A 57,671-nucleotide genomic window follows, 5' to 3' on the forward strand; every position below is an offset into this window, starting at 1 on the left:
TGGGCGCGGCCAGCCAGACGCTGGATCAGCAGGCGGTGACCGCCAGCAACCTCGCCAACGCCTCTACACCGGGTTTTCGTGCGCAGCTGAATGCGCTGCGCGCAGTGCCGGTGAGTGGCTGGTCGCTGCCGACCCGTACGCTGGTCGCCGCCTCTACACCCGGCGCCGACATGAGTCAGGGCGCGATGGATTACACCGAGCGTCCGCTTGATGTGGCGGTGCAGCAGGATGGCTGGCTGGCGGTACGCACCGCTGACGGCAGCGAAGCCTACACGCGTAACGGCAATATGCAAATCAGTCCGACCGGTACGCTGACGGTTCAGGGCAATCCTGTGATGGGCGATGGCGGTCCGATTGTGATCCCGCAGGGTACGGAAATCACCATTGCTGCTGACGGTTCGATCACCGGGCTGAATGCCGGTGATTCCCCGAACGCCACGGTCCAGCTGGGCAAGCTGAAGCTGGTCAGGGCAACCGGGCAGGAGCTGCAGCGCAGTGATGACGGCATGTTCCGTCCTACTGCGTCGACGCAGGCGACCCGCGGAGCCGCGTTACAGGCGGATCCCACCATGCAGGTTATGCCTGGCGTACTGGAAGGCAGCAACGTCAAACCGGTAGAAACCATGGTCGATATGATCGCCAACGCCCGACGTTTTGAGATGCAGATGAAAGTCATCACCAACGTCGACGAAAATGAACAAAAAGCCAACCAGCTCCTGAGCATGGGCTGAGGCACGAGGATAACAACATGATTCGTTCTTTATGGATCGCTAAGACCGGTCTTGATGCGCAGCAGATGAACATGGACGTCATTGCCAACAACCTGGCAAACGTCAGCACCAACGGCTTTAAGCGTTCACGTGCCGTGTTCGAAGACCTGATGTACCAGACCATGCGCCAGCCGGGCACCCAGTCATCAGAACAGACGACGCTGCCATCGGGTTTGCAGATTGGTACCGGTGTCCGTCCGGTGACGACGGAGCGTCTGCATACTCAGGGCAACCTGTCGCAGACCAGCAACTCAAAAGATATCGCCATTAATGGCCAGGGGTATTTCCAGATTCAGATGCCGGATGGCACTTCGGCTTATACCCGTGACGGCGCGTTTCAGGTTGATCAGAACGGCCAGCTGGTGACCAACTCCGGCTTCCCGGTGCAGCCAGGCATTACCATTCCCGCTAACGCCACCAGCATTACGGTGTCGCGTGACGGTGTGGTCAGCGTGACGCAGCAGGGCCAGGCTCAGGCCGCGCAGGTCGGTCAGTTAACCCTGAGCACCTTTATGAATGATGCTGGTCTCGATAGCGTGGGTGAAAACCTCTACAAAGAAACACAGGCATCGGGCGCACCGACAGACAGCACCCCAGGCCAGAACGGCGCGGGTCTGCTCTATCAGGGCTACACCGAAACCTCAAACGTTAACGTAGCGGAAGAGCTGGTCACCATGATCCAGACGCAGCGTGCCTACGAAATCAACAGCAAGGCGATCAGCACTTCCGATCAGATGCTGGCGAAATTAACGCAGCTTTAATCCCGAACAGGGCCAGCCCGTGCTGGCCTGAATGACAGACATTAATAAGGTCGTGACACCGTGGCGAAGCAACAGATTCTCAAGCCTGGACATTGGTTAGTCGCCTCGTTGCTGCTAACTCTTAACGGATGTGCTCTGGTCCCGCGTACCCCGCTGGTCGAAGGTGCAACCACAGCGCAACCTATGCCGTCCGCGCCACCGGTGGTCAACGGCTCCATATTCCAGGGCGTCGCGCCGCTTAACTACGGCTATCAGCCGCTGTTTGAAGATCGTCGTCCGCGCAACATCGGCGATACCCTGACCATTACGCTGCAGGAAAACGTCAGCGCCAGCAAAAGCTCCTCGGCCAGTGCCAGCCGCGATGGCAGCAACAGCCTGGGTATAACCGGGGTGCCGACTGGTCTGGCCGGTCTGGTCGGTGCAGGTGGCGAAAAAGCCAATCTCAGCGCCGAAGGCAAAAACGATTTCGCAGGTAAAGGCGGCGCATCTGCCAATAATACCTTTACCGGCACCATTACCGTCACCGTGGACCAGGTATTGTCAAACGGCAACCTGCACGTGGTGGGCGAAAAACAGATCGCCATTAATCAGGGCACGGAGTTCATTCGCTTCTCGGGCGTGGTCAATCCGCGCACCATCAGCGCCAGTAACGCCGTGTTATCTACCGCTGTCGCCGATGCACGTATTGAGTACGTCGGAAATGGTTATATCAATGAGGCGCAGACCATGGGCTGGTTCCAGCGTTTCTTCCTGAACATCTCGCCGATGTAAGAGGTTTCAATGAAAAAGTTAACGCTGTTACGCGCCGGGCTGGCGCTGCTGCTGGGCGTCAGCCTGCTGGCCAAAGCCGATTTGATTCGTGATTTAACCACGGTACAGGGCGTGCGTGACAACCAGCTGCTGGGCTACGGCCTGGTGGTGGGTCTGGATGGCACGGGTGACCAGACCACCCAGACGCCATTTACGACGCAGACAGTGAGCAACATGCTGTCACAGCTGGGTATTACCGTGCCTGCCGGCACCAACATGCAGCTGAAAAACGTGGCGGCCGTCATGGTCACCGCCAAACTGCCTTCGTTTGCCCGTCAGGGACAGACGCTGGATGTGGTGGTCTCCTCGCTGGGTAACGCCAAAAGCCTGCGAGGTGGCACGCTGTTAATGACGCCGATGAAAGGGGTTGATAACCAGGTTTACGCGCTGGCGCAGGGTAATATTCTGGTCGGCGGTGCCGGTGCATCAGCAGGCGGCAGCAGTGTTCAGGTTAACCAGCTGAACGGTGGACGTATCACCGGCGGGGCAACCGTAGAGCGTGAACTGCAGAGCAACTTTGGTACGCAGAACACCATCAACCTGCAGCTTAACAGCGAAGATTTCTCAATGGCACAGCGTATTGCTGATGCAATCAACGCCCGTGGCGGTTACGGCGCGGCACAGCCGCTGGATGCCCGTACTGTGCAGATCCGCGTGTCACCTAATAATGGTGCGCAGGTGCGCCTGCTGGCTGAGATCCAGAACATTAATGTGTCGATTCCGGTAGAAGATGCCAAAGTGATCATCAACTCCCGTACCGGCTCAGTCGTTATGAACCGCGAAGTGACGCTGAATCAGTGTGCGGTAGCCCAGGGCAACCTGTCGGTGACGGTTAACCAGCAGCAGAACGTGAGTCAGCCTGATACACCGTTGGCCGGTGGTCAGACGGTCGCGACGACGCAGACGCAGATCGATCTGCGCCAGACCGGCGGTGCGCTGCAACGTGTTAACGCCAGCGCCAACCTGAACAACGTGGTGCGTGCACTGAATGCGCTGGGTGCGTCACCAATCGAACTGATGTCGATTCTGCAGTCGATGCAGAGTGCCGGCTGTCTGCGTGCCAAACTGGAAATTATCTGATGGCTGACATGCAATCTCTGACAAGTTCGGCTTTTGACAGCCGCTCCCTGAATGAACTGAAACGCCAGGCCAGCAACGATCCGAAAGCACATGCGTTGCAGGTCGCGCGTCAGGTCGAAGGGATGTTTGTACAAATGATGCTGAAGAGTATGCGCGAGGCGTTGCCGCAGGACGGGATTATGGGCAACGAACAGACCAAACTTTTCACCTCAATGTATGATCAGCAGATTGCACAGGAGATGGGTAAGCGCGGCCTTGGCCTGGCGGAAACCATCGTCAAACAGATGCAGCCTGCCACCGCGCCGGATGAAAAAGCCGGTACGGTGCCGATGAAGCTGGATAACAGCTTTATTCTCAGCACCAGCGGGGCAAAACCCATGGCCGCGGAGCAGCTGGAGCAGATTGTGCGTAAGGCGATGCCGCGTCTGCCGCCGGTTGCGTCACCCACAGGCCTGCCCAGCGACAGCCGCGAGTTTATCGCCCAGCTGACGCAACCGGCGCAGGCAGCCAGTCAGCAGAGTGGCATTCCGCATCACCTGATTCTGGCGCAGGCTGCGCTGGAGTCGGGCTGGGGCCAGCGTCAGATCCTGACCCGCGACGGCAAACCGAGCTACAACGTGTTCGGGATTAAAGCCAGCGGCGACTGGAAAGGCGACACCACCGATATCATGACTACCGAATATGAGCAGGGTGAAGCCAAGAAAGTCCGTGCCAGCTTCCGTGTCTACAACTCTTATTTCGAGGCGCTGACAGACTACGTCAAACTCCTCACCAAAAACCCACGCTATGCGGCGGTGACCAACGCCACATCCGCGGAGCAGGGCGCGCAGGCATTGCAGGCGGCAGGGTATGCCACCGATCCGAAATATGCGCAAAAGCTGGTGGGAATGATTCAGCAATTCAAAAGTATGGGCGACAAAGTCGTCAAAGCGTACAGCCAGGATATGGGTGACCTGTTCTGATCATTGCGCCTCAAGTTTCACTTAAGCAAGCCGATAACATCCCTATAGCCAGATGCGTTTTCGCCTGCTGGCGCCCACTTTGATGTCTGCCAGCCCGGTTAACGGGGAACGTAAGGAACCGAGATGTCCAGCATAATTAACTCCGCGATGAGCGGACTGAGTGCCGCGCAGGCCGCTCTGAGCACCACCAGTAACAATATTTCCAATTACACCGTGGCGGGCTATTCACGTCAGACCACGGTCCTGGCGCAGGCAAACAGTACCCTGCAGGGCAACAGCTATTATGGTAACGGCGTGAATATCACCGGTGTACAACGTGAATATGATGCATTTATTGCCACGCAGTTACGCGGTTCCAGCGCGAACTACAGCGCGGTAAGCACCCAGCACAGCCAGATTTCAAACATTGACGATCTGCTGTCGACTTCGACGACCAGCCTGTCAACCTCGCTGCAGGGCTTCTTTACTAACCTGCAGAACGTGGTCAGCAATGCCAACGACCCGTCAGCACGTCAGTCAATGCTCAGCAATGCACAGGGTCTGGTCAGCCAGTTCCAGACCTCGGCGCAATACCTGAACAATATGCAGAACAGCGTCAATGCAGACGTCGGTTCCAGCATCAAGCAGGTCAACACTATTACCAGCCAGATCGCCGATCTTAACAAGCAGATTGGCAAACTGAGTACCGCTAACGGTGCCACACCTAACGATCTGCTCGATAAGCGCGATCAGCTGGTGAATACCCTGAATAACGTTGTTGGCGTGACGGTGTCGCAGCAGGATGGCGGCTACACGGTTGCGATGGCGAATGGCCTGACGCTGGTAAACGGCGACAAATCTCACGATCTGGTGGCGATGTCTTCCAGCAGCGATCCGACACGCACTACTATCGGCTACGTCGATAAACAGGCGGGCAACGTCGAGATCCCGGAAAAGCTGATCACCACTGGTTCACTGGGTGGTCTGCTGGCATTCCGTAGTCAGGATCTGGATCTGGCGCAGAACCAGCTGGGTCAGTTAGCAGCTGCGTTTACGACCAGCTTTAACGATGTTCACAAGCAGGGCTTCGACAGTAACGGCGATCAGGGCGTTGATTTCTTTAATATCGGCAGCCCGCTGGTGGTAAGCAACAGTAAAAACAGCACCGCCGCCTCCGTTACCGCTGAATGGACCGATACCAGTGCGCTGAAAGCGACCAACTATAACGTCAGCTTTGATGGCACTAACTGGAGCGCCACCCGTGCCTCTGACAGCACCGCTGTGACCATTGCACAGGTTAAAGACGCCAGCGGCAACACCACGCTGAGCTTTGATGGTTTGAAGCTGACCGTTCCCGGCACGCCTGCACCGGCTGCTAAAGACAGTTTTCTGGTGAAGCCGGTCCAGAACGTGATCAACGACATGTCCGTCGCGATCACCAATGAATCTCAGGTGGCCGCAGCAGGTGCCGTTGGCGGTGAGAGTGATAACCGTAATGCACAGAAACTGCTGAATCTGCAGGATGCGAAGCTGGTCGGCGGCAACGCCACACTGTCGCAGGCTTACGCGACCATCGTCAGTAGCGTGGGTAACAAAACCAGTTCACTGCAGACTACCAGCGATACACAGAAAAGCGTGGTCAGTCAGCTGACTGAACGCCAGCAATCGGTCTCAGGCGTAAACCTTGATGAGGAGTACGCTAACCTGACTAAATATCAGCAATATTACATGGCCAATGCGCAGGTGCTGCAGACCGCCAGCACCGTGTTTAATGCATTGATCAATATTCGCTAAGGGCAGGAGATAACATGCGAATCAGTACAAATATGATTTTTGAGCAGCAGGTGCGTGGCATCACTGACTCACAGGCCTCCTGGCTGAAATCAGGCGAGGAGCTCTCCAGCGGCCGCCGTGTGAATAATCCTTCGGACGATCCCATTGCGGCGTCACGTGCTGTGGTGTTGTCACAAACCCAGCAGCAGGGCAAGCAATATGCGCTGGCGCGCACCTTTGCCGATCAGGGCCTGTCTCTGGAAGAGAATACGCTGAAAGGTGTCACCGATGGGATCATTGCGGCGCAGGGGCTGATCGTTAACGGTTCAACCGGTACCCTGAGCGACAGTGACCGCGGATCGATTGCCACTCAGCTGGAGGGCATTCGCGCTCAGTTACTGAACCAGGCAAACAGCCAGGATGCCAATGGCCGCTATATTTTTGCCGGTTATAAAACCGACAGCGCGCCGTTTGTTGATACGGCAGGCACCGGCGTCAGCTACACAGGCGGTACCGAGGCAATCACCCAGAAGGTCGACACCAGCCGAACCATGACCGTAGGGCATACCGGTGACAATATCTTTATGTCGATTTCCGGTAACGCTAAAAAAGAGCCGGATGGCAGCGCCAGCGAAACCAATGTGTTTACGATGCTGGATAGTGCCATTGCTGCATTGAAAGTGCCGCAGGATGATGCAGACGCTGCAACCAAACAGACCTTCCAGGATGCGATGGATAAAACCAACCGTGGCCTGGGTAACTCGCTGAATAATGTTTTAACGGTACGTTCTGAGATTGGTACTCAGCTTTCAGAGCTCGATACACTGAATGCACAGGGCGATGACCGCAGTGTGATCTATAGCTCGCAGATGAGTGACCTGGTTAACGTAGATTTAACCGAGGCGGCGTCCAGCTATACCATGAAGCAGACAGCCCTTCAGGCGTCGTACAAGACCTTTACTGATATGTCCAAGATGTCACTGTTCCAGATGAATTCGTAGTCTGACCTGAAATTTTAGGCGTACTTTAACCGGATGCGCTTACTTTTCCCCACTCTCCCGTTAAAGGAGGGTGGGATTTTTTTTGCCTGCGATTCGGTTGATGGCGGGCGGGAACATTAGCTTTTAAACCAGGTTCTGTGACAGCGGAAAATAATTCGCATGGTTATCCTGCTTTCACGTATTCACCGCACGGACTCCGGAATCACCCACCACAGCCCAATAGCCCAACAGCCCAACAGCCCAACAGCCTACCTGCCGAAATGCCGGAGTAAACCTTCGTTGTTGCCTGACGAGACCCCTGCAGAGACTGTTTATCCGTAATCCGGTTGGCGGGCAGAATTGCAGCCATAAAAAAACCCCGGCTTCAAGGCCGGGGTTCGGTTCACAACAGCTTATGCGTTACGGCTTGGTTGCCGGTGCAGTGGCCTGATGGGTGGCGCTATGCGCTCCTGCAGAACCGCGACCGTCGAACTCATACGGTGCACGCACCCAATCACTGTGCGGAGCCGGTTCTGACTGCCAGACTGGCGCAGGCGCTTTGGTCATTGGCGAAGAAGCAAAATGCTTCCAGCGTGTACCGTCGTTCGGTACAGCTGCAGCTGCTGGCACAGATGCGTCGGCAGGCAATGACACTGCAGGTTCGGTCGCCTTCACAGGTTCCGCCGGCGCGATATCACGTGCAGCAACCGGAGCATGAGGTTCACGAACCGGTGCTGTTTCAGACTCTGCTGCGACTGGCGCATTCAGCACTTCTTCAACCTCGGCTGCGATCTCTTCACTGACATCAGTGGCTGACTGCTCAGCAACGTCCGCAGGCTGTTCAACCTCTGATGATTGTGCAACCTCTGCAGGCTGTACCGTCTCAACAGCAGGTGTCATAACCGGCGCTTCAGTGACGGGTTCAGCAGGCACGGCTTCAGCCGCGACAGCGTCTGCTTTCACTTCATCGGCAGCCGGAACCACAGAAGGCTGTTCGTCAACCGGGGCGTCAATAGCACGGGTATCATCAGTGTTGACGACCGGCACTGGCGTTTCTGCCTGCGGCTCAGCATGCTGCACTGGCGCGTCCTGCACACCCGATTCCACAGCGGCAGCCACGGGCAGGGCATGGGTAGCCACTGCTGTTTCTTCCGCGCTGTACGCGGGTGTCTGGTGTGTCACATTCTGCACCTGCTCTTCGCTGGCCTGGCTCACCGGATAGCGAATCCAGACTTTACCAGAGGCCATCTCGGGAGACGCTGCTGCTGCGGCCAGAGGCATGGCTGACTGCGTCGGGTAACGCTCATCACGGTAACGACGACGACGCTGTCCGCTCACACGCAGATGGCGTGGCGAACGACGTGAGCGACGTGGCATATTGGCGTTATCACGGTTGTCGTTGTCATCCTGTTCGTCACTCTGCTGCGGCTGGAACTCAGGCTGCGGCTGTGCAACTTCAGCTGGCTGAGGCTGACGCACTTCGGCAGGCTGGACAAAGTCGCTGGCTTCGGCTGGCATAGGTTGACGATTATCATCAACACGCACCTTCTGGTTCAGCTGACGCGGCTTACGACGCGGCATAACCTGTACGCGCTCATCATCCTGCACCTCGGTCGCGTCCGGGGCTTCTGCGACCACTGCTGGCTGCTCAGCTACTTTGGCGGCTTCTTCACCGGCGCGTTTCTCTTCCTGACGACGACGCTGACGTTCAGCGCGCTGTTCACGGCGCTGTTGCTGCTGCTCATCACGCTGCTGGCGCGCTTCTTCGCTCAGTGCCGGACGCTCTTCGCGTACTTCACCTGACTGAGACTCGCGCTTGTTGCGACGGTTGTTATTATTGCCCTCGCGCGGCTCACGATTTTCACGTGGCTCGCGGCTTTCGCGCGGTTCACGGCTCTCACGCGGTTCACGACTTTCGCGAGGCTCACGGCCCTCACGCGACTGTGCGTTATCCCCGTTACGCGGCGTACGCTCACGACGATTGTTATTGCGACGGTTGTTATTGTTGCTGCGTCGTTCGCCACGACCGTTGTTGTTTTCCTGCTCACCTTCAGGCGCTTTTTGCGGTTCAGCAACCTCAGCGGTCACAGGTTTAGCAGCAGGCGCTTCTTCGCTGGCAAACATTTTTTTCAGGCCGCCAAGCAGACGCCCGAAGAAACCGGTGCTGGCCGTCGCAGGTGCAGCCACCGCAGGTTTAGCTTTTGCCGCTGGCTGAACTTCAGCACGCTGCGCTTCCGGCTCAACTTCTACCGGAGCCGGCGGTGCATCAGGCATCACAAACGCGGCCAGAGCAGGCTGCTCAGGACGACGACGCTCTGCATGCTCTTCTTCCGACGGCATCGCCATTTCGGCTTCGTGCAGCTTCGGCAGATGATAGCTCAGGGTCTGGGTCTCTTCGCCTTTACGTACGCGCAGCACGGAGTAGTGCGGGGTCTGCATCTTGTCATCAGGAACGATGATTGCCCGCACGCCGCCCTGGCGTTTTTCAATCGCGTTGACCGCTTCACGTTTTTCGTTCAGCAGGTAGGAGGCAACCTGAACCGGAACAATAGCGTGAACTTCTTTGGTGTTGTCTTTCAGTGCTTCTTCTTCAATCAGACGCAGAATCGACAAAGCAAGTGACTCGTTATCACGGATGGTGCCGGTGCCGCTACAGCGTGGGCAAACGTGATGACTGGATTCACCTAATGATGGGCTCAGGCGCTGACGGGACATCTCCAGCAGGCCGAAACGCGAAATGTGGCTGATCTGAATACGGGCGCGGTCCTGACGAACAGCTTCGCGAAGACGGTTTTCAACTGCGCGCTGATGGCGTACCGGCGTCATATCGATGTAGTCGATAACGATCAGGCCGCCCAGGTCACGCAGGCGCAGCTGACGGGCGATCTCGTCGGCCGCTTCAAGGTTAGTGTTGAACGCCGTCTCTTCGATGTCACCGCCGCGCGTTGCGCGTGCTGAGTTGATATCGATCGCGGTCAGCGCTTCAGTGCTGTCGATGACAATCGAGCCACCGGAAGGCAGGCGGACTTCACGCTGGAAAGCGGATTCGATTTGCGACTCAATCTGATAATGGCTGAACAGCGGGATTTCACCGGTGTAGAGCTTAATTTTGCTGCTGAAGTCCGGACGGCCCAGCGCAGCAATATGCTGACGCGCCAGTTCCAGAACCTTTGGATTATCGATAAGAATTTCACCGATGTCCTGACGCAGATAGTCGCGGAAAGCGCGGACAATCACGTTACTCTCCTGATGAATCAGGAACGGAGCAGGACGGTTTTCAGCGGCTTTCTTGATCGCTTCCCAATGCTTAAGACGGAAGCTTAAATCCCACTGCAGCGATTCGGCCGATTTGCCTACGCCGGCGGTGCGGACAATCAGTCCCATGCCTTCCGGCAGGTCAAGCGCCGACAGCGCTTCTTTTAATTCGGTACGGTCGTCACCTTCGATGCGGCGAGAGATACCGCCTGCACGTGGGTTATTCGGCATCAGGACCAGGTAGCTGCCCGCCAGAGAGATAAAGGTGGTCAGCGCAGCGCCTTTGTTGCCGCGTTCTTCTTTATCAATCTGAACAATAACTTCCTGGCCTTCACGCAGTACGTCTTTAATATTCGGACGACCATGCGCGTTATAGCTGGAGGGGAAGTATTCGCGGGAGATTTCTTTTAACGGGAGGAAACCGTGACGCTCTGCGCCGTAATCGACAAACGCAGCTTCAAGGCTGGGTTCAATGCGCGTGATTTTACCTTTGTAGATGTTGGCTTTTTTCTGTTCGTGTCCAGGACTTTCAATATCCAGATCGTACAGACGCTGACCGTCAACCAGGGCAACGCGCAACTCCTCCTGCTGAGTTGCGTTTATTAACATTCTTTTCATCGTGACTTACTCGTTATTCTTTCATGAGTGATTACAGCTGCGGGCATAATTACCCTGGACGAGTATCAACCGATGGCCCCGTGACTTAGTGCAATGTCGTCAACCTCACGGCTGTCGACCGCGCGAGGGGCGCAAATAACGTCGGTGGCCTGTTTTTCATAAGGGAAAACAGCACCAGATAGTGGAAATGCCTGAGAGAATAAAGAAAACCCGTGCATCCCATACTGCTGTCCAGGCCGCAACCCGCAGCCCGCTAAGTGCCTGATTTCGCATTACGTCTTACGCCATTGCTGCGTGTCTGCTCAATCCGGCAAAATGACAATTTCGCTCGGTTTCTGCCCTGAAATGCATCAGTTAGGAAACTCAGGCATTATTCCATTGCTAACCTTCATATAGCAAGGCGACTTTAGCCAGCTTGTGAAGTTTCTTTACATTTAACGCGTTAATGTGTCCGACAATGCAGCGCTTTGCTGAAAAAGCCAGCAGAGAGGCGACTTGTCGTCACACCAACTCCTGAGTTAAGCACAGAAAAAGGGGTGGCGCTATCAGGGGACACTATTTAGAATCGCCGCCATGAAAACAGAGAATCCCGGCGTACATTTTGTCGCCATCACGGCTGAAAATGCCGGACAACGCATTGATAACTTTTTGCGCACCCAGCTTAAGGGTGTGCCAAAGAGCATGATTTATCGCATCGTACGCAAAGGCGAGGTGCGGGTGAATAAAAAGCGCGTTAAGCCAGAGTACAAGCTGGAGGAGGGCGATGAGGTACGCATTCCGCCTGTTCGGGTAGCGGAACGCGATGAAGACGCTGTTTCCCCTAAACTGGCGAAGGTTGCCTCACTGGCTGATGCCATCCTGTTTGAGGATGAGTCGCTGCTGGTAATGAATAAGCCTTCCGGTACCGCCGTGCATGGGGGCAGCGGACTTAGCTTTGGCGTCATTGAAGGGTTACGCGCCCTGCGACCTGAAGCGCGCTTTCTGGAATTAGTTCATCGCCTCGATCGCGATACCTCAGGTATTCTGCTGGTTGCTAAAAAGCGCTCGGCGCTGCGTTCTCTGCATGAGCAACTGCGTGAAAAGGGCATGCAGAAAGATTACCTGGCTCTGGTGCGCGGTAACTGGCCCTCACATCTGAAGGTGGTTCAGGCACCGCTGCTGAAAAACATCCTGCAGAGCGGAGAGCGTGTTGTGCGCGTCAGCAGTGAAGGCAAGGCGTCGGAAACCCGCTTTAAAGTGGAAGAGCGGTTCGACTTTGCCACCCTGGTAAAAGCGAGTCCGGTCACCGGACGCACACATCAGATTCGCGTTCATACACTGCATGCAGGGCATCCCATCGCCTTTGACGATCGTTACGGCGAACGTGACTTTGACAGTCAGCTGGCCTCAACCGGATTAAAACGGCTGTTCCTGCACGCAGCGGCGCTGACCTTTACCCATCCTGGCACGGGCGAAGTAATGCGGGTCGAAGCGCCACTCGATGACGGGCTGAAGCAATGCCTGAATAAACTGCGTCAGATGAAGGCGTAACGGCTCTCCGGTATCAGTCCGTTAAAGGATTGATACCGGCCTGCTGCAACATCTCATTCAGCGCAATCAGCGGCAGCCCAATCAGCGTATTGGGATCGCGGCCCTCCAGTCGATCAAACAGACAAATTCCCAGTCCTTCACTTTTAAAACTGCCGGCACACTGCAGCGGCTGTTCTTTTTCCACGTATCCAGCGATTTCGGCGTCGGTTAAGGTGCGGAAATGCACCACAAAGGGCTCACAGCACTGCAGCAGTCTGCCACTGGCCGGATGAAAAAGGGCCAGACCGGTATAGAAGGTAATGGCTTTACCGCTGGCGGCATGCAGTTGCGCGCATGCATTCTCCGCCGTGTGAGGCTTTCCGGTGATCCTGCCATCCAGCACGCAGACCTGATCCGAGCCGATGATCCAGTGGCTGGGCCAGGTTTTTGCCAGCGCCTGCGCTTTTGCCACGGCCAGGCGTGTTACCAGCGCTTCGGCGGTTTCACCTGGCACGGGGGACTCATCAACCTCCGGCGCGGCGATCATAAATGGCAAGCCAAGCTTATGCAGTAAAGCCTGCCGGAAGGGCGACGTTGAAGCTAAAAGAATCGATGGTGTCATTTTTTTTCAATAGTGATAGCGAATTGGTGGCAGTCATTTTAAACTGTGCGCCGCACTGGATGCGAATAGTGGTTGAAAGATGCTGTTTAACGGCCTTTTTCTTTGACTCTATGACATTACAAAGTTAATATGCGCGCCCTATGCAAAAGGTAAAATTACCCCTAACGCTGGACCCTGTCCGCACCGCTCAGAAGCGCCTTGATTATCAGGGTGTCTACACATCTTTACAGGTGGAGCGTGTGGCCGAGTCGGTCGTTAGTGTGGACAGTGATGTGGATTGTGCCATGTCGTTTGCGGTTGATAACCAGCGTCTGGCGGTACTGACGGGTACTGCTGAAGTACAGGTGACGTTGCGTTGTCAGCGCTGCAACCAGACCTTTCCCCATCACGTAAAAGTGAGTTACTGCTTCAGCCCTGTCTCTTCTGAAGAGCAGGCCGAAGCATTACCGGAAGCGTACGAGCCGGTCGATGTCAACGAGTTTGGTGAGATCGATTTGCTGGCGGTTGTCGAGGATGAACTGATTCTCGCGCTGCCGGTCGTTCCGGTGCACGATTCTGAACACTGTGAAGTGTCCGAGGCGGACATGGTCTTTGGTAAACTGCCTGCAGAGGCGGAGAAACCAAATCCATTTGCCGTATTAGCCAGTTTAAAGCGTAAGTAATAGGAGTAAGGTCCATGGCCGTACAACAGAATAAACCCACCCGTTCTAAGCGTGGTATGCGTCGTTCGCACGATGCGCTGACCACTGCTGCTCTGTCAGTAGATAAAGTTTCTGGCGAAACTCATCTGCGTCACCACATCACTGCGGATGGTTACTACCGCGGTCGCAAGGTTATCGTTAAGTAAGTTTCTTGCTTAGCAAGGCGATACCTTGACACGTTTGACCCTGGCGATTGATGCCATGGGCGGGGACTTCGGTCCCTGCGTGACAGTGCCTGCAGCATTGCAGGCACTGGCCTCTCATTCGGAACTTTTCCTTCTTCTGGTCGGCAATCCCGACACCCTCATGCCATTGCTTGCCAAAGCGGATTCCTCCCTGACGGGGCGTTTGCAGGTTATCCCTGCCGAATCGGTTATTGCAAGTGATGCGCGGCCTGCTCAGGCCATCCGGAACAGTCGCGGCAGTTCAATGCGTGTCGCGCTGGAGATGGTCAAAGAGGGACGTGCACAGGCCTGTATCAGCGCCGGTAATACCGGTGCACTGATGGGGCTATCAACACTCTTATTAAAACCGCTGGACGGTATCAAACGCCCGGCGCTGATGTCCGTTTTACCGCACCAGCAGCAGGGTAAAACGGTGGTACTGGATTTGGGCGCGAATGTTGACTCAGACAGTGCCATGCTGGTGCAGTTTGCTGTGATGGGGTCGGTAATGGCTGAGCATGTGCTTGGTATTTCACGGCCCCGTGTCGCGTTGCTCAATATTGGTCATGAAGAGACTAAAGGGCTGGAAACTATTCGCGATGCCGCAGTAGTACTGCGAGAATCACCGCAAATCAACTATATTGGTTACCTCGAAGGCAATGACCTGCTTACCGGTAAAACGGATGTGATGGTCTGTGACGGTTTTGTCGGAAACGTCACGCTGAAGACAATGGAAGGCGTGGTAAGAATGTTTCTTTCTCTGCTGAAGTCATCAGGGGAAGGTAAAAAACGGTCATGGTGGCTGACGTTGCTGGGACGCTTAATCCAGAAACGCCTGGCGAAGCGCTTCGGGCAACTCAACCCTGACCAGTACAATGGCGCTTGTCTGTTAGGATTGCGCGGAACAGTGATCAAGAGTCACGGCGCAGCAAATCAACACGCTTTCGCCGTGGCGATAGAACAGGCAGAGCAGGCGGTGAGGCAGCAAATTCCCGAGCGAATTGCTGCGCGCCTTGATGCTGTATTAGCCAGGAGTGACAAAGCCTAGATGTATACCAAAATTATCGGTACGGGCAGTTATCTGCCCAGCCAGGTTCGCACCAATGCCGATCTGGAAAAAATGGTGGAGACGTCGGACGAGTGGATTGTGACCCGTACGGGCATCCGTGAGCGCCGCATTGCTGCGCCTGACGAAACCGTCGCCACCATGGGATTCAGTGCGGCGCAACGCGCCCTTGAAATGGCCGGCGTTGACGCGAACGAGATTGGGCTGATTATTGTCGCCACAACCTCTTCCAGCCACGCCTTCCCAAGCTCCGCCTGCATGATCCAGCAAATGCTGGAGATCAAAGACTGTGCGGCATTTGACCTTGCTGCCGCCTGTGCAGGTTTTACCTATGCGCTGAGCGTGGCCGATCAATACATTAAAAATGGCGCGGTTAAACACGCTCTGGTGATTGGTGCTGATGTTCTGGCGCGCGCGCTGGATCCTGAAGATCGCGGTACCATCATCCTGTTCGGTGATGGCGCTGGTGCGGTCGTGCTGGGTCAGAGCGAAGAGCAGGGGATTATCTCAACTCATCTTCATGCTGATGGTCGCTATGCCCAGTTGCTGACGCTGCCTTATCAGGATCGTGCCCATCAGGATCAGCCTGCCTATGTCACCATGGCAGGCAACGAAGTCTTCAAAGTCGCGGTTACCGAGCTGGCTCACATCGTTGACGAAACGCTTCAGGCCAATAATCTCGATCGCGAAATGCTGGACTGGCTGGTGCCGCATCAGGCTAATCTGCGCATCATCAGTGCCACCGCGAAAAAACTCGGTATGACCATGGATAAAGTGGTCGTTACACTGGATCGTCACGGCAATACCTCTGCCGCATCGGTGCCAAGCGCACTGGATGAAGCGGTTCGTGATGGCCGCATCAAACCCGGACACCTTATTTTGCTGGAAGCCTTTGGTGGTGGATTCACCTGGGGTTCTGCGCTGGTTCGCTTTTGATTGACAGGAACGAAAGATGACGCAAATTGCATTTGTTTTTCCAGGTCAGGGTTCACAGACCGTGGGCATGCTGACTGAATTAGCCGCGACCTATCCGCTGGTTGAAGAGACCTTTCGTGAAGCCTCGGACGCGCTGGGATATGATCTGTGGCAGTTAGTGAGTCAGGGTCCGGCTGAAGAGCTGAATAAAACCTGGCAGACTCAGCCTGCATTGCTTGCCGCCTCGGTGGCTATCTATCGTGTCTGGCAGCAGCAGGGCGGTCAACAGCCAGTCCTGATGGCCGGTCACAGCCTGGGTGAATACTCTGCGCTGGTTTGCGCCGGTGTGCTCAGCTTTGCTGATGCCGTGAAGCTGGTTGAGCTGCGCGGCAAACTGATGCAGGAAGCCGTGCCAGAAGGTACTGGCGCGATGCAGGCGATTATTGGCCTGGATGACGCAGCTATTCGCAAAGCCTGCGAGGAGAGCGCGCAGGGACAGGTGGTTTCACCGGTTAACTTCAATTCGCCGGGCCAGGTGGTCATTGCGGGTAACAAAGAAGCCGTTGAGCGTGCAGGTGCTGCCTGTAAAGCCGCGGGCGCTAAACGTGCCCTGCCACTGCCCGTCAGCGTGCCTTCCCACTGCGCACTGATGAAGCCCGCAGCGGATAAACTGGCGGTCGCGCTGGAAAACATTACGTTTGCTGCGCCTGCGGTGCCAGTGATTAATAACGTCGATGTGAAAGCAGAAACCGATGCTGCGGCAATCCGGCATGCGCTGGTTCGTCAGCTTTACAGCCCGGTTCGCTGGACTGAGAGTGTGGAAGCGATGGCAGAACAGGGCGTTACGCAACTCCTGGAGATGGGTCCAGGTAAAGTCCTGACCGGTCTGACGAAACGTATTGTCGATAGTCTGACAGCGGCTGCCGTTAACGATACAGCATCCCTGACAGCTGCACTCGGTAAGGAATAAGAGGAAAATCATGAGCTTTGAAGGTAAAGTTGCGCTGGTTACCGGCGCGAGTCGCGGCATTGGTCGTGCGATTGCAGAAACCCTGGCGGCACGTGGTGCTAAAGTTGTGGGTACTGCAACCAGCCAGAATGGCGCCGACGCCATCAGTGCTTACCTTGGCGACAAGGGTAAAGGCCTGTTACTGAATGTGACAGATGCTGACTCCATCAGCATCGTTTTAGAGAATATTCGCGCGGAATTTGGCGAAGTGGATATTTTAGTCAATAATGCAGGCATTACGCGTGATAATCTCCTCATGCGCATGAAGGACGATGAGTGGGAGGATATCTTAGATACTAACCTCACATCGGTATTCCGCCTTTCTAAGGCGGTCCTGCGTGCCATGATGAAAAAGCGCGTGGGCCGTATCATCACCATTGGTTCCGTTGTTGGAACCATGGGTAATGCGGGCCAGGCAAACTACGCGGCAGCTAAAGCGGGTTTGATTGGTTTTAGCAAATCACTGGCGCGCGAAATCGCGTCACGTGGCATTACCGTCAACGTCGTGGCTCCAGGCTTTATTGAGACTGACATGACGCGGGCACTGAACGAAGATCAACGTTCCGGTATTTTGGCGGAAGTCCCTGCGGGTCGCTTAGGCGATGCACAGGAAATCGCCAATGCTGTCGCATTTTTAGCCTCTGACGAAGCAGCCTACATCACAGGTGAAACGCTGCACGTCAATGGCGGAATGTACATGGTCTGATAAATCACGAAATCATTTGCTTTATTTGCGGTTAAAACCGCAAAATAACGCAAAATCGTGGTTCGACCAGCCGGGATTTTGTTGCATCTTTTTCACCATTTTATACACTACGAAAACCATCGCGAAAGCGAGTTTTGATAGGAAATTAAATAGTATGAGCGATATCGAACAACGCGTTAAGAAAATCATCAGTGAGCAGCTGGGTGTGAAAGAGGAAGAAGTCACCAACTCTGCATCTTTCGTAGAAGACCTGGGTGCCGATTCTCTTGATACCGTTGAGCTGGTGATGGCTCTGGAAGAAGAGTTTGACACTGAGATTCCAGACGAAGAAGCTGAGAAAATCACTACCGTTCAGGCAGCGATCGACTATATCAATAGCCATAAAGGCTAATGAATATCTTCAGGCGGTCGCTCGACCGCCTGATTTTTTTGTTTGTCCCACATAGTTCCCTATTTCCCCTCCCTGGAGGACGAACGTGTCTAAGCGTCGTGTAGTTGTGACTGGTCTTGGCATGTTGTCTCCTGTCGGCAATACCGTAGAGTCTACCTGGAGTGCTCTCCTTGCCGGTCAGAGCGGCATTACCCTGATCGACCATTTTGATACCAGTGCTTATGCAACGCGTTTTGCAGGTCTGGTAAGAGGTTTTAATTGTGATGACTACATCTCGCGCAAAGATCAGCGCAAGATGGATGCCTTCATCCAGTACGGCATTGTAGCCGGTATGCAGGCCATGCAGGACAGTGGTCTGGTTGTCACCGACGAAAATGCAGGCCGTGTTGGCGCGGCAATTGGCTCCGGCATCGGTGGTTTAGGTCTGATTGAAGAGAATCATACTTCACTGGTCAACGGCGGTCCGCGCAAAATCAGCCCATTCTTTGTGCCTTCAACCATCGTTAACATGGTGGCGGGGCATCTCAGCATCATGTATGGCCTGAAAGGTCCAAGCATCTCTATCGCGACAGCCTGTACCTCTGGTGTGCACAACATCGGTCATGCTGCACGTATCATCGCTTATAACGATGCTGACGTGATGCTGGCGGGTGGCGCAGAGAAAGCCAGTACGCCATTAGGCGTGGGTGGTTTTGGTGCAGCACGTGCCCTCTCAACCCGAAACGAAAACCCGCAAGCGGCCAGCCGCCCGTGGGATAAAGATCGCGACGGTTTTGTGCTGGGTGACGGTGCCGGCATTGTGGTTCTCGAAGAGTACGAGCATGCGAAGAAGCGTGGCGCAAAAATCTACGCTGAAATCGTAGGTTTTGGTATGAGCAGCGATGCCTACCACATGACTTCACCACCAGAAGATGGTTCAGGTGCCGCGGCGGCCATGATCAATGCGCTGCGCGATGCCCAAATGACGCCAGAGCAGATTGGCTATGTCAACGCGCACGGTACGTCCACGCCAGCGGGTGATAAAGCGGAAGCGCAGGCGGTGAAATCGGTCTTCGGGGCAGCGGCCAGCAGTGTGATGGTCAGCTCAACCAAATCAATGACCGGGCACTTGCTGGGTGCCGCAGGCGCTGTTGAAGCGATTTACTCGATTCTGGCACTGCGCGACCAGGCTGTTCCTCCGACTATCAATCTCGACAATCCGGATGAGGGCTGCGATCTTGACTTCGTACCTCACACCGCGCGTCAGGTTTCTGGTCTGGAATACACGCTGTGTAACTCTTTCGGATTCGGCGGAACCAACGGTTCATTGATTTTCCGTAAAGTGTAATCGTTGCTGATTGCTAAAAAGGCCCGCGATGCGGGCCTTTTTTTATCCTGCAAAATGCGGTGAAATCAGAGGTCACGCTCAGGAGAGAACGATGTGGATTAACGGGTTCAGACAATCGACAGTGGCCGCCAGCGACCGCGCACTGCAGTTCGGCGATGGCTGTTTTACTACCGCCGCCGTGCGTCAGGGTAAAATTGTGATGCTGGAAAGCCATATTCAGCGCCTTAAAGAGGGCTGTGAGCGGTTATGGATCGCTGGCGTCGACTGGCATCAGCTTGAGACCGAGATGAAGCAGGCCGCTTATGAACAAACCCAGGCGGTGCTGAAAGTGATTATCAGCGCGGGCAGCGGCGGGCGGGGTTACAGCCGTCGCGGCTGTGGTGAACCTGTGCGAATCGTCTCTCTGGCCGCCTGGCCACAACACTACACCGATATTCAGCAGCGTGGTGCCCGACTCCGGCTTAGTCCGATTCGTCTGGCGCGAAACCCGCAATTTGCCGGTATCAAGCACCTGAACCGCGTGGAGCAGGTGATGATCCGGGCTCATCTTGACCAGACAGACGCCGACGAGGCGCTGGTGCTTGACACTGAAGGTTGGGTGGTGGAATGCTGTGCGGCCAATTTATTCTGGCGTCAGGGCACGCAGATTTTCACGCCCGATCTCTCGGCATCGGGTGTCGATGGCATTATGCGGCGGAGTCTTATGGCGCAACTTGCAGCAGCAGGTCAGGCTTGCCAGATAGTGAAAAGCGAACCGGCGCAACTGCTGGCAGCCGATGAAGTGGTGATATGTAACGCGCTGATGCCGGTTCTGCCGGTCCGACAGATAGAAGCGGTGCAGTTTACTGAGCGCTCGCTGTTTAAGCAGCTGCTGGCAAGCTGTGAACAAATAATGGATGCATCATGATTCGAAGTAAAAAGATTCTCGTCAGCCTGCTGGCAATCGTCGTTCTCGCAGCGGTGCTGAGTTACTGGCAGGTTAAGCAGTTTGCTGCCACCCCATTGACGCTGAAACAGGAAACGATTTATACGCTGCCTGCCGGCACGGGGCGGGTTGCGCTTGAAGCGCAGCTGGAAGAGCAGAAAATTATTCCCCACAGTATCTGGTTTGGTGCGCTGCTGCGTCTGGAGCCAGAACTGGCGACCTTTAAGGCGGGCACTTATCGCCTTGAGCCAACCATGACCGTACGCTCGCTGTTACAGCTGCTGGCCAGCGGCAAAGAGGCGCAATTCCCGGTGCGGTTCGTCGAAGGTCAGCGGCTCAAAGAGTGGCTGAGTGAACTGCGTAAAGCGCCCTACATCCGGCACACCCTGAAAGACGATCAGTTCGCCACCCTGGCCAGCGCACTGAAGGTGGAGCCTGAACAACTGGAAGGCAACTTCTTCCCGGATACCTATCTCTACACGGCGAACACCACCGATATGGCGCTGTTGCAGCGGGCGCATGATCGGATGAAAAAGACCATTGATGCGGTGTGGCAGGGACGGGAGGACAATCTGCCCTATAAAACGCCACAGGATATGGTGACGATGGCCTCCATCATTGAGAAAGAGACCGGTGTCAGCGAAGAGCGCGCACGTGTCGCCTCGGTGTTTATTAATCGCCTGCGCACGGGAATGCGGTTGCAGACCGATCCCACCGTCATCTATGGCATGGGTGACAGTTATAACGGCACGCTGACCCGCAAAGATCTTGAAACCGCCAGCGCGTACAATACTTACACGATTAACGGGCTGCCGCCTGGCCCGATTGCCATGCCGGGCAAAGCGTCACTTCAGGCAGCAGCGCATCCTGAAAAAACGAACTACCTCTACTTCGTTGCAGACGGGAAGGGTGGACATACGTTCACCACCAACCTTGCCAGCCATAACAAAGCGGTGCAGATTTACCGGCAGACACTGAAGGAAAAAAATGAACAGTAAGTTTATCGTCATTGAAGGCCTGGAAGGCGCCGGAAAGACCACTGCGCGTGATGCTATTGTTGCCACGCTGCGCGCCCGGGGCATCAACGATCTGGTCTTTACTCGTGAACCGGGCGGCACGCCGCTGGCAGAACAGCTGCGGACACTGGTCAAGCAGGGGATTGAGGGTGAGCAGGTTACGGATAAAGCAGAGCTGCTGATGCTCTATGCAGCGCGCGTTCAGCTGGTGGAGACCGTCATCAAACCTGCGCTGGCTCGCGGTGCCTGGGTGATTGGCGATCGACACGATCTCTCTTCTCAGGCTTACCAGGGCGGCGGTCGGGGACTCGACAGTGAACTGATGCAGACGCTGCGTGATGCTGTCTTAGGCGATTTCCGTCCCGACCTGACGCTCTATCTGGATGTGACACCTGATATTGGTCTCCAGCGTGCCCGTGCACGTGGCGAGCTGGATCGTATTGAGCAGGAGTCATTGCGCTTCTTTGAGCGCACCCGCGCGCGCTATCTGACGCTGGCAGCAGACGATCCCACCATTCTTACCATTGATGCCACTCAGTCGCTGGAAGAAGTGACCGCGTCACTTAAAGCGACGCTGGATAGCTGGCTGGCGGAGCAGGCGTGATGAACTGGTATCCGTGGCTGAATCAGCCTTACCGTCAGGTGATCAGTCAGCACCAGGAAAATCGCGCGCACCATGCGCTGATGATCCAGGCGATGGCGGGCATGGGCGATGAGGCACTGGTCTGGGGAATGAGCCGCTGGCTGATGTGCCAGCAGCGGGATGGCCTGAAAAGTTGCGGAGAGTGCCACGGTTGTCAGCTGATGCAGGCCAACACCCATCCTGACTGGTATCGGCTTGAGGCAGAGAAGGGCAAAAGTACCCTGGGCATTGATGCGGTGCGTCAGGTGACGGAAAAGATGTATCACTTTGGTCAGCAGGGCGGCGCGAAAGTGGTCTGGCTGCCAGATGCTGCGCAGCTTTCGGAAGCCGCAGCTAACGCACTGCTGAAAACCCTTGAAGAGCCGCCTGCCAACAGCTGGTTCTTCCTCAGCAGCCGTGACCCCTCACGCCTTTTGGCCACGCTGCGCAGCCGCTGCATGACGCTTCATCTGACACCGCCGGACGAAGGACAAAGTCTGCTCTGGCTGAAGAAGCAATCCTCCCACGATGAACAGATGCTGCTGGCGGCGTTGCGCCTGGGCGCGGGCGCACCCGGTGCGGCACTGAGCCTGCTGGAGACCGGACCGTGGCAAGCCCGTCAGAAGCTCTGTGATGCGCTGCCCGCTGCGTTACAGCAGGACATCCTGCAACTGCTGCCTGCACTGAACGCGGACGACGCGGCCGCACGCATCGGCTGGCTGCTCTCGTTATTGCTGGATGCCATGAAATGGCAGCAAAATGCGGGACAATGGCTGAGTAATATTGATCGCCAGGATGTGGTGCAGCTCCTGGCCGGTTACTTTTCCGCCAGTGCGCTCAACAGCAGCACCCAGGCATGGATGCGCTGTCGTGAGCAGTTACTGCATGTGGCGTCAGTCAATCGCGAATTATTGCTGACCGATCAGCTCCTGAGCTGGGCGGACCTACAGAAGCCCACGCTGGTCGGCTAAACCTACCTGAGAGTAATTATGTTTATTGTTGATTCCCATTGCCATCTTGATGGCCTGGATTATGAAAAGCACCACCGTGACCTTGATGATGTGATCGCTAAAGCAGCAGCGCGTGATGTGAAATTTATGCTGGCTATTGCCACCACGCTGCCGGGTTTTCACACCCTGAAAAGTCTGGTTGGCGATCGAAAAAACATTGCGCTCTCCTGCGGCGTGCATCCGCTGAATCAGGAAGAGGCCTATGACGTTGAGGAGTTTCGCCGGCTCTCTGCCGATCCTCAGGTCGTGGCTCTGGGTGAAACCGGGCTGGATTATCACTATCAGCCAGAGACCAAAGATCAGCAGCAGCGCTCATTCCGGGAACATATCCGTACCGGCATCGCGCTGAATAAACCGATTATTGTTCATACCCGGGATGCACGCGAAGATACGCTGGCGATTTTGCGTGAAGAGCAGGTCGAGCGTTGTGGCGGCGTGCTGCATTGCTTCACCGAGGATCAGCCCACCGCCGCAAAGCTGCTGGATATGGGCTTTTACATCTCATTTTCCGGTATTGTCACCTTCCGCAATGCTGAACAGTTACGCGAAGCTGCGCGTTATGTGCCGCTGGACAGGATGCTGGTGGAAACGGATTCACCTTATCTGGCACCCGTGCCGTATCGCGGTAAAGAGAATCAGCCCGCTTATACGCGCGATGTTGCCGAATATCTGGCCGTATTAAAAGGCGTGGATATGGAAACGCTGGCCGCTGCCACCACTCAAAACTTTTCAACGCTGTTTCATATCCCCATGAGTAATCTGGGCGGCTAACCGTCTTTTATTTCACTCTCTGTAATTAATCTGCAACCTGCTTATATGACCCTGTCTATTCAGCCAGGGTCAGCTTTTTATCGTCGATTACTCGTGCGGATCAGTCAGAAATTTCGTAAAGTGCGCGGCTCTGTTTGTCGAAACGTGATAGCCGTCAAAGTAACAATTCGGGATTTATTTTACCCTTCGTAATAAATCAAAAGGCGGTCACCGCCAGCCCGGCAAAGAATCCTCCCTCTTTGCCACGCGCTCTGCGCAAATATGCACTCATACTCAGGAGCTTCACGCTATGTTCAAAAATGCTTTTGCCAACCTTCAAAAGGTCGGTAAATCGCTGATGCTGCCGGTATCGGTTCTGCCGATTGCCGGTATTTTGTTAGGGGTCGGTTCAGCCAATTTCAGCTGGTTACCAGCAGTGGTTTCCCATGTAATGGCAGAAGCGGGTGGATCGGTGTTCGCCAACATGCCACTGATTTTTGCTATCGGCGTGGCGCTGGGCTTCACTAACAACGACGGCGTTTCGGCACTGGCCGCCGTTGTCGCGTATGGCATCATGGTGAAAACCATGGCGGTCGTTGCACCGCTGGTGCTGCATCTGCCAGCGGCAGAGATCGAGGCGAAACACCTCGCCGATACCGGGGTGCTGGGCGGTATCATCGCCGGTTCCATCGCCGCTTACATGTTCAACCGCTTCTACCGCATCAAGCTGCCAGAATATCTGGGCTTCTTTGCCGGTAAACGCTTTGTGCCGATTATCTCTGGCCTGGCGGCGATTGTGCTGGGTGTGCTGCTCTCCTTTATCTGGCCACCCGTCGGTGCTGCGATTCAGGAGTTCTCACAGTGGGCGGCCTATCAGAACCCGGTTGTTGCCTTTGGTATCTACGGCGTTGTTGAGCGCGCGCTGGTGCCATTTGGTCTGCATCACATCTGGAACGTACCTTTCCAGATGCAGATTGGTGAATATACCAATGCGGCAGGTCAGGTATTCCACGGCGACATCCCACGTTACATGGCAGGTGACCCGACCGCAGGTAAACTCTCAGGTGGCTTCCTGTTCAAAATGTACGGTCTGCCAGCGGCCGCGATTGCTATCTGGCATTCAGCGAAACCTGAAAACCGTGCCAAAGTTGGCGGCATCATGATCTCTGCTGCGCTGACCTCATTCCTGACCGGTATCACCGAACCGATTGAATTCTCATTCATGTTCGTGGCGCCGATTCTGTATGTGATCCATGCGCTGCTGGCAGGTCTGGCCTTCCCAATCTGTATCCTGCTCGGAATGCGTGATGGCACCAGCTTCTCACACGGTCTGATCGACTTCATCGTGCTGAGCGGCAACAGCAGCAAAATCTGGCTGTTCCCGATTATCGGCATCATCTATGGCCTGGTTTACTACACCGTATTCCGCGTCCTGATTGCGAAACTGGATCTGAAAACGCCTGGCCGTGAAGAGAGCAGCAGCAGCGAGCAGTCTACCGCGACCGGAACGGAGATGGCGGGCAAACTGGTAGCTGCGTTTGGTGGTAAAGAGAACATCACCAACCTGGATGCCTGTATCACCCGTTTACGTGTCAGCGTTGCTGATGTAGCGAAAGTGGATCAGTCTGAGCTGAAAAACCTCGGCGCTCGTGGCGTGGTGGTTGCGGGTTCCGGTGTACAGGCAATTTTCGGAACCAAATCCGATAACCTGAAAACCGATATGGATGATTACATCCGCAGCATGTAATCATTAAGAGATGAAAAAGCCCCGCTTAGCGGGGCTTTTTTTTGGCCAGGACTCAGAGGTAAACACGCAGATACTCAGTCAGACAGAGCAGGGCCATCGCCTGACCGTACGGCATGGAGGTCAGGGGAACCGTGCGGTAGTAGTCCAGGTTACTGCCCATTGCAGTACCAAAAGAGACCTGCTTCAGCTCGCCATCTTCATCAATATTGGCAATTACGCCGTGCAGCGCTTTTTCTGCCACCTCTCGATACGCAGCGGGCAGATAACGCTTGCGCACCGCTTTCAGGATGCCATAGGCAAACCCGGCGGTGGCAGACGCTTCCGGATAGCTGTGCGGATCATCGAGCAGGGTGTGCCACAATCCGCTGCTGTGCTGACAGGCCTTCAACGCGTTGACCTGGCTCTCCAGCACCTGCTGCAGAAAGCGACGGGTCGCGTGATGTTCAGGCCAGTTCATCATCTCCAGGAAGTCGGGAATGACAATCGTCACCCAGCTGTTGCCGCGCGCCCAGCGCGCATTGGCGAAGTTATGGCGGCCATCAAAGTTCCAGCCGTGAAACCATAAGCCGGTTTCGCGATCCATCAGATACTGGGTATGCAGCAGAAACTGATAGCTCGCTTCTTCAACCCACTCAACGCGCTTCAGCAACTGACCAATTTTAGCCAGTGCCATTACGCTCATCATCAGCGTATCGTCCCAGAGCTGCTGGGTGTTCTCATTGTTATAGACAATATGCTGCAGGCCGCCCTGTTCAGTACGCGGCATCTCATACATGACCCATTCTGCCCAGCGCTCCAGCACCGGCACCCAGGCCGGGTTTCTGGTCTCTTCGTAACGATAAGCCAGCGTCAGAAAGGGGCACACGGTATTCACGTTTTTGGTCGGCGTGCCTTCCGCCAGACGCTGCGTAAACCACCTGTCAATGATGGCCAGCGTCTGCGCGTCACCGGTCTGCTGATAGTAGTGCAGCATGCCGTACAGGCCGATGCCGTGTGTCCATTCCCAGCCCGCCCAGCCTTTAGTATCAATCACCCGGCCATCGTCCAGCCGTAATAAAAATTCGCCTGTTTCATCCGTGATATTGACCAGATTCTGAGTCAGTTTCTGAATCAGCTGAACCAGTTCGCTGCGTGGCAGCAGATACTCAGGCTGGCACAATAACTTGCTGTGTTTAACGGGAAATACAGTCATGGTTTATTCCTGTCGTTTTAAGGTGGTGTTTAAAGAAGGGGTTAATACGGGATGTGCGGTAAGTTTTTCCGGCGCGGGCTTGTTGCGATTAAGGAAGCCAATGTTGTTGTTACCCCATAGATTCTCGTAAGGCATGCCTGCCAGCGTTTCGACAATGCTCCGTGCTTCCGGGGTGAGACTTTCCGGCACGATACGGCCTGCCTCGCGCATCTTCAGCGTCTCCTGGCGCAGCACGGTGTGCGTCTGCAAATTCAGTTTAAAACGCAGTGAGACAATAAAGCCGCAGGTCAGCACGGCCACCGTGCCGATGCTGAGAATCGCCAGAATAGTGTGGCTGACGCCCGGCGCCTGCGTGGCCTGGCCAGAGACAAAGCCGGAGAGCTGCAGCACGATGCCCACCAGCATGACGGCACCCGCCTGGGACGCTTTACGCGTCAGGGTCATGATGCCGGCAAATATCCCTTCACGGCGCTGACCGGTGATCACCTCATCCACATCGGCGATATAGGTGTAGGTGTTCCACGGCACATAGTTGATGCCGCCACGCCCCAGGCCTGCGACGGCAGAGATCACCAGCAGCAGAGACATGTTGTCGTTCATTCCGGTATACCAAAGACCGGCATAGGAGAGCGCGGCGAGGCCAAAGAGTATGGCGACCAGACGATAGGCAGGGGCCGGTCCCATACGGATACAGAGCGGGATCATCACCATCACAGCAATAAACTGCAAGACTGCCATTGTGCCCATCAGGCTGGAGGCAACCTGTGCACTCTGCATCAGCACAAACACCACGTACCATGTAAAGACGGCGTTAAACACATCCTGAGCAATATAGCCGCCGAGATACATGCCAAGGTGTTGCCGGAAGATACGGATACGTAAGGTTGAGGCCAGTTCGACATAGAGCCGTTTAAGACTCTGCATCAGCGTCAGCTGCTGCTTTTCCTGCTCCGCACGGCGTGATTCGGCAGAAAAGTCATCGGGGTGACGTTCCCAGGTAAAGCACCACACCAGCGTCAGTACCAGCGCGCAAATTACTGAGAACACCAGGCTGGCATAGAAAAAGGAGAGGGGATTTTCTTTGCCCAGCATGCTCAGCAAAATACCGGGTAAGAATGCGGCCAGTATCGCTGATAATTGTGCCAGACCAATTCGCGCCCCGGAAAAGCGGGTCTTCTGTTTAAAGTCGTCGGTCATTTCCGGCACCAGCGTTTCATAAGGCACCAGAATCATGGTGTAGACGATATCAAACAGCAGGTAAGTGCAGAGATACCACCAGAAACTCATGTCGCTAACCCACATCAGGCTATAACTGAAGACACAGGGTATGCCGAGCAGGATAAAGAATTTCCGGCGGCCAAAACGTTTGCCCAGCCAGGTTGAACCGAAGTTGTCGGTAAGGAAGCCCATCAGCGGGCTGACCACGGCGTCCAGCACGCGAGCGGCGGCGAAAATCAGCGTGGCCTGAATGGGGGTTAATCCACAAAAGGTCGTGTAAAAATAGAGTAACCAGGCGGCAGTCAGCGCCGTTGTGCCTGCTCCGAGAAAATCGCCAGATCCATAGGCCAGATAGTGGCCAGGACCAATTTTACGTGAGCGCATGTGTGAGGCTCCTTAATGTTATGGGGCAATTTGACCGGGTGACGCCAGACATCTCCCCCGGACTGATTAGCAAAGTAGAGCTGACGCGGCGGTTAAACCTTCGCAATCTGGCAACCAAAAGCGTTGAAGTGGCAATCAGGCAAAGAAAAGGGGGGCATAATTCTAATTTATAAAACAGCGTTTCATTTTTATGTGATGGCGGCTGCTTTATGGGTATTCATACTGGGGTTTCAGGCAGGGGAGTGAGGGGCTGCTGCAAAGGCACGCGAACAATGCAAGAAAAGTGGTACTGAGGTTGAAAGAAAACAAATTTCTCCCGCATACTGATTAATTACGACTCAGGCTAAAGGAATTGCACCATGGCTGAAGAAACCATTTTTAGTAAAATTATCCGCCGCGAAATCCCCGCTGATGTGGTTTACCAGGACGAGCTGGTCACGGCCTTCCGTGATATTTCGCCTAAAGCACCGACGCATATTTTAATCGTGCCGAATGTGCTGATCCCCACGGTCAACGAGGTGGAAGCCGCGCACGAGCACGCGCTGGGACGCATGTTTACCACCGCGGCGAAAATCGCCCGCCAGGAAGGTATCGACCAAAATGGTTATCGTCTGATTGTGAACTGCAATCAACATGGTGGTCAGGAGGTTTATCACATTCATATGCATCTGCTGGGCGGCGAACCGCTGGGTCCGATGCTCTCTAACTGATAACGGAAACGTGCTATGCGATCCTGGCTGACTGGCCTGCCGATCCTGCTCTGCCTGACGGCTTGCAGCAGTGATAAACCGATGATCAATACGTCACAGTCACTGGTGATGGAGTCCTCTGTGCTGTCGGCAGGGATTATTACCGATGAGCCGACGCTGGATGAGAACGATGGACTCAAACGTGCCACCAGCGTGCTCTATAATCAGCGCGAAACACCGGTCGTTGTGCACTACCGTTATTACTGGTATGACGACAAAGGGCTGGAAATCACCCCGCAGGAACCGGCGCAGACCGTCACCGTTCCGGCGCAGGGCAGCATAGTCGCCGCCTCGCAAATGGGTAACCTGACTGCCAGTAAGGTTCGTCTTTATCTCTATCTTTAAGGATTTTCATCGTGATACGCAGTTTTAATCGTACCGGAACGCTTCTGATGGCGCTCATTCTGACCGGCTGTGTTGTGAAACAGCAGCAGCAGCCTGCACCGGTTGAACCGACCCAGCCCGCTGAGCCAACCCAGCCCGTTCCGCAACCTGAACCGGTACCGCAACCGCAGCCTGTGCCGCAGCCGCCAAAACTGGTGACTATCAACTGGGATGCCACCGTTCAGCCGCTGGTGGCGCAGATGTTACAGGCCGCCAGCGCCGAGCCTGGCAGCGTGCTGCTGGTCGATCGGATCAAAAACAGCACCAATGGCTCGCTGCAAAGCGACAAAGCCACGGCAGCAATCCAGAATGCGCTGAATAATAACGGTAAATTCACCCTCGTCTCTGCAGATCAACTGGCACAGGCCAAGCAGACGCTGGGATTATCGCCGGATGACAGCCTGAACTCGCGCAGTAAAGCCATTGGCCTGGCGCGCAACCTCAACGCACAGTATGTGCTCTACAGTAACGCACGTGGCGATGTTAAAACACCGACCCTGCAGATGCAGCTGATGCTGGTTCAGACCGGCGAGATCATCTGGTCCGGCAACGGCATTGCTCAGAATTAATCCGGCATTCCAGCGGATCATTGAACAGGTCACGGGCGAACCAGACAAAGCATTGATTATGCCGCTGGCCGGTCTGACCGGACACAGCCAGAAGATTGTCAGCCCGTCCGGCACCTTTATCGTTCGGGCGACACCGCAACCGGCTATTCCCTTTGTGGACCGGCAGCGAGAATTCCGACTGTTACGAAAGTTGAGAACCACGGGGCTGGCGCCGCAGCCCGTAGCGTCACATCGTCAGGGAATTATCCTGACCTGGTGCGCGGGCGAGGCGCTGGATGCACAACGCTTCGGCGAGCAACGTCCGCAGATCGTGGCCCTTCTGAAGCAACTGCACCAGCAGCCGCTGACCGGCTATCAACTGTCGATGTTATCGCTACTGTGGGATTACTGGCAGCTTACACCTCAGCGGCATCATCGCTGGCTGCGAGCGCTCAGGCGCCTGACGCAGCAGGGTGAGCCCCGGCCGCTGAGGCTGGCACCGCTGCACATGGATCTGCATGCCGGTAATGTCATACAAGGTCCCGAAGGCCTGCGTCTGATTGACTGGGAATATGCTGCCGATGGCGACGTGGCGCTGGAACTGGCGGCCGTCTGTGCCAGCGATCCGCAGCACGATGCCGACTGGCTGGCAGAGTATGCAGCGGCGATGCAGCTGCCGCTTCCCGCGCTGGTGCAGCAGGTCAGACGCTGGCAACCCTGGCTGCGCTTGCTGATGGCCAGCTGGTATCAGCTGCGTGCCAGTCAGAGTGAAAACGAAACATTACACCAGCTGGCCCGACAGAGCTGGGAACAGATTTAATCGCGTTATGCAGCTGCATAACGCCACAGGATTCAGGTTATGAGAACACATTTACCCGGCCCGCTGATGCTTGACGTTGAGGGCTATGAACTGGATGGCGAAGAGCGCGACATCCTGAAGCACCCGCTGGTCGGCGGCTTAATTTTATTTGCCCGAAATTATCACGACCCGGCTCAGCTGGCAGAGCTGGTGCGGCAGATCCGCGCGGCCTCTCACTCCCGGCTGGTGGTTGCGGTGGACCAGGAGGGCGGTCGCGTTCAGCGTTTCCGTGACGGCTTTACTCAACTGCCCGCGATGCAATCCTTCGCCGCGCTTCACGATGCAGACACCGCAGGTGAGATGGCGCAGCAGGCGGGCTGGCAGATGGCGGCCGAAATGATCGCGATGGATATCGATATCAGCTTTGCGCCGGTGCTCGACATTGGTCATATCAGCGCCGCGATTGGCGACCGTTCTTTCCACGCCGATCCGGCCATTGCCCTTGCTGTTGCCCGCCGCTTTATAGCGGGGATGCACGAGGCAGGCATGAAGACCACAGGTAAACATTTCCCGGGGCATGGTGCGGTCAGCGCCGATTCGCATAAAGAGACGCCACGGGATCCGCGCGACGAAAAAACGCTCCGTGAGCATGACATGGCGATCTTCAGCAAGCTGATCACCGAGCAGGCGCTGGATGCCATCATGCCTGCTCACGTCATCTACACCGACGTTGACCCGCTGCCCGCCAGCGGCTCGCCATACTGGCTGAAAACCGTGTTGCGCGAGCAACTGGGCTTTAATGGCGTGATTTTCTCCGACGATTTGTCGATGGAGGGCGCCGCCGTGATGGGAAGCTATTCTGAGCGGGCGCAGCAGTCCCTTTCTGCCGGTTGCGACATGATTCTGGTCTGCAATCAACGCCAGGGAGCCATCAGTGTGCTGGATAACCTGATCCCGGTCGGGTCAGAGCGCGTGACGCAGCTGTATCATCAGGGCAGGTTTACCCGCGGTGAGCTGCAGGCTACGCATCGCTGGAAAACCAATGCCCAGCAACTGAGTGCGCTTCAGGAACGCTGGCTGGCTCACAAGGCGTCGTGGTAAGCAGTGACTGCCCGGCGCTATCTCAACCCTGAGGATTATCATGATCATTTATCTGCACGGTTTTGATTCCAACAGTCCGGGCAATCACGAAAAGGTGCTGCAACTGCAATTTATCGATCCTGACGTCAGGTTGATCAGTTACAGCACCCGCCATCCTAAACATGATATGCAGTTTCTGCTGAAAGAGACCGATAAGATGCTGACGCTGTCCGACGATGACCGCCCTCTGATTTGCGGTGTCGGGCTGGGCGGCTTCTGGTCAGAGCGCATCGGGTTTTTGTGCGGCATCCGCCAGGCGATCTTCAATCCCAACCTCCTTCCGCAGGAGAATATGGAAGGGAAGATCGACCGTCCCGAGGAGTATCAGGACATCGCCACCAAATGCGTCAGCGATTTTCGCGAGCGCAATCGTGACCGCTGTCTGACCTTCCTCTCCCGTCATGATGAGGCGCTGGACAGCCAGCGCATCGCCGACCAGCTGCATCCGTTTTATGACATCGTCTGGGATGAGACAGAAGGGCACAAATTCAAAAACATATCCCCACACCTTCAGCGGATAAAATCTTTTAAAACATCAGGTTAAACCTGTCAGGCACCGCAAGGTGCCTGTTTTCGTTACGTAATTATCTGAGTTTTATTTCTCCGCTTTGATGTATATCAATATTCTTATGTTCTCCTCTTCCCGCCATGCTATTCTGGCCGCAGATTGCGATTTTAACTTCGCCAACCCTATGTTTCTTAAGGTTTAATTTAACCTTTGGTTAACTTTTGGTTCACAATTTGAGGGGGTCTTTGTTGACTACGTCTGTTAAGAGAATTGTTATTGTCGGCGGGGGAGCGGGCGGCCTGGAAATGGCGACGCAGCTGGGCCATAAACTGGGTCGTAAAAAGAAAGCCGAAATTATCCTGGTTGATCGTAACCATAGCCATTTGTGGAAGCCGCTGCTGCACGAAGTGGCCACGGGTTCGATGGATGAAGGCATTGACGCACTGAGCTATCTGGCCCATGCCCGCAACCACGGTTTTGAGTTCCAGTTGGGTTCGCTCACCGATATTGATCGCAGCCGCAAAGTGATCCGCCTGGCCGAAGTGCTGAACGCACAGGGCGAAGTGCTGGTGCCACAGCGTGAAGTGGCCTACGACCAGTTGGTCATGGCGCTGGGCAGCACCTCCAATGATTTCGGAACGCCGGGTGTCAAAGATCACTGCATCTTCCTGGACAATCCACATCAGGCGCGTCGTTTCCACAACGAAATGCTCAACCTGTTCCTGAAATTCTCTGCCAGCGAAGGCAAGGTCGAGAAAGTGAACATCGCTATCGTGGGCGGCGGCGCAACAGGCGTTGAGCTGTCAGCGGAGCTGCACAACGCGGTGAAACAGCTGCACAGCTACGGCTTCAAAGGCCTCGGACGCGAAGCGCTGAACGTGACGCTGGTGGAGGCGGGCGAACGTATTCTGCCTGCACTCCCACCGCGCATCTCTGCTGCTGCGCACCAGGAGCTGACCAAACTGGGCGTGCGCGTTCTGACGCAGACCATGGTCACCAGCGCTGAGCGTAATGGCCTGAATACCAAAGGCGGCGAGTTTATCGAAGCCGACCTGATGGTCTGGGCAGCAGGGATCAAAGCGCCTGACTTCCTGAAAGAGATTGGCGGACTGGAAACCAACCGTATCAACCAGCTGGTGGTGAAAGAGACCTTGCAGACCACGCTGGACGATGACATTTACGCCATTGGCGACTGTGCCTCCTGCGCCCTGCTAGGCGGCGGTTTTGTTCCGCCACGTGCCCAGTCGGCGCACCAGATGGCCTCACGCGCGATGGAAAACATCCTGGCGCAGCGTCACGGTAAACCGCTGAAAGCCTATGTCTATAAAGACCATGGCTCGCTGGTGTCGCTTTCCCGCTTCAGTACGGTCGGCAGCCTGATGGGTAACCTGATGCGTGGCTCGATGATGGTGGAAGGGCGTATTGCACGCTTTGTCTACATCTCACTCTACCGTATGCACCAGGTCGCGCTGCACGGCTACTTTAAAACTGGCCTGATGATGCTGGTGGGCAGCATTAACCGGGTGATCCGTCCCCGGCTTAAGCTGCACTAAGCAAGCGTAATCAGTCTGGTCAAGGCTAAGCCTCCTCGATATTGAGGGGGCTTTTTTTTGCGCCAGACTGGTGGGGAGTCGCGGCTGGCGGACAGCCGTGCAACGGTTTATTCGTCGCGCTGGAGCCCCGTTCAGTCAGCTATGCCGCGCGAACCCTGAGGCGTCAGCGTGAATGGGATATCACCAGTCTGACTGGTTTACAGCCGCTTATTGTTCCTGCGAATCGGCTCACTGTATCGAATCTGACAGGGTTCATGTGTCAATATGATCAGGGCGTAGCGCCAATATTGGTCATCTCTTAATGTATTGAATTTGAAGTGATTAAAGTAAATTCTGGTGTCGATTACTTCTGGCTTACATCTCATCAGAACTCTCCTAAAAACTGGCCCTGATAGCAAAGTGACCAATTTCCTCCATTTATCTGATGTTGCATTTTCGGTCCATCTGTAAAACTTCATCTCAACAAACACGGCGCGTCGCGCACGCCGGTTATACCTCAGTTAACGAGGATGCTTTAACAGCAGGATTGCGCGGTAACACTTTTCAGGAGGAACTTCCTGTGAATAAATCAATGTTAGCGGGTATCGGTATTGGTGTAGCAGCAGCGCTGGGTGTTGCAGCCGTAGCAGGCATGAATGTGTTTGATCGCGGTCCTCAATACGCTCAGGTACTCTCTGCAACACCAATCAAAGAGAGCATCAAACAGCCACGTCAGGAGTGCCGGAACGTCACACTGACCCACCGTCGGGCCGTACAGGATGAAAACCGTCTTGCTGGCTCTGTATTAGGTGCAGTGGCAGGTGGGGTGCTGGGTCACCAGTTTGGTGGCGGTCGCGGCAGGGATGTAGCGACAGTAGCGGGTGCGGTAGCGGGCGGTTATGCCGGTAATCAGGTCCAGGGTGGACTGCAGGATCGGGATACCTACACCACAACCGAACAGCGCTGCAAAACAGTTTATGATAAACAAGAGAAAAAACTGGGATATGACGTGACCTATAAAATAGGCGATCAGCAGGGTAAAATCCGCATGGAAAATGACCCCGGCACGCGTATTCCTCTGGATCGCAATGGTCAGCTGGTTCTCAACGGCGATCAGGCGTAATTGGGCAAAGCTTTGCTGCACTCGCGGCCACACAGCACGACGTAATAGTGAAATAATGAAAAAGGCGCATCGTATGATGCGCCTTTTTTATCGCCATTTCCCGCGCTTTACCGATTAGCTCAGTAGTGCGCGGGCAGAGGTGTTACGCCTGATGCTCAGCCAGTTGTGAAACAAAGCCCTGCACCCACTCCATCCGTATTTTCCTTTCCGACAGCTCGCGGGTAAACCGCAGGCGTGTCGGGCCATCCAGCTTCCACTGCTGTGGCTCTTTCTGCAACAGGCCGATCAGCCATGCTGGATCCACATTGTTCTTCGGCGCAAAATCGAAATAACCGCCTTTGTCGCTGGCTTCGATCTTACGCAGACCGACAGCACGGGCCTTCAGACGGATAATCGCCACGTCCAGCAGATTTCGGGCTGGATCGGGCAGCAGGCCAAATCGGTCGATCATCTCCACTTTCAGCTCCTGTAATTCCTCTTCAACCTCTGCGCTGGCGATGCGCTTATAGAGCGAAAGACGGGTGCTGACATCCGGGATAAACGTCTCTGGCAGCAGGGCTGGCATCCGCAGCTCTACCTCTGTCTGATTACTGGTGAGATCTTCCAGTGACGGCTCGCGACCCGCTTTTAGCGCGTCGACCGCATTCTCCAGCAGTTCCATATAGAGTGTGAAGCCCAGCGTCTCCATCTGTCCGCTCTGCTCATCACCCAGTAGCTCGCCGGCACCGCGAATCTCCAGGTCGTGCGTAGCCAGCGCAAAACCGGCTCCCAGATCTTCCAGAGAGGCGATCGCTTCCAGTCGCTTATGTGCATCGGCGGTCATCGATTTTGGATGCGGCGTTAACAGCCAGGCATAAGCCTGATGATGCGAACGGCCAACGCGACCACGCAGCTGATGCAGCTGTGCCAGACCAAAGTGATCGGCCCGCTCAATGATGATGGTATTGGCAGTCGGAATGTCGATACCGGTCTCGATAATGGTGGTACAGACCAGCACGTTAAAACGCTGATGATGGAAATCGTTCATCACCCGTTCCAGATCGCGCTCACGCATCTGGCCATGACCAATCGCCACACGCGCTTCCGGCACCAGTTCGCTGAGACGCTGCGCCGCTTTCTCAATATTTTCAACGTCGTTGTAAAGATAGTAGACCTGTCCGCCACGCAGAACTTCACGCAGGATCGCTTCGCGGATCACCAGATCGTCAAATTCACGCACAAAGGTTTTCACCGCTAAGCGGCGGGCAGGCGGTGTGGCGATAATCGAGAGATCGCGCATGCCGCTCATGGCCATATTCAGGGTACGCGGGATCGGCGTGGCGGTCAGGGTCAGAATGTCCACATCGGCACGCATCGCCTTGATGCGCTCTTTGTGACGCACTCCGAAGCGGTGCTCTTCATCAACAATCAGCAGGCCGAGATCGTGCCATTTGAGATCGCTCATCAGCAGCTTATGGGTGCCGATTAAAATGTCAATCTTGCCGTCACTGGCCTGTTCCAGCACCTGTGCCTGCTCTTTGGCGGTACGGAAACGGGAGAGCATCTCAATGCGGACCGGCCAGTTGGCGAAGCGATCGCGGAAGTTATCGTAGTGCTGCTGTGCCAGCAGGGTGGTCGGCACCAGCACGGCCACCTGTTTATGGTTCTCAATCGCCAGAAACGCCGCGCGCATTGCCACTTCGGTTTTACCGAAGCCGACGTCGCCGCACACCAGGCGGTCCATGGCCAGCGGCTGGCACATATCACTCAGCACCGCATTGATTGCCTGCGCCTGGTCCGGTGTGGTTTCAAAGGGGAAGCTTTCGCAGAACAGCTGATACTGTTCACGATTATGCTTAAAGGCAAAGCCGGATTTGGCGGAGCGCTGGGCATAGATATCCAGCAGTTCCGCCGCCACATCACGCACTTTCTCAGCCGCTTTCTGCCGGGCGCGTGACCAGGCATCGCTGCCCAGTTTATGCAGTGGGGCGTTATCGTCCGCGCCACCCGCGTAGCGACTGATCAGGTGCAGCGACGAAACCGGCACATAGAGTTTGGCGTCATTGGCGTAAGAGAGCATCAGGTATTCTGCCTGAATACCACCCGCTTCCAGCGTCGTCAGGCCGATATAACGACCGACACCGTGCTCCAGATGCACCACCGGCTGGCCGGGGCTCAGCTCCGCCAGGTTACGGATCAGAATGTCCGGATTGATAGTGCGACGGGTATCCTGACGGCGACGGCTGACGCGTTCGCCCAGCAGATCGCTTTCGCAAATCAGTGCCCGGTTACCCTGGGTATCAATGAAACCGCGCTCGCTGGCGCCAATCATCAGACTGAAACGATCGTCGACAGTTTCATCGAAACGATGTACCGGCTGAGGGCGCAGTTTAATCCGGGCCAGCAGTTCCTGCAAGGTCTCGCGGCGGCCTTCGCTTTCAACCGAGAAGACGACAGCACCGCTGAAGGTTTCAATAAACTGACGCAGATGGTCGAGCGGCGCTTTCGCCTGCGCCTGAACGGCAAGGTCGGGCAGCGGGGTGTAACCGAGGTTAGTATTCGCCGCTTTGTCGGGCAGCACTTCATTGGTCATCTGAATGCGCGGCCAGGCTTTAAGCTCACCCATCAGAGCATCGGGACGCAGCCACAGGGTAACCGGCTCCAGCAGCGGACGCATCGGATCAACGCGGCGATTCTCATAACGCGCCTCAGCATCCTGCCAGAAGCGGCGGGCGCTGCCTTCCAGATCGCCACAGTTCACAATCAGGGTGTTATCAGGCAGATAGCTGAACAGGCTGGGTAACGGCTGTTCAAAAAAGAGCGGCTGCCAGTATTCGATGCCCGCAGGCAGCGTGCCTTTACTTACCTGCTGATAGACATGCTCCGACTCGCGGCGCACATCAAAAATTTCGCGCCAGCGGCTGCGAAACAGCTCAATAGCCGCTTTGTCGCTGGGAAACTCATGGGCCGGCAGCAGGTTAATTTCCGTGACGGCTTCCAGCGTGCGCTGACTGTCGACGTCGAACAGGCGCAGGCTGTCGATCTCATCATCGAAAAAGTCGATGCGATAAGGCTGATCGCTGCCCATCGGGAACAGGTCGAGCAGGGCGCCGCGCGTGGCGTATTCACCGTGCTCCATCACCTGATCGACATGGCGATAACCGGCCTGCTCAAGCTGGTCGCGAAGCCGGTCGCGTGACAGTTTTTGTCCCTGCTTCATCACCAGCGCATGGCCATGCAGGAAACTGTGCGGGCAGACGCGCTGCATCAGGGTGTTGACCGGCATGATCAGCATACCGCGCTGCATCACCGGCAGCTGGTAGAGTGTCGACAGGCGCGCGGAGATAATATCCTGATGCGGCGAGAAGCTGTCGTAGGGGAGTGTCTCCCAGTCAGCGAGGTGAGTCACCGGCAGATCGGTAAACTGACGGATCTCATCCAGCAGACGCAGGGCGGTTTGGGTATCGGGGGTAATCATCAATACCGGACCCGCATGGTGTTCGGCAATGCTGGCACACTCCACCGCGTGCGCTGCGCCTATAATCTGGCCAAGCTGACGGTGGTCGCCGGATTTAACGGGCAGGGTATAACGAGTCTGTTCGGGCATGGGATCTCGGGGTTGCTCCATTTTTCCAGGACGTAATCATTCCATATTATGTCAGGGGGATCACCTTTGCGGCACAATTTTCCTGCCGCGCCGCGCTGAATCCAGGGATTGGTCAGCCATTACCTGGCGTCAGCGGTAATGCAGCGGATAGAGAGAGAATAGACGGAGTCTGGCGAGGCAACATAAAAAACCGCCGTCGCTATGCAGCGACGGGGTTAAGCGGGCATTTTATTTTATGGATTGCTGTGTGTAATGCATGCGTGGGCGGTCGATATTTGCCCAGGATAGTTCCTGCTCAGGATGGTAGCTGAGGTTGCCGTCGTCCCACTTTACGTAGTAGCCGGCGGGTGCGTTTCCCTGCTCAAAGACATTGATAATTTCGCCTCTGATCTCCCCGGATTTATGTTTGACGATACTGCCTTTGGGAAATTTCAACATGGTCGCTACCTCTACCGCTGTGCGATAAATTCACCCCTTATCCTGTTACTGATTATAGTCTACACCCCATCTGCGCTGAATAATCAGCCAATAAGCGGCGGCTTTATCGGCTATTCCGCGGCTTTGGGGCAAGAGATGACGCATCCGGATGCAACTTTGCTGCCGACTCAGAGGGTTAGAGGTTTCATAAAGCCAGCCGCTCCTTTATCATCCCACTACCTATTTTCAGGCAACGGCTTACTGGATTCCATGTATCAACCTGTCGCGCTATTTATCGGTCTGCGTTACATGCGCGGACGAGCATCGGATCGCTTCGGTCGCTTTGTCTCCTGGCTCTCAACGATTGGCATTACGCTTGGCGTGCTGGCGATGGTCACCGTGTTATCGGTGATGAACGGTTTTGAGCGTGAACTCGAAGGCAATATTCTTGGGCTGATGCCGCAGGCGCTGATTACCAGCGACAAAGGCAGTCTCAATCCCCAACAGCAACCCGCCGCCTCGCTGAATCTGCAGGGCGTTAACCGCATCGCGCCGCTGACCACCGCTAATGTGGTGCTGCAAAGCCCGCGCAGCGTCTCCGTTGGCGTAATGCTGGGCATTAATCCGGATGAAAAAGATCCGCTGACGCCGTTCCTGGTGAATACCCAGCAGAGCGTGCTGCAGCCCGGACAGTACAATGTCATTCTCGGCGAACAGCTGGCATCACAACTTGGCGTAAAACGTGGCGATCAGCTGCGTTTGATGGTGCCGTCTGTCAGCCAGTTCACGCCAATGGGGCGGGTGCCGAGTCAGCGTCTGTTTACGGTAGCGGGCACCTATGCTGCCAATAGCGAAGTCGACGGGTATCAGATTCTGGTCAATCTGCAGGATGCGTCGCGCGTCATGCGTTATCCGGCCGGGAATATTACTGGCTGGCGACTGTGGCTGGATAAACCGCTATCAGTCGACAGTCTGAGTCAGCAGACATTGCCTGCGGGCCTTATCTGGAAAGACTGGCGTGAGCGCAAAGGCGATCTTTTCCAGGCCGTGCGCATGGAGAAAAACATGATGGGCCTGCTGCTGAGCCTGATCATCGCCGTCGCAGCCTTTAACATCATCACGTCATTAGGCCTGCTGATCATGGAGAAGCAGGGCGAAGTGGCGATCCTCCAGACCCAGGGCCTGACACGCCGGCAAATCGTGGCGGTGTTTATGGTTCAGGGTGCCAGCGCCGGGATTATCGGCACGCTGCTCGGCACGCTGCTCGGCGTCCTGCTCGCCAGCCAGCTCAACAACTTAATGCCGGTAATTGGCCTGTTCCTTGATGGGGCGGCGTTGCCGGTTGATATTAATGTGTGGCAGGTGGTCACTATCGCCCTCAGCGCGATGATTGTGGCGCTGTTGTCTACGCTCTATCCTTCGTGGCGCGCTGCCGCCGTTCAACCTGCTGAGGCTTTACGTTATGAGTAACACTCCTTTGTTGCAGTGCCGCGACCTGTGCAAACGCTATCAGGAAGGCAGCGTGCAGACCGATGTGCTGCGCAATGTGGCTTTCAGCCTCCAGCCCGGTGAACTGACGGCTATTGTCGGCAGCTCCGGCTCGGGTAAAAGTACGCTGCTGCATCTGCTGGGCGGACTGGATGCGCCGACCTCGGGTGACGTGGTGTTTGATGGTCAGTCACTGAATGCCATGTCCTCATCGGCCAAAGCCGAACTGCGTAATCGCGAGCTGGGCTTTATCTATCAGTTCCACCATCTGTTGCCGGACTTCAGTGCGCTGGAGAACGTGGCGATGCCGCTGCTCATAGGCAAAACTGCGAAAGCGGAAGCGCAGGATCGCGCCCGTGAGATGCTGGCGGCAGTCGGTCTGGACCATCGCGCCGCGCACCGGCCTTCTGAATTGTCAGGCGGCGAACGCCAGCGCGTGGCGATTGCCCGTGCGCTGGTCAACCGTCCTCGTCTGGTGATGGCGGATGAGCCAACCGGAAACCTGGATGCGCGCAACGCTGACGCTATTTTTGAACTGCTGGGCGAACTGAACGTGCGTCAGGGCACCGCGTTTCTGGTGGTCACGCACGATCTGATGCTGGCAAAACGCATGACGCGACAGATGGAGATGCGTGACGGTCAGTTAAGCGAGCAGCTTACTATGGCAGGAGCGCTGTAATGGGCTCGTCGTTATCCCTGTTGCTGGGCCTGCGCTTTAGCCGCGGCCGCCGTCGTGGCGGCATGGTCTCGCTGATTTCGGTGATCTCTACTATCGGGATTGCGCTGGGCGTGGCGGTGCTGATTATCGGTCTGAGCGCCATGAACGGTTTTGAGCGTGAGCTGAACAATCGCATTCTGGCGGTGGTGCCGCACGGTGAGATCGAGGCGGTCAATCAGCCGTTTCAGCACTGGCAGTCGATGATTGCCCCGATTGAAAAGGTGCCCGGCATTGCAGCGGCAGCGCCCTACGTGAACTTCACTGGCCTGATTGAGAGCGGTGCCCGGCTGGAAGCGCTGCAGGTTAAAGGCGTTGATCCCGCACAAGAGCCGCGTCTCAGCGCACTGCCACAGTTTGTCGCCAATAACGCCTGGTCCACTTTTGCCGCCGGTAAGCAGCAAATCATTCTGGGCGGCGGCATCGCGAAATCGCTGAATGTGAAGCAGGGCGACTGGATCACCATTATGATCCCCAATAACGATGGTGATAACAAACTGCTGCAGCCAAAACGTATCCGGCTTCAGGTCAGCGGTATCCTGCAATTGAGCGGCATGCTCGATCACAGTCTGGCGCTGGTGCCGCTGGCCGATGCGCAGCACTATCTGGAGATGGGTGACAGCGTGTCGGGCATCGCCCTGAAGATGACCGACCCCTTCCAGGCGGTCAAACTGGTGCGCGATGCGGGTGAGGCGACCCGCTCTTACGTCTACATCAAGAGCTGGATTGGCACTTACGGCTATATGTATCGCGACATTCAGATGATCCGCGCGATCATGTATCTGGCGATGGTGCTGGTGATTGGCGTTGCCTGTTTTAACATCGTTTCCACGCTGGTAATGGCGGTAAAAGACAAAAGCAGTGACATTGCAGTGCTGCGCACACTCGGCGCTAAAGATCGGCTGATCCGCGCCATCTTTATCTGGTACGGTTTGCTGGCGGGTCTGCTGGGCAGCGTCAGCGGCGTGGTCGTGGGCGTGCTGGTGGCGCTTAACCTGACCTCGCTGGTGCGCGGACTGGAGTCGATTACCGGCCATCATCTGCTGGCGGGGGATATTTACTTCATTGATTTCCTGCCGTCGGAATTGCACTGGATTGATGTGTTCTCAGTACTGATTACGGCGATTCTGCTGAGCCTGCTGGCGAGCTGGTATCCCGCCAGACGTGCCAGCCGCATTGACCCGGCTCGGGTATTAAGCGGTCAGTGAAAAAATGCGGCGCGAGAGGTTTTCGCGCCGCATCTGTTTAAGACCTTTGCTGTTGGGTTGTGCCCTCAGCAACCGTTACTATCGGGTGATGTTGACCCGGAATCTGTTTAGAGCGGCTCACCGCAGCCGCTACGCCAGGAGATTTTATGCGTACACCACGTCGCCGCATACGACTTGCCCGCCTGAAGAAAACCCGGAGAAAAGTGCATCAGCGCTTTCGCCAGCGCATTTTTGAGCGCGATCGTCAGGCCGAACTTGCCGCCCATCCTCAGCCGCATGTTGTGGTGCTGACCGGCGCAGGCATTTCAGCGGAGTCCGGCATCCGGACCTTCCGCGCGGCTGACGGCCTGTGGGAAGAGCACCACGTGGAAGATGTTGCAACGCCTGAAGGCTTCAGGCGCGATCCTGCGCTGGTGCAGCGCTTCTATAATGCGCGCCGCCAGCAGTTACAGGAGGCGGAGATTCAGCCCAATGCCGCTCATCTGGCGCTGGCAGAACTGGAGCAGGTATTAGGCGACAATTTCCTGCTGGTCACGCAAAACATCGACAATCTGCATGAGCGAGCCGGAAACAGTCGGGTGCTGCACATGCACGGTGAGCTGTTAAAAGTGCGCTGTGTCACCAGCGGTCAGGTGATTGAGTGGACCGGTGATATCACGCCGGACGATCGCTGCACCTGTTGCCAGTTCCCCTCTGCACTACGGCCGCATGTGGTGTGGTTTGGCGAAATGCCGTTGGGCATGGAGCAGATTTATCAGGCGCTGGAACAGGCGGACTACTTTATTGCTATCGGCACTTCAGGCCACGTTTATCCGGCCGCAGGTTTTGTCCATGAAGCCAAAATCCAGGGCGCGCATACCGTTGAGCTGAATCTGGAACCGAGCCAGGTGGGCAACGAATTTGCCGAGCGGCACTATGGTCTGGCGAGCGAAGTGGTGCCGGAGTTTGTGCATAAGCTGCTGCGCGGGCTTTATAAGTAAGCGGGGCGGCTATAACCGCACCCGAGGTTACAGGCAAAATCTGGCCCGATTAGTGGTGAGATCCAGCCTGCACCGGGAACACGGTCAGATCGGAAAGCCGCAAAACCGTCATCCATAACTGCCTGGCCCGCACGATGACGCACCTCATCCCTGAGGTGCGCCCGTAAACAGGCCGACGCTTACGTTATTCAAAACGCGCCCGGATTTTTGTCCCAGCCACGGGACGCTTTTCTCCTCTGACCCTGTAACCGTTGTGTTGAGTCTGCACGCTGCGGTGATTTTCTCGCCGGGTCAAACCGCCTCTTTGTTATTAACATTGCGAGGTTTGCTGCAACAATCTTGTAATAAGGCGTTTATTTCGGGCTTATTGCTTTCCCAAAGGTTATCGACAGCGCTAACCTGTCTCCAGATGATTTTACGCAACGTTATAACCGCCGGGTCTGTGAATAATATCGGACGGCACTTTTAAAGGATGGGCTATGGAACAGTTACTTGAGCGCTTTTTAAGTTATGTGGCAGTTGAGACGCAGGCTAAGCCGCAGGCTCGTCAGGTCCCCAGCAGTGAAGGGCAGTGGACGCTGGCGCGTCAGCTTCAGGAAGAGCTGCTGGCGCTGGGTTTTGTCGATGTCACCCTAAGCGATCACTGCTGCGTCATGGGCACACTGCCCGCCAATGTCGACTGGCCGACGCCGGTCATCGGTTTTATCTCACACATGGATACATCGCCTGACTTTACGGCAAAACATGTGAACCCCCAGATTATCGAAAATTATCGCGGCGGAGACATTGCCCTGGGTAATGGCAACGAGATTCTCTCGCCGGTGATGTTCCCGGTGCTGCACAAGCTGATTGGACACACGCTCATTACCACCGATGGCAAAACCCTGCTGGGTGCGGACGATAAAGCGGGTATTGCCGAGATCATGACGGCGATGGCGCACCTGGCAAAAAGCGACACGCCGCACGGTGCGATCCGCGTCGCCTTTACGCCCGATGAAGAGATTGGTCGTGGCACCTCACATTTTGATGTGGACGCGTTCGCGGCTGACTGGGCATACACCATTGATGGCAGCGATCTGGGCGAGTTCGAGTATGAGAACTTCAATGCCGCCTCCGCCACCGTCAAAATTGTCGGTAATAACGTGCACCCGGGCTCCGCAAAAGGCGTGATGGTCAATGCGCTGGAGCTGGCAAATCAGTTCCATGCTGCCGTTCCGGCCAGTGAAAAACCGCAATATACCGACGGCTATGAGGGCTTCTATCATCTGCATCAGATCAAAGGCAGTGTAGAACACGCTGAGATGCTCTATATCATTCGTGACTTCGAAACAGAGAGTTTTGAACAGCGTAAACAGACGCTGCTGCAGATTGCAGCGGAGATTAACAAAACGTTGCACCCGGACTGCTCCGTCACGGTTGAGATCACTAACAGCTATCGCAACATGCGTGAAAAGGTCGAGCCGTTCCCGCACATTATCGACCTGGCTTTACAGGCGATGCGTGACTGTGACATTGAACCGGTGGTGAAACCGATTCGCGGGGGTACAGATGGCTCGTCACTGTCGTGGAAAGGGTTGCCTTGCCCGAATATTTTTACCGGCGGCTATAACTATCACGGCAAGCATGAATTCGCCTCGCTGAATATCATGGCGAAGTCGGTGGAAGTGATTGTGCGTCTGTCAGAGCTGGCAGCGCAGAAGAAGAGTTAAATAAAAAGGCTCTCTGCCACAAGGGTCAGAGAGCCTGATTCAGCAGCAGCGCCCGATAGCGCTGTATTGATTATTCGTCGTCGCCAAAGAACCAGTAACCGGCATTCACCAGACCGGCGATCTGCGCCAGTACGGCGGGATCATCCAGCGCATCACCCAGATCGTCGAGTGTGATGCGATAGTGATTTGCCAGTACTGCCATCACATCGGGGCGTGAACACTCAACCCGCTCGCCGTTAATATAAACCGCGTCGCCAAGGGTCAGAACACGCAGGCCACCTAACCGACTCAGGGTATCACCCTGTTGCAGGGCATCATAAATTTCGTCAGGCTGATAAGGCGGTTCCGGCGGCGCGACGTCGAGTTCGTGACGCGACTGCGAAATAAATTCGCCAAACCACTGCTCAAAATGCTCTGGCTGATTGACCACATCCAGCATCAGCTGACGAACGCCTTCAATCTCCTGCGGCAGGATCTGTGATGGACAGTCGCGAGAAGGCACATCCGGATCGCTAAAGCGCAGGCTGCCCAGCTCATTGGCCAGCGCGTAATCAGCAAAGCCGCTAATTAACTCCCGGCCGCTTGGAGCGCGGAAACCCACGGAGTAGTTCAGGGCGTTTTCCAGTGAGTAACCTTCGTGCGGGAATCCTGGCGGGATGTAGAGAATATCGCCTGGTTCCATTTCTTCATCGATGATGGCATCGAACGGTTCAACCTGCAGCAGATCCGGGTGCGGGCAGTGCTGCTTCATCGGCACTTTCTCACCAACGCGCCAGCGACGGCGACCGGTACCCTGAATGATAAATACATCATACTGATCGAAATGGGGGCCGACACCGCCGCCAGGCACGGCAAAAGATACCATCAGGTCATCGACGCGCCAGTCAGGCAGGAAACGGAAAGGGCGCATCAGCGCGGCAGAAGGCTCATGCCAGTGATTGACCGCCTGGACCAGCAGCGACCAGTTGTTCTCTCCCAGATGATCGTAGCTCTCGAACGGGCCGTGGCTGACCTGCCATTTGCCATCCTGATGACTGACGAGGCGGCTGTCCACCTCGTTTTCCATCGCCAGACCAGCAAGTTCATCCGGTGAAAGAGGATCGACAAAGTTTTTAAAACCACGCTTCAGCACTACCGGGCGTTTCTGCCAGTAGCGCTGAATAAAATCGGGCCAGTTAATATCGAGCTGATAGTCCATAAAAGGGTTCCGCTTAGGGCTGTAAATGCCAGCAAGTATAACAGCCCTGAGGGTTTTCTACTCGCGGCGATGTTCGACTTCCTGGCGCTGAAAGACTACTTCCATGCGTGTTCCGCCAAGTGCGCTGCTGGAGGCAATCACGTTGCCTTCATACTGCTCCAGAATGTCGCGCACCACCGCCAGACCCAGCCCCTGACCGGGACGCAGGGTATCGGCGCGCTGACCCCGGACGAAGACTAAATCACGCTTGCTTTCAGGAATGCCCGGACCATCATCGTCGATATAGAGATGCAGTGCATTTTCGCTCTGATAAGCGCTGACTTCGATAAACTCCAGGCAGTACTTGCAGGCGTTATCCAGCACGTTGCCCAGCACTTCCATAAAATCATTCTGGTCGCCCACAAAGGTCAGCTCCGGGGATATATCCAGCGAAATCGCCACACCCTTGCGCTGATAGACTTTATTCAGCGCCGAACAGAGGCTGTCGAGCAAACCGGACACGGAATGGATGTCGCGCTGCAAGGGGTTGTGGTCGGCCTGCATACTGGCGCGATGCAGATAATATCCGACCTGCTGCGAGATACGGCTGATCTGCTCCAGCATGACCGGCTCAGCCTGCTCTATTGTCAGCTCTTTGCCGTTTCGCAGCGACCGCAGGGTGCTCTGTAAGACGGCCAGCGGGGTTTTCAGGCTGTGGGTCAGATCCGAAAGCGTGGTGCGATAGCGGGTATAACGCTGCCGCTCATTCGTCAGTAACAGATTGAGGTTGCGCACCAGACTGCGCAGCTCCTGCGGTGGATTATCTGCCAGGTTCTCGCGCTGACTGGTCTCCAGTTCACGCACCTGCTGTGTCAGCGCGCCAATCGGCCGCAGACTCCAGTGCGCCGCCAGCCACAACAGCGGAATAATCAGTATCAGGTTGGCCGCCAGCACATAGCTGAACCATGACCAGACCACATCAGAATGCTGCAGCTCCTGCGGGATCGAATCGACGACCACGATGGTGAGCGCAGGGAGATTGGTGGTGGCATCGTAACGGTTAACAGCAACTGAGTGGGTAAAGGTGTCGTTGCTGTCCGTGTCCCAGTCGTTGAGCCGCTGCTTAGCATTTACGTTATTGCCCATCGCCACCATGCTGGTGCGGTTGCTGGTATCAATCTCGTAAAAGTCGGGCTTCAGCAGCCATTCACGACGGATTTTTTTGCGGATCTCAGGCACATCGCGTTGCTGCCACAGCAGCTTACCGTGCTCATCGTAAATGAACACCAGTGTCGGGAAATTGAGTGTCATCCGTTCCGGCTGGGCGATGGTGAGCGTGTTGTCATGCCATTGCGCCAGCGTAAAGAACAGATTGCTCTCGCCGCGCATGACGCGGTAGGTGTTTTTATCGAAACTCACCACATAGCCAATCACGGCGACCATGCCGTAAGAGAGCGAGAGGAAGAGAACTATTGCTGCAGACGCCAGCAGAAAGCGGGCGCGCAGCGAGATAGGGCGATAACGGTTAAACCAGGACATGGTCAGAGATCAAAGCGGTAACCCTGGCCACGGACAGTGGCGATGACGTCGGTTGGGTGCAACGCCAGAATTTTTTTGCGCAGACGCCCCATCAGAACATCGATGGTGTGGCTTTCACGCAGTTCAGCGTCAGGATAAAGCTGCAGCATCAGCGAGTCTTTACTGACCACTTTGCCCGCGTTACGGATCAGCGTCTCGACAATGGTGTATTCAAAGGCGGTAAGCTTCACCGGCTCTTCATTGACCGTGAGTTCACGGCGGGAGAGATCCACCTGAAACGGTGCCATATCGATAATTTGCGACGCATGCCCACTGTTACGGCGCATCAGCGCCTGCAGACGTGCCGCGACCTCTTCAATGTGAAACGGCTTGGTGACGTAGTCATCCGCTCCGGCTTCCAGCGCTTCCACTTTCGCCTGCCAGCCTTCGCGGGCGGTTAGCACCAGAATCGGCTGACGCACGGCATCACTGCGCCAGCGGCGAATCAGCGACATGCCATCTTCATCCGGCAGGCCGAGATCGACCAGGGCGATATCGGGCAGATGTTCGCGAAGAAAATAGTCGGCTTCTTTGGCGTCTTCGGCGGCATCGACCTGATGGCCCATGTCACGTAACTGGACGGCGAGATGATGGCGCAGCAGGGCATTGTCTTCAACAACCAGAACACGCATAGAAATTCCTTACACTCTGTTTGAGTCAACCTGCAGAAAGTATACGCGAAATGTATTAAACAAGATGTTAACGCAGACCGGACGGGGCCGGTCTGCGGCGGGTATTATTTCAGATCGTCAACCATCTGAATAGCGCGGCCAATATAGTTTGCTGGCGTCATCTGCTTAAGACGGACTTTTTCTTCTTCTGGCAACGCCAGACTGTCGATAAACGCCTGCATACCAGCGGCATCCACGCGTTTACCACGCGTCAGCTCTTTCAACTTCTCATAAGGTTTTTCAATACCGTAACGGCGCATCACCGTCTGAATCGGTTCTGCCAGCACTTCCCAGTTGTGGTCCAGCTCATCCAGCAGGCGGTCACGGTTCACTTCCAGCTTCGAGATGCCTTTCAGGGTGGCCTGATAGGCGATCAGCGCATAACCGACGCCCACACCGAGGTTACGCAGCACGGTGGAGTCGGTCAGATCGCGCTGCCAGCGTGAAACCGGCAGCTTGCTGGCCAGATGCTGCATTACGGCATTCGCCAGACCCAGATTGCCTTCCGAGTTTTCGAAGTCGATAGGGTTCACTTTATGCGGCATGGTGGATGAACCAATCTCGCCCGCAATGGTTTTCTGTTTAAAATGGTTCAGTGCCACATAGCCCCAGATATCGCGATCGAAATCGATCAGGATGGTGTTAAAGCGGGCGATACAGTCGAACATCTCAGCGATATAGTCGTGCGGCTCAATCTGCGTGGTGTAGGGGTTCCACGTGATCCCCAGCGAGGTGACAAAGTTCTCGCTCAGTTCATGCCAGTCCACTTCCGGATAGGCGGCAATGTGGGCATTGTAGTTACCGACCGCGCCGTTGATTTTGCCCAGCACCTCGATCTGCTTCAGCTGACGTAACTGACGCTCCAGACGGTAAGCCACGTTAGCCATCTCTTTACCCATGGTCGACGGCGTGGCTGGCTGGCCGTGGGTGCGGGAGAGCAGCGGGATATCACGGTATTCGCTGGCAAGGCCTTTGACAGCGCTGATCAGCTGCTGCCAGTAGGGCAGGATGACGTCACGACGGGCGGTTTCCAGCATCAGCGCGTGCGACAGATTGTTAATATCTTCTGAAGTGCAGGCGAAGTGGATAAATTCAGAAACGGCGTGCAGGGCAGGCAGATCGGCGACTTTCTCTTTCAGGAAATACTCTACCGCTTTCACATCGTGGTTAGTGGTGCGCTCGATAGCTTTAATGCGTGCCGCATCATCTTCAGAAAAACCGGCGACAATCGCATCAAGGAAAGCGTTTGCGTCGGCATCAAATGCAGGAACTTCCTTGATCTCTGCGGTCCCGGCCAGTTTTTGTAACCAGCGAACTTCAACCTCAACGCGGAATTTCAGCAAACCGTATTCGCTGAAAATCGCACGCAGCGGGCTGACTTTATCGCCGTAACGACCATCGACAGGTGAAACGGCGGTCAGAGAGGATAATTCCATCAGTGCAACTCCTGAATCATTTAGCGTGTTTTGCCGCACCGACTTAGTAAGTCAGTGGCAGCCGGGATAAGAGGGTTTTTGCTTCACGCAGCAAACGCTGACGCGAGAACATCAGTTGCAGTCGGCCACCACCGACCTGCTGCCACAAGACAGCCGCACGGATACCGGCTAACAGCGTGGCGCGCACTTTACTCTGCACCTGCGTATTCTGCAGCACCGCAGGCGAACCGGTAACCTGAATACGTGGGCCAAGCGGGCTGATCACATCTACATAGATGGCCGCCATCGCGCTCAGTATGGTGTCGGACTCAAGTTCATAATGCGCCAGCTGGCGATCCAGCTGAGTAATGCGCTGTGCCAGTGTGGCCATGGCGGATTTACTGGCGCTAAGCTTGCGCTCCAGCACCATCATGCTCAGGGTATAACGCGTCAGTTCTGCGCCTGCACCCTGGCGACTGCTGCTGTTCAGCACCGCCATCAGGGTTTCGAGCCCGAGGCGCAGGTTGGCTTCATTGTTGCCAAACACCGCCAGCGTGGAGCCAGGATTAAGGTCCAGCACGCTGCGCAGCGACACGGTCAGCGCCTCTGGCTGGCAGTGACCCTGCTGAGCCAGCTGCTGCACCAGATGGGCGGACTGACAGATGCCCGCCAGCGCCAGCGTAATTTCCTGATAATTTTTCGCCACGGTTACTCCTGTTTACGCGTCATCAACGCGGGCTGTTCCCGCTTACTCCGCCACTAACGGCAGGCGCTGTTCGATAATACCGCCACCGAGGCAAACGTCACCAAGGTAAAACACCGCAGACTGACCCGGCGTGACCGCAGCGACGGGTTCATCGAAACGCACTTCAATGCGATCGTCGCCGTGTGGAATAATCTCACAGGGAATATCGGTCTGACGATAGCGGGTTTTCACGGTGCAGCGAAGCGGGGCGGTAATCGGCTGGCGATCAACCCAGTGCAACTGCTGTGCAATCAGGCCTACGGACATCAGCCGCGGATGATCGCCGCCCTGGGCGACAATCAGGCGGTTACGTGCCACATCTTTGTCGACAACATACCAGGGATCATCTTTGCTCTCTTTCAGGCCGCCAATCCCCAGGCCTTTACGCTGTCCCAGAGTATGGTACATCAGCCCCTGATGTTCACCGACAATCTGGCCTTCCGTGGTTTCAATCTCGCCAGGCTGAGCGGGGAGATAGCGCGCCAGGAAGTCGCGGAATTTGCGTTCGCCGATAAAGCAGATGCCGGTAGAATCTTTCTTCTTCGCGGTGATCAGGTCCAGCTGTTCGGCAATGCGGCGCACTTCCGGTTTTTCCAGCTCGCCGACCGGGAACAGACTCTGGGCGATCTGCTGGTGGCTCAGCGTATAGAGGAAATAGCTCTGGTCTTTGTTGCCATCCAGACCGCGTAACAGCTGGCTCTGGCCGTCCACGTCATGGCGGCGCACGTAGTGACCTGTGGCGATGAAATCTGCGCCCAGGTCCTCTGCGGCGAACTCCAGGAACGCTTTGAATTTGATCTCTTTGTTGCAGAGAATATCGGGGTTAGGCGTGCGGCCCGCTTTGTACTCTTCGAGGAAATGCTCAAAGACGTTATCCCAGTATTCAGCCGCAAAGTTAACTTTGTGCAGCTTCATACCCAGCTTGTCGCAGACCGCTTGCGCATCCGCCAGATCGTCCGCGGCGGTACAATACTCCTCGCCATCGTCCTCCTCCCAGTTCTTCATGAACAGGCCTTCAACCTGGTAACCCTGCTGCTGCAGTAACCAGGCGGAAACGGAAGAATCGACGCCGCCGGACATACCGACGATCACTTTTTTCTGGCTGTTGTCAGACATGACACGCTCGCATTACGATAAAAAAACAGGCGGCGCATTCTATCATGCAGAAGGCAGGCGCGCACCCTCGTGAAACGGCCACTGGAACGGGCTGACCAGATGTAGCGGGTAGCGCGTGCCCTGTTGCCACAGCCGTACGCTTTCCGCAACCAGCGGCGAACGCAGGTTGGAGGCAGTGAGAATCTGCGCTGGCGGCAGCCACCAGCAACAATCGATGTCGCTGTCCTGCGGCTGGGTTGGTGCTTTCTCCGCCAGATCGACGCCAAATAAAAAACGCACAAAAGGCGTACTGTCGGGCGCGATCCACTGGTTTATTCCGATGAAATAGTGCATCGAAGCGGCGATGCCGGTCTCTTCATAGAGTTCACGTTCGGCAGCTTCCAGCAGCGTTTCATCCGCTTCGAGATGTCCGGCTGGCTGGTTCCAGGTGGCACGACCGTTAATCGTCTCTTCTACCACCAGCAGTTCACCTTCAGCCTGAACCAGACAGGCGACAGTAACATGAGGTTTAAACATCTCTTCTCCGCAATTGTTAACCTGAGGTTATAAAAGATAGAAGCTCAAGGCGCAATATTGCTGAGTTCGCGCCATGCACCGGGAGCCAGATCGTCGAGTGAATACTGTCCCATCGCGTAGCGAATTAACCGTAAGGTGGGGAAACCAATATGGGCTGTCATCCGGCGTACCTGACGATTACGGCCTTCATACAGTGTGACTTTCAGCCACTGCGTCGGGATATTTTTACGTTCGCGGATCGGCGGCTGACGTGGCCAAAGCCACTGAGGCTCAGGCACTTTCTCTATGCCAGCGGGCAGGGTCATGCCATCTTTAAGATTAACCCCATCCCGCAGCGGCTGCAGATCCGCCTCCTGTGGCTCGCCTTCTACCTGCACATAATAGACCTTGCCGGTCCGTTTACCGGGCTGCGTCAGCGCGGCCTGCAGCGCGCCGTCGTTGGTCAGCACCATCAAACCTTCACTGTCGCGATCGAGGCGGCCTGCGGCATAGACTTCTGCGACGCTGACAAAATCTTTCAGGGTGCGGCGACCTGCTTCATCGGTGAATTGTGGCAGCACGTCGAACGGTTTGTTAAACAAAATCACACGGCGCGGCATCGCAGGGCGAGCAGGGGGGCGTCGCGCATCACGCGTCGGGCGGCTGAATCGTTTATCCTGGTGAATTCGTTGAGTTGTTTTTCGCATGGGCTTTGCAGTCAGAGACAATCGGCGCATTATAACGTGAAATTGCGGTGATTGGCGTGGCCGAAATATTCAAGTAGTATTGACGCGCATCTTACAAATCATTAACAAACGCCCAGGAGAGGTTAATGGAAAGCAAAGTAGTTGTTCCGGCGGAAGGTCAGAAAATCACCCTGAATCAGGGCAAGCTTACCGTGCCAAACAATCCAGTCATTCCTTACATTGAGGGTGACGGTATCGGTGTTGATGTTTCCCCGGTCATGCTGAAAGTGGTCGACGCGGCGGTGAAGAAAGCCTACAACGGCGAGCGTAAAATCTCCTGGATGGAGATTTACACCGGTGAGAAGTCAGTTGAACTCTACGGCCAGGACGTCTGGCTGCCACAGGAAACGCTCGACTTAATCAAAGAATATCGCGTGGCCATCAAAGGCCCACTGACCACCCCGGTCGGCGGCGGTATTCGTTCACTGAACGTGGCACTGCGTCAGGAGCTTGACCTCTACGTCTGCCTGCGTCCTGTACGTTACTACAAAGGCACGCCAAGCCCGGTTAAACGCCCTGAAGAGACCGACATGGTGATCTTCCGTGAAAACTCCGAAGATATCTATGCGGGTATCGAGTGGAAAGCGGGCTCTGCCGAAGCGGACAAAGTGATCAAGTTCCTGCGCGAAGAGATGGGCGTGAAGAAAATTCGCTTCCCTGAGCAGTGCGGTATCGGCGTTAAGCCGTGTTCAGAAGCGGGTACCAAACGTCTGGTACGCGCGGCAGTAGAATACACCATCACCAACGATCGTGATTCACTGACCCTGGTTCACAAAGGCAACATCATGAAGTTCACCGAAGGCTCTTTCAAAGACTGGGGATACCAGTTAGTGAAAGAAGAGTTCGGCGGCGAACTGATCGACGGCGGCCCGTGGATGAAGTTTAAGAACCCGAACACCGGCAAAGAGATCATCGTTAAAGATGTGATTGCTGATGCGTTCCTGCAACAGATCCTGCTGCGTCCGGCAGAATATGATGTTATCGCCTGTATGAACCTGAACGGTGACTACATCTCTGACGCCCTGGCGGCGCAGGTTGGCGGTATCGGTATCGCCCCAGGCGCGAACATCGGTGACGAATGTGCACTGTTCGAAGCAACCCACGGTACAGCACCTAAGTATGCTGGTCAGGATAAAGTGAACCCAGGTTCAGTCATTCTGTCAGCTGAAATGATGCTGCGTCACATGGAGTGGTTCGAAGCGGCTGACCTGATTGTTAAAGGTGTTGAAGGCGCTATCGCTAACAAGACCGTGACTTACGATTTCGAACGCCTGATGGATGGCGCTAAGCTGCTGAAATGTTCAGAGTTTGGTGACGCGATCATCGAAAATATGTAATGTCTGCCTGAGCCAGCATAGCGTTCAACGCTGTGCTGGTTTTTTTGTTTCTGCTTTCACCCCTCGCGCTTTCTTCCGCATCATTTTTAGTCATAACAGATTCAGCAGACGCACGCTTTAAAGACGCAGAAAACCCAACGACATTTATTGCTTTCGCACCGCATGCTGCAGGTGTCTTTTCAGGTAAGTGTGTGGATGAATCATTTATCGCTGCGTATCACGGTAATATTTCTATACGTTCCTCTGCCTGATTACACGGTAAAAGAAACACCGCGATCGTCAATCTTCCCTCCAGCATCATCTGAATAATGATTAATGAAATAGCGTACTCAGAGAAAAGTTTTCAGAACGTTAAATAGTTAATGAGGCTGAATATCTTTCGCCTTTTTTCTGCTCAGGTTTTGCCGGCGTTATAAGTGGGTAATTAATTCATAGTCATGAAGTCATGTCTGAAAAAATTCATTGCGTGTTTGTCGGCATTGAGTTTTGAAGTGTTATTTACTTTTTCAATCAACAGTCCGGCTAATGAATCAGTCAGAGAACGGGATTTTAAAATGGCCAACGTCTTTCCAGAATATCGTGACTATTGAACCAACCTCAATCTGCGCTGACTAATTTGCTGACTTGTGCCGTTACGTTAACGCGTACAGAACGTTGAATGGGCAAGTCTTACTTTAATTCAGCCAGTACGGCGTAGCCTGTGCGCAGAGGATGTCAGATATGCGGGTTTTAATTATTTGTCGGGATAATATTGGCGACACGTTACTGACCACGCCGCTCATTAGTGCGCTGGCGCAATCTGGCCAGCATCAGGTCGATGTGCTGACCAACAATTACGCTGCGCCCGTGTTGCAGCATAATCCCGATATCCGGCAGCTCTTCTTTTACACCAAGCTGCATCACCGCGAGGCAGGGCAGAGCCGGCTGGCTTGTGTTTTACAGCGACTGAAGCTGATGCTGACACTGAAAAAGCAACGTTATGACGCTGTGATTCTGGCAAAAAGCCGCTGGGATCAGCACGGTATGAAGTGGGTTAAAACGGTGCGGCCCACCAGAGTGATTGCTTTAGGTGAACAGTCGCATCCGCTAATTACCGATCTGTTGCCCCCGCCGGGCAAGTCTCCGTGTCATATCAGCGAAACCCTGTTCAGTCTGGGGCGGCCCTTCAGTCTCAGCGCCATAGCGCCGGGCAAACTGACGCTGTTGCCGGATACGGCAATTGCCGCCAGCCTGCGTGATACCTGTGCGATTGATTCCACTGTGCCGGTCTATGCCTTACAGATCAGCGCCCGTAAGCCGAGCCAGCAGTGGGAAGCCACCCGATTTGCCGAACTGGCTGAAAAGATTGCAACGCGGCATGCCTGTCAGATTATGCTGCTGTGGTCACCCGGCAGTCGCGATAATCCGCGTCATCCAGGTGATGACGAAAAAGCGCATGAAATTATGGCGCTCTGCCCGCACCTGCCGATCAAGGCGGTGTCAACCACCAGCCTGCCGCAGCTGATTGCAGCCATGTCGTTGTGTCAGGGGCTGGTGAGCAGTGATGGTGGGGCAATGCACATGGGTGCCGCGCTGGGATTACCGGTGGTGGCGCTGTTTGGCGACAGCGATCCGGCGTGCTGGCATCCGTGGCAGGTTAACTATCAGGTTCTGCAACCAGCGTCACGTGAGGTCAACGCGCTGAGCAGTCGCGAAGTTTATGACGCCTTCGTCCAGACCATTATTCCCTAATCATTTTCAGGCCAGTGTCCCTGTCTGGCCGCTTCACACAGCATGGCAACGGTTAATGGACAATATGTGCCTGCGCTGAACCACCGGTCAGGCAGGAAGCGCCGCGGGGCAGAGGCCGGAAAATAGCGCGCTTCATTGTAGTGCTCTGCGCTGACGCCAAAAGTGCTAAAGAAATCGCTCATCAGAAGGGCAAATTCTACCTCATTCAGCGGTAATTGCTGCAGATGAAAATTTCTCCGATCCACTTTCCGGAACCAGCCCAGCGCGGTTGGCTGATTGTGATACTCAATCAGCGCAACAATGGCTTGAGAAAAATCGTTCATTAACCCACCAGCTTAGCCACGGCCTGCCCGACCTCTTCGACCCTGATATTTGCCATCGGATGCTGTGACGCCGTTTTATCCGGGCGATGAATGATAATGTGGCGATCGCTGTCCTGGCAGGGGCCGGTATAGCGAGGATTGGCGGTTGAGAACAGGCTAACCGTTGGCGTCTGCGCTGCTACGGCGATGTGCAGTGGACCGGTATCACCGGTGACCAGCAGGTCCAGTGTGCGAATCAGGTTAATCAACCCACTGAGATTAGTTTTCCCTGCCATGGATGTAACATTCTTACGGTAGTCCAGCGGCAGGCTTTCGATAAATTCCCGCTCCAGCGGTTGTTCAGCGGCGGTACCCGTAATGATAATCTCAGTGTCGGGCCAGCGTTCCAGCAGGGTCATTGCCAGCTGCTGGAAAGAGGCCAGCGGCCAGCGGCGAATATCTTTCGATGCGCCCAACTGAAAACCAATACGGCGATGGTTAGCTTTAGGGGGCAGGCTGCTATTCGTCTCGGGCAGATGCATCCGGGTCTGCTCTGTCTCTGCACCCAGGGCTTCAATCAGTTTCAGCTTACGCTTGATGGTATGGTCGTCAAAATAGCCTGAATAGCGATCCAGATATTTATTTAACACCGGCGACTCGCTGCCATAATGGTCGCGCACAATGACCTTACTGCCCGTCAGTACTGAACTCATAATATCGTAGGGGAAATGGGCGTGTAATATGACTGAGAGGTCAGGTTTGTGGCGACGCAGTTTGAAAAACAGCGGCAGGAAATTCGCAATTTTGTTATCCCATATATAGATCCTGTCAAACCAATCATAACGGCTGACAAGGTCTTTATTTTTCTTGCTGGAGACCAGAACAAATTTGCTCTCAGGATAGTGCTTTTTCAGGCTACAGATAGCCGGGGTGTTCATCAGGAAATCCCCCAGCGCTGTCGTGGAGTAGATCACCACCGTATCGGGCGTCAGCGTCTTAAGGTCCTGAGGTTTTTTTCTGGTGGAAAATCGAGAATAAAGCGTTAAAAGTCGGTCTATCAGATAAATCTTTTTTTTCTTCACGTCAGAATTCTCTTGAACTTAATAATGTTATTAAAATGAAAATATTATGGAGTGTTAGAGATTGACGCTACAGATAAAGTTCATTAATACGGAATGTTTTTCTGAGCCGTTGAATTTTCGTTTGAACT

General features: G+C 55.3%; 53 protein-coding genes (1 of these 53 cut by a window edge). 37 read left to right on the forward strand and 16 right to left on the reverse strand.

Annotated elements, in window-relative coordinates; translation table 11 throughout:
• The 7 genes from NP77_RS17530 to flgL all read left to right on the forward strand — a co-directional run.
• Positions 1-731: the 3' portion of a flagellar basal body rod protein FlgF gene (locus NP77_RS17530; RefSeq protein ID WP_008925926.1), read on the forward strand. Its footprint begins 25 nt before the window's first position; only the last 731 of its 756 coding nucleotides appear in the window; its start codon lies off the left edge, out of view; the stop codon is at positions 729-731.
• A gap of 17 nt (positions 732-748) precedes the next feature.
• Positions 749-1,531 carry a flagellar basal-body rod protein FlgG gene (flgG, locus tag NP77_RS17535; protein WP_003849881.1) on the forward strand — a complete coding sequence of 261 codons (783 nt, stop codon included), beginning with the start codon at positions 749-751 and terminating at the stop codon, positions 1,529-1,531.
• Positions 1,532-1,591: 60 nt separating this feature from the next.
• Positions 1,592-2,302: a flagellar basal body L-ring protein FlgH gene (locus NP77_RS17540; protein ID WP_008925927.1), complete on the forward strand. Its 711-nt coding sequence runs from the start codon at positions 1,592-1,594 to the stop codon at positions 2,300-2,302.
• 9 nt (positions 2,303-2,311) lie between these two features.
• Positions 2,312-3,421, forward strand: a complete 1,110-nt coding sequence (locus NP77_RS17545; RefSeq protein WP_003849879.1) for a flagellar basal body P-ring protein FlgI — start codon at positions 2,312-2,314, stop codon at positions 3,419-3,421.
• Positions 3,421-4,383, forward strand: a complete 963-nt coding sequence (gene flgJ, locus NP77_RS17550) for a flagellar assembly peptidoglycan hydrolase FlgJ (protein ID WP_003849878.1) — start codon at positions 3,421-3,423, stop codon at positions 4,381-4,383. The genes NP77_RS17545 and flgJ overlap by 1 nt, the downstream gene beginning before the upstream one ends.
• A 123-nt stretch (positions 4,384-4,506) precedes the next feature.
• Positions 4,507-6,156 carry a flagellar hook-associated protein FlgK gene (flgK, locus tag NP77_RS17555; RefSeq protein ID WP_039661011.1) on the forward strand — a complete coding sequence of 550 codons (1,650 nt, stop codon included), beginning with the start codon at positions 4,507-4,509 and terminating at the stop codon, positions 6,154-6,156.
• Positions 6,157-6,170: 14 nt separating this feature from the next.
• Positions 6,171-7,136 carry a flagellar hook-associated protein FlgL gene (flgL, locus tag NP77_RS17560; RefSeq protein ID WP_039661012.1) on the forward strand — a complete coding sequence of 322 codons (966 nt, stop codon included), beginning with the start codon at positions 6,171-6,173 and terminating at the stop codon, positions 7,134-7,136.
• 399 nt (positions 7,137-7,535) lie between these two features.
• On the opposite strand, the gene rne is transcribed toward flgL, so the two are convergent.
• Positions 7,536-10,988: a ribonuclease E gene (rne, locus tag NP77_RS17565; protein WP_039661014.1), complete on the reverse strand. Its 3,453-nt coding sequence runs from the start codon at positions 10,986-10,988 to the stop codon at positions 7,536-7,538.
• A 573-nt stretch (positions 10,989-11,561) separates the two neighbouring features.
• On the opposite strand from rne, the gene rluC reads away from it, so the two are divergent.
• Positions 11,562-12,518: a 23S rRNA pseudouridine(955/2504/2580) synthase RluC gene (gene rluC, locus NP77_RS17570; RefSeq protein ID WP_003849873.1), complete on the forward strand. Its 957-nt coding sequence runs from the start codon at positions 11,562-11,564 to the stop codon at positions 12,516-12,518.
• 13 nt (positions 12,519-12,531) lie between these two features.
• Here rluC and NP77_RS17575 read toward each other — a convergent pair whose 3' ends face one another.
• Entirely contained in the window at positions 12,532-13,119 is a 588-nt protein-coding gene (locus tag NP77_RS17575) for a nucleoside triphosphate pyrophosphatase (protein ID WP_039661015.1), read from the reverse strand.
• Between the two features lie 140 nt (positions 13,120-13,259).
• Here NP77_RS17575 and yceD point away from each other — a divergent pair, with 140 nt between their 5' ends.
• The 14 genes from yceD to ptsG all read left to right on the forward strand — a co-directional run bounded on the left by yceD (position 13,260) and on the right by ptsG (position 25,468).
• Positions 13,260-13,781 carry a 23S rRNA accumulation protein YceD gene (yceD, locus tag NP77_RS17580; protein WP_039661017.1) on the forward strand — a complete coding sequence of 174 codons (522 nt, stop codon included), beginning with the start codon at positions 13,260-13,262 and terminating at the stop codon, positions 13,779-13,781.
• A gap of 14 nt (positions 13,782-13,795) precedes the next feature.
• Positions 13,796-13,966, forward strand: a complete 171-nt coding sequence (rpmF, locus tag NP77_RS17585) for a 50S ribosomal protein L32 (protein ID WP_003849870.1) — start codon at positions 13,796-13,798, stop codon at positions 13,964-13,966.
• 25 nt (positions 13,967-13,991) lie between these two features.
• Positions 13,992-15,032: a phosphate acyltransferase PlsX gene (gene plsX / locus NP77_RS17590; protein WP_003849869.1), complete on the forward strand. Its 1,041-nt coding sequence runs from the start codon at positions 13,992-13,994 to the stop codon at positions 15,030-15,032.
• Positions 15,033-15,986: a beta-ketoacyl-ACP synthase III gene (locus NP77_RS17595; RefSeq protein ID WP_003849868.1), complete on the forward strand. Its 954-nt coding sequence runs from the start codon at positions 15,033-15,035 to the stop codon at positions 15,984-15,986.
• 16 nt (positions 15,987-16,002) lie between these two features.
• Positions 16,003-16,935: an ACP S-malonyltransferase gene (gene fabD, locus NP77_RS17600; protein WP_003849867.1), complete on the forward strand. Its 933-nt coding sequence runs from the start codon at positions 16,003-16,005 to the stop codon at positions 16,933-16,935.
• A gap of 10 nt (positions 16,936-16,945) precedes the next feature.
• A complete protein-coding gene (fabG, locus tag NP77_RS17605) occupies positions 16,946-17,680 on the forward strand; it encodes a 3-oxoacyl-ACP reductase FabG (RefSeq protein ID WP_039661019.1) in 735 nt (244 codons plus the stop codon).
• A 154-nt stretch (positions 17,681-17,834) separates the two neighbouring features.
• The gene (gene acpP / locus NP77_RS17610) at positions 17,835-18,071 is read left to right on the forward strand and encodes an acyl carrier protein (RefSeq protein ID WP_003849865.1); all 237 of its coding nucleotides are present in this window, start codon (positions 17,835-17,837) and stop codon (positions 18,069-18,071) included.
• A gap of 85 nt (positions 18,072-18,156) precedes the next feature.
• Complete coding sequence (gene fabF / locus NP77_RS17615) at positions 18,157-19,398, forward strand: beta-ketoacyl-ACP synthase II (protein WP_008925932.1); 1,242 nt, start codon at positions 18,157-18,159, stop codon at positions 19,396-19,398.
• Positions 19,399-19,489: 91 nt separating this feature from the next.
• Positions 19,490-20,305, forward strand: coding sequence for an aminodeoxychorismate lyase (pabC, locus tag NP77_RS17620; protein ID WP_039661020.1), 816 nt, complete (start codon positions 19,490-19,492; stop codon positions 20,303-20,305).
• A complete protein-coding gene (gene mltG, locus NP77_RS17625) occupies positions 20,302-21,321 on the forward strand; it encodes an endolytic transglycosylase MltG (RefSeq protein WP_039661022.1) in 1,020 nt (339 codons plus the stop codon). The genes pabC and mltG overlap by 4 nt, the downstream gene beginning before the upstream one ends.
• Positions 21,311-21,943, forward strand: coding sequence for a dTMP kinase (tmk, locus tag NP77_RS17630; RefSeq protein WP_003849860.1), 633 nt, complete (start codon positions 21,311-21,313; stop codon positions 21,941-21,943). Before mltG ends, tmk begins: the two co-directional genes overlap by 11 nt.
• On the forward strand, positions 21,943-22,932 hold the full coding sequence (gene holB, locus NP77_RS17635; RefSeq protein ID WP_033743184.1) for a DNA polymerase III subunit delta': 990 nt from the start codon (positions 21,943-21,945) through the stop codon (positions 22,930-22,932). The genes tmk and holB overlap by 1 nt, the downstream gene beginning before the upstream one ends.
• Positions 22,933-22,950: 18 nt before the next feature.
• Entirely contained in the window at positions 22,951-23,742 is a 792-nt protein-coding gene (locus NP77_RS17640; RefSeq protein WP_039661024.1) for a metal-dependent hydrolase, read from the forward strand.
• 289 nt (positions 23,743-24,031) lie between these two features.
• Positions 24,032-25,468, forward strand: a complete 1,437-nt coding sequence (gene ptsG / locus NP77_RS17645; protein WP_003849857.1) for a PTS glucose transporter subunit IIBC — start codon at positions 24,032-24,034, stop codon at positions 25,466-25,468.
• 52 nt (positions 25,469-25,520) lie between these two features.
• On the opposite strand, the gene NP77_RS17650 is transcribed toward ptsG, so the two are convergent.
• Both NP77_RS17650 and NP77_RS17655 read right to left on the reverse strand, forming a co-directional pair.
• Positions 25,521-26,660: a glycoside hydrolase family 105 protein gene (locus NP77_RS17650; protein ID WP_039661025.1), complete on the reverse strand. Its 1,140-nt coding sequence runs from the start codon at positions 26,658-26,660 to the stop codon at positions 25,521-25,523.
• A gap of 3 nt (positions 26,661-26,663) precedes the next feature.
• Positions 26,664-28,262: an MFS transporter gene (locus tag NP77_RS17655; RefSeq protein ID WP_003849855.1), complete on the reverse strand. Its 1,599-nt coding sequence runs from the start codon at positions 28,260-28,262 to the stop codon at positions 26,664-26,666.
• A gap of 359 nt (positions 28,263-28,621) precedes the next feature.
• Between NP77_RS17655 and hinT the strand changes: the two genes are divergently transcribed.
• From hinT to NP77_RS17695, 8 genes are all read left to right on the forward strand, one after another.
• Positions 28,622-28,972 (forward strand): purine nucleoside phosphoramidase, encoded by a 351-nt coding sequence (gene hinT / locus NP77_RS17660; protein ID WP_003849854.1) that lies wholly within the window; start codon positions 28,622-28,624, stop codon positions 28,970-28,972.
• A 15-nt stretch (positions 28,973-28,987) separates the two neighbouring features.
• A complete protein-coding gene (locus NP77_RS17665; protein WP_003849853.1) occupies positions 28,988-29,356 on the forward strand; it encodes a YcfL family protein in 369 nt (122 codons plus the stop codon).
• Positions 29,357-29,367: 11 nt separating this feature from the next.
• On the forward strand, positions 29,368-29,964 hold the full coding sequence (gene lpoB, locus NP77_RS17670; RefSeq protein WP_003849852.1) for a penicillin-binding protein activator LpoB: 597 nt from the start codon (positions 29,368-29,370) through the stop codon (positions 29,962-29,964).
• A 16-nt stretch (positions 29,965-29,980) separates the two neighbouring features.
• On the forward strand, positions 29,981-30,763 hold the full coding sequence (gene thiK / locus NP77_RS17675; protein ID WP_050556826.1) for a thiamine kinase: 783 nt from the start codon (positions 29,981-29,983) through the stop codon (positions 30,761-30,763).
• A 39-nt stretch (positions 30,764-30,802) separates the two neighbouring features.
• Positions 30,803-31,843 (forward strand): beta-N-acetylhexosaminidase, encoded by a 1,041-nt coding sequence (gene nagZ, locus NP77_RS17680; protein ID WP_039661026.1) that lies wholly within the window; start codon positions 30,803-30,805, stop codon positions 31,841-31,843.
• A gap of 40 nt (positions 31,844-31,883) precedes the next feature.
• A complete protein-coding gene (gene ycfP, locus NP77_RS17685; protein WP_039661028.1) occupies positions 31,884-32,426 on the forward strand; it encodes an alpha/beta hydrolase YcfP in 543 nt (180 codons plus the stop codon).
• Positions 32,427-32,638: 212 nt separating this feature from the next.
• Entirely contained in the window at positions 32,639-33,943 is a 1,305-nt protein-coding gene (locus tag NP77_RS17690) for an NAD(P)/FAD-dependent oxidoreductase (RefSeq protein WP_039661029.1), read from the forward strand.
• Positions 33,944-34,502: 559 nt separating this feature from the next.
• Entirely contained in the window at positions 34,503-35,045 is a 543-nt protein-coding gene (locus tag NP77_RS17695) for a glycine zipper 2TM domain-containing protein (protein ID WP_003849847.1), read from the forward strand.
• A 142-nt stretch (positions 35,046-35,187) separates the two neighbouring features.
• Here NP77_RS17695 and mfd read toward each other — a convergent pair whose 3' ends face one another.
• Both mfd and NP77_RS17705 read right to left on the reverse strand, forming a co-directional pair.
• Positions 35,188-38,631 carry a transcription-repair coupling factor gene (gene mfd / locus NP77_RS17700; RefSeq protein ID WP_039661031.1) on the reverse strand — a complete coding sequence of 1,148 codons (3,444 nt, stop codon included), beginning with the start codon at positions 38,629-38,631 and terminating at the stop codon, positions 35,188-35,190.
• Positions 38,632-38,859: 228 nt separating this feature from the next.
• Complete coding sequence (locus NP77_RS17705; RefSeq protein WP_003849845.1) at positions 38,860-39,069, reverse strand: hypothetical protein; 210 nt, start codon at positions 39,067-39,069, stop codon at positions 38,860-38,862.
• Between the two features lie 249 nt (positions 39,070-39,318).
• On the opposite strand from NP77_RS17705, the gene lolC reads away from it, so the two are divergent.
• From lolC to pepT, 5 genes are all read left to right on the forward strand, one after another.
• Entirely contained in the window at positions 39,319-40,518 is a 1,200-nt protein-coding gene (gene lolC, locus NP77_RS17710; protein WP_033743171.1) for a lipoprotein-releasing ABC transporter permease subunit LolC, read from the forward strand.
• Positions 40,511-41,215, forward strand: a complete 705-nt coding sequence (gene lolD / locus NP77_RS17715) for a lipoprotein-releasing ABC transporter ATP-binding protein LolD (protein ID WP_039661033.1) — start codon at positions 40,511-40,513, stop codon at positions 41,213-41,215. Before lolC ends, lolD begins: the two co-directional genes overlap by 8 nt.
• Positions 41,215-42,459 (forward strand): lipoprotein-releasing ABC transporter permease subunit LolE, encoded by a 1,245-nt coding sequence (lolE, locus tag NP77_RS17720; protein WP_003849842.1) that lies wholly within the window; start codon positions 41,215-41,217, stop codon positions 42,457-42,459. The genes lolD and lolE overlap by 1 nt, the downstream gene beginning before the upstream one ends.
• A gap of 146 nt (positions 42,460-42,605) precedes the next feature.
• Positions 42,606-43,439 (forward strand): Sir2 family NAD+-dependent deacetylase, encoded by an 834-nt coding sequence (gene cobB / locus NP77_RS17725; RefSeq protein WP_003849841.1) that lies wholly within the window; start codon positions 42,606-42,608, stop codon positions 43,437-43,439.
• 479 nt (positions 43,440-43,918) lie between these two features.
• Positions 43,919-45,148: a peptidase T gene (gene pepT, locus NP77_RS17730; RefSeq protein WP_039661035.1), complete on the forward strand. Its 1,230-nt coding sequence runs from the start codon at positions 43,919-43,921 to the stop codon at positions 45,146-45,148.
• Positions 45,149-45,218: 70 nt separating this feature from the next.
• On the opposite strand, the gene NP77_RS17735 is transcribed toward pepT, so the two are convergent.
• The 8 genes from NP77_RS17735 to rluE form a co-directional block, all read right to left on the reverse strand.
• Positions 45,219-46,346, reverse strand: coding sequence for a cupin domain-containing protein (locus NP77_RS17735; protein ID WP_008925944.1), 1,128 nt, complete (start codon positions 46,344-46,346; stop codon positions 45,219-45,221).
• A gap of 57 nt (positions 46,347-46,403) precedes the next feature.
• A complete protein-coding gene (gene phoQ / locus NP77_RS17740) occupies positions 46,404-47,864 on the reverse strand; it encodes a two-component system sensor histidine kinase PhoQ (RefSeq protein ID WP_003849837.1) in 1,461 nt (486 codons plus the stop codon).
• A 2-nt stretch (positions 47,865-47,866) separates the two neighbouring features.
• Positions 47,867-48,535 (reverse strand): two-component system response regulator PhoP, encoded by a 669-nt coding sequence (gene phoP, locus NP77_RS17745; RefSeq protein ID WP_003849836.1) that lies wholly within the window; start codon positions 48,533-48,535, stop codon positions 47,867-47,869.
• Between the two features lie 104 nt (positions 48,536-48,639).
• Complete coding sequence (gene purB / locus NP77_RS17750; RefSeq protein ID WP_003849835.1) at positions 48,640-50,010, reverse strand: adenylosuccinate lyase; 1,371 nt, start codon at positions 50,008-50,010, stop codon at positions 48,640-48,642.
• A 43-nt stretch (positions 50,011-50,053) separates the two neighbouring features.
• Positions 50,054-50,695 carry a high frequency lysogenization protein HflD gene (hflD, locus tag NP77_RS17755; RefSeq protein ID WP_008925946.1) on the reverse strand — a complete coding sequence of 214 codons (642 nt, stop codon included), beginning with the start codon at positions 50,693-50,695 and terminating at the stop codon, positions 50,054-50,056.
• 42 nt (positions 50,696-50,737) lie between these two features.
• A complete protein-coding gene (gene mnmA / locus NP77_RS17760) occupies positions 50,738-51,850 on the reverse strand; it encodes a tRNA 2-thiouridine(34) synthase MnmA (protein ID WP_003849832.1) in 1,113 nt (370 codons plus the stop codon).
• 42 nt (positions 51,851-51,892) lie between these two features.
• On the reverse strand, positions 51,893-52,366 hold the full coding sequence (locus tag NP77_RS17765) for an NUDIX domain-containing protein (RefSeq protein WP_003849831.1): 474 nt from the start codon (positions 52,364-52,366) through the stop codon (positions 51,893-51,895).
• Positions 52,367-52,410: 44 nt separating this feature from the next.
• Entirely contained in the window at positions 52,411-53,073 is a 663-nt protein-coding gene (gene rluE / locus NP77_RS17770; protein WP_219848843.1) for a 23S rRNA pseudouridine(2457) synthase RluE, read from the reverse strand.
• 104 nt (positions 53,074-53,177) lie between these two features.
• On the opposite strand from rluE, the gene icd reads away from it, so the two are divergent.
• On the forward strand, positions 53,178-54,428 hold the full coding sequence (gene icd / locus NP77_RS17775) for an NADP-dependent isocitrate dehydrogenase (RefSeq protein ID WP_008925947.1): 1,251 nt from the start codon (positions 53,178-53,180) through the stop codon (positions 54,426-54,428).
• Between the two features lie 720 nt (positions 54,429-55,148).
• Positions 55,149-56,159, forward strand: coding sequence for a glycosyltransferase family 9 protein (locus NP77_RS17780; protein ID WP_039661036.1), 1,011 nt, complete (start codon positions 55,149-55,151; stop codon positions 56,157-56,159).
• Here the strand turns inward: NP77_RS17780 and NP77_RS17785 are convergent.
• A complete protein-coding gene (locus tag NP77_RS17785; RefSeq protein WP_003851424.1) occupies positions 56,156-56,482 on the reverse strand; it encodes a DUF1493 family protein in 327 nt (108 codons plus the stop codon). The two genes, NP77_RS17780 and NP77_RS17785, sit on opposite strands and share 4 nt — an antisense overlap.
• Complete coding sequence (locus tag NP77_RS17790; RefSeq protein WP_039661038.1) at positions 56,482-57,543, reverse strand: glycosyltransferase family 9 protein; 1,062 nt, start codon at positions 57,541-57,543, stop codon at positions 56,482-56,484. Before NP77_RS17790 ends, NP77_RS17785 begins: the two co-directional genes overlap by 1 nt.
• Between the last annotated feature and the right edge of the window lie 128 nt (positions 57,544-57,671).

This window comes from Pantoea sp. MBLJ3 (assembly GCF_000816655.1).
GTDB lineage: Bacteria > Pseudomonadota > Gammaproteobacteria > Enterobacterales > Enterobacteriaceae > Pantoea > Pantoea eucalypti.

Coding starts and splice junctions, on each gene's coding strand:
- ycfP (WP_039661028.1), top strand. CDS start 31,884: ATGATCATTTATCTGCACGGTTTTGATTCCAACAGTCCGGGCAATCAC.
- icd (WP_008925947.1), top strand. CDS start 53,178: ATGGAAAGCAAAGTAGTTGTTCCGGCGGAAGGTCAGAAAATCACCCTG.
- flgL (WP_039661012.1), top strand. CDS start 6,171: ATGCGAATCAGTACAAATATGATTTTTGAGCAGCAGGTGCGTGGCATC.
- rne (WP_039661014.1), bottom strand. CDS start 10,988: ATGAAAAGAATGTTAATAAACGCAACTCAGCAGGAGGAGTTGCGCGTT.
- phoP (WP_003849836.1), bottom strand. CDS start 48,535: ATGCGTGTTCTGGTTGTTGAAGACAATGCCCTGCTGCGCCATCATCTC.
- hinT (WP_003849854.1), top strand. CDS start 28,622: ATGGCTGAAGAAACCATTTTTAGTAAAATTATCCGCCGCGAAATCCCC.
- flgJ (WP_003849878.1), top strand. CDS start 3,421: ATGGCTGACATGCAATCTCTGACAAGTTCGGCTTTTGACAGCCGCTCC.
- purB (WP_003849835.1), bottom strand. CDS start 50,010: ATGGAATTATCCTCTCTGACCGCCGTTTCACCTGTCGATGGTCGTTAC.
- NP77_RS17780 (WP_039661036.1), top strand. CDS start 55,149: ATGCGGGTTTTAATTATTTGTCGGGATAATATTGGCGACACGTTACTG.
- NP77_RS17735 (WP_008925944.1), bottom strand. CDS start 46,346: ATGGACTATCAGCTCGATATTAACTGGCCCGATTTTATTCAGCGCTAC.
- pabC (WP_039661020.1), top strand. CDS start 19,490: ATGTGGATTAACGGGTTCAGACAATCGACAGTGGCCGCCAGCGACCGC.
- cobB (WP_003849841.1), top strand. CDS start 42,606: ATGCGTACACCACGTCGCCGCATACGACTTGCCCGCCTGAAGAAAACC.
- NP77_RS17640 (WP_039661024.1), top strand. CDS start 22,951: ATGTTTATTGTTGATTCCCATTGCCATCTTGATGGCCTGGATTATGAA.
- NP77_RS17650 (WP_039661025.1), bottom strand. CDS start 26,660: ATGACTGTATTTCCCGTTAAACACAGCAAGTTATTGTGCCAGCCTGAG.
- NP77_RS17655 (WP_003849855.1), bottom strand. CDS start 28,262: ATGCGCTCACGTAAAATTGGTCCTGGCCACTATCTGGCCTATGGATCT.
- NP77_RS17595 (WP_003849868.1), top strand. CDS start 15,033: ATGTATACCAAAATTATCGGTACGGGCAGTTATCTGCCCAGCCAGGTT.
- flgG (WP_003849881.1), top strand. CDS start 749: ATGATTCGTTCTTTATGGATCGCTAAGACCGGTCTTGATGCGCAGCAG.
- mfd (WP_039661031.1), bottom strand. CDS start 38,631: ATGCCCGAACAGACTCGTTATACCCTGCCCGTTAAATCCGGCGACCAC.
- NP77_RS17785 (WP_003851424.1), bottom strand. CDS start 56,482: ATGAACGATTTTTCTCAAGCCATTGTTGCGCTGATTGAGTATCACAAT.
- pepT (WP_039661035.1), top strand. CDS start 43,919: ATGGAACAGTTACTTGAGCGCTTTTTAAGTTATGTGGCAGTTGAGACG.
- mltG (WP_039661022.1), top strand. CDS start 20,302: ATGATTCGAAGTAAAAAGATTCTCGTCAGCCTGCTGGCAATCGTCGTT.
- holB (WP_033743184.1), top strand. CDS start 21,943: ATGAACTGGTATCCGTGGCTGAATCAGCCTTACCGTCAGGTGATCAGT.
- NP77_RS17765 (WP_003849831.1), bottom strand. CDS start 52,366: ATGTTTAAACCTCATGTTACTGTCGCCTGTCTGGTTCAGGCTGAAGGT.
- acpP (WP_003849865.1), top strand. CDS start 17,835: ATGAGCGATATCGAACAACGCGTTAAGAAAATCATCAGTGAGCAGCTG.
- lolE (WP_003849842.1), top strand. CDS start 41,215: ATGGGCTCGTCGTTATCCCTGTTGCTGGGCCTGCGCTTTAGCCGCGGC.
- NP77_RS17705 (WP_003849845.1), bottom strand. CDS start 39,069: ATGTTGAAATTTCCCAAAGGCAGTATCGTCAAACATAAATCCGGGGAG.
- ptsG (WP_003849857.1), top strand. CDS start 24,032: ATGTTCAAAAATGCTTTTGCCAACCTTCAAAAGGTCGGTAAATCGCTG.
- NP77_RS17665 (WP_003849853.1), top strand. CDS start 28,988: ATGCGATCCTGGCTGACTGGCCTGCCGATCCTGCTCTGCCTGACGGCT.
- phoQ (WP_003849837.1), bottom strand. CDS start 47,864: ATGTCCTGGTTTAACCGTTATCGCCCTATCTCGCTGCGCGCCCGCTTT.
- rluC (WP_003849873.1), top strand. CDS start 11,562: ATGAAAACAGAGAATCCCGGCGTACATTTTGTCGCCATCACGGCTGAA.
- mnmA (WP_003849832.1), bottom strand. CDS start 51,850: ATGTCTGACAACAGCCAGAAAAAAGTGATCGTCGGTATGTCCGGCGGC.
- nagZ (WP_039661026.1), top strand. CDS start 30,803: ATGAGAACACATTTACCCGGCCCGCTGATGCTTGACGTTGAGGGCTAT.
- NP77_RS17575 (WP_039661015.1), bottom strand. CDS start 13,119: ATGACACCATCGATTCTTTTAGCTTCAACGTCGCCCTTCCGGCAGGCT.
- lolD (WP_039661033.1), top strand. CDS start 40,511: ATGAGTAACACTCCTTTGTTGCAGTGCCGCGACCTGTGCAAACGCTAT.
- tmk (WP_003849860.1), top strand. CDS start 21,311: ATGAACAGTAAGTTTATCGTCATTGAAGGCCTGGAAGGCGCCGGAAAG.
- fabD (WP_003849867.1), top strand. CDS start 16,003: ATGACGCAAATTGCATTTGTTTTTCCAGGTCAGGGTTCACAGACCGTG.
- rpmF (WP_003849870.1), top strand. CDS start 13,796: ATGGCCGTACAACAGAATAAACCCACCCGTTCTAAGCGTGGTATGCGT.
- NP77_RS17545 (WP_003849879.1), top strand. CDS start 2,312: ATGAAAAAGTTAACGCTGTTACGCGCCGGGCTGGCGCTGCTGCTGGGC.
- fabG (WP_039661019.1), top strand. CDS start 16,946: ATGAGCTTTGAAGGTAAAGTTGCGCTGGTTACCGGCGCGAGTCGCGGC.
- flgK (WP_039661011.1), top strand. CDS start 4,507: ATGTCCAGCATAATTAACTCCGCGATGAGCGGACTGAGTGCCGCGCAG.
- lolC (WP_033743171.1), top strand. CDS start 39,319: ATGTATCAACCTGTCGCGCTATTTATCGGTCTGCGTTACATGCGCGGA.
- yceD (WP_039661017.1), top strand. CDS start 13,260: ATGCAAAAGGTAAAATTACCCCTAACGCTGGACCCTGTCCGCACCGCT.